This is a genomic window from Sphingomonas bisphenolicum (assembly GCF_024349785.1).
Taxonomy (GTDB): Bacteria; Pseudomonadota; Alphaproteobacteria; order Sphingomonadales; family Sphingomonadaceae; genus Sphingobium; species Sphingobium bisphenolicum.
Map to the genome: position 1 here is coordinate 398,026 of NZ_AP018817.1, position 56,448 is coordinate 454,473.

At 66.4% G+C, this 56,448-nt stretch carries 54 protein-coding genes (2 of these 54 cut by a window edge); 31 read left to right on the top strand and 23 right to left on the bottom strand.

Annotated elements, in window-relative coordinates; all coding sequences use genetic code 11:
• Positions 1 to 911, bottom strand: the 5' portion of a protein-coding gene (gene aspS, locus SBA_RS01905) for an aspartate--tRNA ligase (RefSeq protein ID WP_261935706.1). 874 nt of this gene lie to the left of the window's left edge; 911 of the gene's 1,785 nt are visible here — the first part of the coding sequence; it begins with the start codon at positions 909 to 911; its stop codon lies off the left edge, out of view.
• Between the two features lie 127 nt (positions 912 to 1,038).
• Between aspS and rnd the strand changes: the two genes are divergently transcribed.
• Genes rnd through SBA_RS01920 form a run of 3 tightly spaced genes read left to right on the top strand, consistent with a single transcriptional unit; the run spans position 1,039 to position 2,927 of the window.
• Positions 1,039 to 2,205 carry a ribonuclease D gene (rnd, locus tag SBA_RS01910; protein WP_261935707.1) on the top strand — a complete coding sequence of 389 codons (1,167 nt, stop codon included), beginning with the start codon at positions 1,039 to 1,041 and terminating at the stop codon, positions 2,203 to 2,205.
• 10 nt (positions 2,206 to 2,215) lie between these two features.
• Positions 2,216 to 2,515 (top strand): I78 family peptidase inhibitor, encoded by a 300-nt coding sequence (locus SBA_RS01915; protein WP_261935708.1) that lies wholly within the window; start codon positions 2,216 to 2,218, stop codon positions 2,513 to 2,515.
• Between the two features lie 28 nt (positions 2,516 to 2,543).
• Positions 2,544 to 2,927 carry a nuclear transport factor 2 family protein gene (locus SBA_RS01920; RefSeq protein WP_261935709.1) on the top strand — a complete coding sequence of 128 codons (384 nt, stop codon included), beginning with the start codon at positions 2,544 to 2,546 and terminating at the stop codon, positions 2,925 to 2,927.
• 7 nt (positions 2,928 to 2,934) lie between these two features.
• Here SBA_RS01920 and SBA_RS01925 read toward each other — a convergent pair whose 3' ends face one another.
• The 10 genes from SBA_RS01925 to coxB all read right to left on the bottom strand — a co-directional run bounded on the left by SBA_RS01925 (position 2,935) and on the right by coxB (position 13,247).
• Entirely contained in the window at positions 2,935 to 4,761 is a 1,827-nt protein-coding gene (locus SBA_RS01925; protein WP_261935710.1) for a diguanylate cyclase, read from the bottom strand.
• A gap of 76 nt (positions 4,762 to 4,837) precedes the next feature.
• Complete coding sequence (locus tag SBA_RS01930) at positions 4,838 to 5,707, bottom strand: class I SAM-dependent methyltransferase (protein ID WP_261935711.1); 870 nt, start codon at positions 5,705 to 5,707, stop codon at positions 4,838 to 4,840.
• A gap of 1 nt (position 5,708) precedes the next feature.
• Complete coding sequence (thrC, locus tag SBA_RS01935; RefSeq protein ID WP_261935712.1) at positions 5,709 to 7,109, bottom strand: threonine synthase; 1,401 nt, start codon at positions 7,107 to 7,109, stop codon at positions 5,709 to 5,711.
• Between the two features lie 44 nt (positions 7,110 to 7,153).
• A complete protein-coding gene (locus SBA_RS01940) occupies positions 7,154 to 7,813 on the bottom strand; it encodes an SURF1 family protein (RefSeq protein ID WP_261935713.1) in 660 nt (219 codons plus the stop codon).
• Between the two features lie 85 nt (positions 7,814 to 7,898).
• On the bottom strand, positions 7,899 to 8,729 hold the full coding sequence (locus SBA_RS01945) for a cytochrome c oxidase subunit 3 (RefSeq protein WP_261935714.1): 831 nt from the start codon (positions 8,727 to 8,729) through the stop codon (positions 7,899 to 7,901).
• A gap of 42 nt (positions 8,730 to 8,771) precedes the next feature.
• Complete coding sequence (locus SBA_RS01950) at positions 8,772 to 9,347, bottom strand: cytochrome c oxidase assembly protein (RefSeq protein WP_224550352.1); 576 nt, start codon at positions 9,345 to 9,347, stop codon at positions 8,772 to 8,774.
• The gene (locus SBA_RS01955; RefSeq protein ID WP_261935715.1) at positions 9,347 to 9,475 is read right to left on the bottom strand and encodes a hypothetical protein; all 129 of its coding nucleotides are present in this window, start codon (positions 9,473 to 9,475) and stop codon (positions 9,347 to 9,349) included. Before SBA_RS01955 ends, SBA_RS01950 begins: the two co-directional genes overlap by 1 nt.
• A complete protein-coding gene (locus tag SBA_RS01960; protein WP_224550413.1) occupies positions 9,472 to 10,392 on the bottom strand; it encodes a heme o synthase in 921 nt (306 codons plus the stop codon). Before SBA_RS01960 ends, SBA_RS01955 begins: the two co-directional genes overlap by 4 nt.
• Before the next feature lie 149 nt (positions 10,393 to 10,541).
• Positions 10,542 to 12,230, bottom strand: a complete 1,689-nt coding sequence (ctaD, locus tag SBA_RS01965) for a cytochrome c oxidase subunit I (protein ID WP_224550353.1) — start codon at positions 12,228 to 12,230, stop codon at positions 10,542 to 10,544.
• Positions 12,231 to 12,245: 15 nt separating this feature from the next.
• The gene (coxB, locus tag SBA_RS01970) at positions 12,246 to 13,247 is read right to left on the bottom strand and encodes a cytochrome c oxidase subunit II (RefSeq protein WP_224550354.1); all 1,002 of its coding nucleotides are present in this window, start codon (positions 13,245 to 13,247) and stop codon (positions 12,246 to 12,248) included.
• Positions 13,248 to 13,531: 284 nt separating this feature from the next.
• On the opposite strand from coxB, the gene pyrE reads away from it, so the two are divergent.
• The 6 genes from pyrE to SBA_RS02000 all read left to right on the top strand — a co-directional run bounded on the left by pyrE (position 13,532) and on the right by SBA_RS02000 (position 17,746).
• Positions 13,532 to 14,110 carry an orotate phosphoribosyltransferase gene (gene pyrE, locus SBA_RS01975; RefSeq protein ID WP_261936657.1) on the top strand — a complete coding sequence of 193 codons (579 nt, stop codon included), beginning with the start codon at positions 13,532 to 13,534 and terminating at the stop codon, positions 14,108 to 14,110.
• A 4-nt stretch (positions 14,111 to 14,114) separates the two neighbouring features.
• Positions 14,115 to 14,843, top strand: coding sequence for a pyridoxine 5'-phosphate synthase (locus SBA_RS01980; RefSeq protein WP_261935716.1), 729 nt, complete (start codon positions 14,115 to 14,117; stop codon positions 14,841 to 14,843).
• A 13-nt stretch (positions 14,844 to 14,856) separates the two neighbouring features.
• Positions 14,857 to 15,258, top strand: coding sequence for a holo-ACP synthase (gene acpS / locus SBA_RS01985; protein ID WP_224550356.1), 402 nt, complete (start codon positions 14,857 to 14,859; stop codon positions 15,256 to 15,258).
• Positions 15,259 to 15,287: 29 nt separating this feature from the next.
• On the top strand, positions 15,288 to 16,169 hold the full coding sequence (gene lepB, locus SBA_RS01990; protein ID WP_390902364.1) for a signal peptidase I: 882 nt from the start codon (positions 15,288 to 15,290) through the stop codon (positions 16,167 to 16,169).
• Between the two features lie 20 nt (positions 16,170 to 16,189).
• Positions 16,190 to 17,275 (top strand): AI-2E family transporter, encoded by a 1,086-nt coding sequence (locus SBA_RS01995; protein WP_224550358.1) that lies wholly within the window; start codon positions 16,190 to 16,192, stop codon positions 17,273 to 17,275.
• A gap of 135 nt (positions 17,276 to 17,410) precedes the next feature.
• Positions 17,411 to 17,746, top strand: coding sequence for a hypothetical protein (locus SBA_RS02000; RefSeq protein ID WP_224550359.1), 336 nt, complete (start codon positions 17,411 to 17,413; stop codon positions 17,744 to 17,746).
• 167 nt (positions 17,747 to 17,913) lie between these two features.
• On the opposite strand, the gene SBA_RS02005 is transcribed toward SBA_RS02000, so the two are convergent.
• Positions 17,914 to 18,489, bottom strand: a complete 576-nt coding sequence (locus tag SBA_RS02005) for an FKBP-type peptidyl-prolyl cis-trans isomerase (RefSeq protein WP_261935718.1) — start codon at positions 18,487 to 18,489, stop codon at positions 17,914 to 17,916.
• A gap of 87 nt (positions 18,490 to 18,576) precedes the next feature.
• The gene (gene rpsU, locus SBA_RS02010) at positions 18,577 to 18,783 is read right to left on the bottom strand and encodes a 30S ribosomal protein S21 (RefSeq protein WP_056686590.1); all 207 of its coding nucleotides are present in this window, start codon (positions 18,781 to 18,783) and stop codon (positions 18,577 to 18,579) included.
• 225 nt (positions 18,784 to 19,008) lie between these two features.
• On the opposite strand from rpsU, the gene SBA_RS02015 reads away from it, so the two are divergent.
• Positions 19,009 to 19,767 (top strand): class II aldolase/adducin family protein, encoded by a 759-nt coding sequence (locus SBA_RS02015; RefSeq protein ID WP_261935719.1) that lies wholly within the window; start codon positions 19,009 to 19,011, stop codon positions 19,765 to 19,767.
• A gap of 13 nt (positions 19,768 to 19,780) precedes the next feature.
• Here SBA_RS02015 and SBA_RS02020 read toward each other — a convergent pair whose 3' ends face one another.
• Positions 19,781 to 20,716 (bottom strand): toll/interleukin-1 receptor domain-containing protein, encoded by a 936-nt coding sequence (locus SBA_RS02020; protein WP_261935720.1) that lies wholly within the window; start codon positions 20,714 to 20,716, stop codon positions 19,781 to 19,783.
• Here SBA_RS02020 and SBA_RS02025 point away from each other — a divergent pair.
• Complete coding sequence (locus SBA_RS02025; RefSeq protein WP_261935721.1) at positions 20,715 to 21,425, top strand: hypothetical protein; 711 nt, start codon at positions 20,715 to 20,717, stop codon at positions 21,423 to 21,425. The two genes, SBA_RS02020 and SBA_RS02025, sit on opposite strands and share 2 nt — an antisense overlap.
• A 16-nt stretch (positions 21,426 to 21,441) precedes the next feature.
• Here SBA_RS02025 and SBA_RS02030 read toward each other — a convergent pair whose 3' ends face one another.
• Positions 21,442 to 23,061, bottom strand: a complete 1,620-nt coding sequence (locus SBA_RS02030; RefSeq protein WP_261935722.1) for a DUF4384 domain-containing protein — start codon at positions 23,059 to 23,061, stop codon at positions 21,442 to 21,444.
• A 157-nt stretch (positions 23,062 to 23,218) separates the two neighbouring features.
• Here SBA_RS02030 and SBA_RS02035 point away from each other — a divergent pair, with 157 nt between their 5' ends.
• The 7 genes from SBA_RS02035 (at position 23,219) to SBA_RS02065 (ending at position 31,688) form a co-directional block, all read left to right on the top strand.
• The gene (locus SBA_RS02035) at positions 23,219 to 23,896 is read left to right on the top strand and encodes a hypothetical protein (protein WP_261935723.1); all 678 of its coding nucleotides are present in this window, start codon (positions 23,219 to 23,221) and stop codon (positions 23,894 to 23,896) included.
• Positions 23,893 to 25,521 carry an SUMF1/EgtB/PvdO family nonheme iron enzyme gene (locus SBA_RS02040; RefSeq protein ID WP_261935724.1) on the top strand — a complete coding sequence of 543 codons (1,629 nt, stop codon included), beginning with the start codon at positions 23,893 to 23,895 and terminating at the stop codon, positions 25,519 to 25,521. The genes SBA_RS02035 and SBA_RS02040 overlap by 4 nt, the downstream gene beginning before the upstream one ends.
• A gap of 63 nt (positions 25,522 to 25,584) precedes the next feature.
• Positions 25,585 to 26,496 (top strand): hypothetical protein, encoded by a 912-nt coding sequence (locus SBA_RS02045; protein ID WP_066599444.1) that lies wholly within the window; start codon positions 25,585 to 25,587, stop codon positions 26,494 to 26,496.
• Between the two features lie 26 nt (positions 26,497 to 26,522).
• The gene (locus SBA_RS02050) at positions 26,523 to 28,091 is read left to right on the top strand and encodes a C1 family peptidase (protein WP_261935725.1); all 1,569 of its coding nucleotides are present in this window, start codon (positions 26,523 to 26,525) and stop codon (positions 28,089 to 28,091) included.
• An 8-nt stretch (positions 28,092 to 28,099) separates the two neighbouring features.
• Positions 28,100 to 30,238, top strand: coding sequence for a RyR domain-containing protein (locus SBA_RS02055; protein ID WP_261935726.1), 2,139 nt, complete (start codon positions 28,100 to 28,102; stop codon positions 30,236 to 30,238).
• Positions 30,226 to 30,993 carry an ABC transporter permease gene (locus SBA_RS02060; protein ID WP_261935727.1) on the top strand — a complete coding sequence of 256 codons (768 nt, stop codon included), beginning with the start codon at positions 30,226 to 30,228 and terminating at the stop codon, positions 30,991 to 30,993. The genes SBA_RS02055 and SBA_RS02060 overlap by 13 nt, the downstream gene beginning before the upstream one ends.
• Positions 30,990 to 31,688, top strand: a complete 699-nt coding sequence (locus tag SBA_RS02065; RefSeq protein WP_261935728.1) for an ATP-binding cassette domain-containing protein — start codon at positions 30,990 to 30,992, stop codon at positions 31,686 to 31,688. Before SBA_RS02060 ends, SBA_RS02065 begins: the two co-directional genes overlap by 4 nt.
• On the opposite strand, the gene SBA_RS02070 is transcribed toward SBA_RS02065, so the two are convergent.
• The 5 genes from SBA_RS02070 to SBA_RS02090 form a co-directional block, all read right to left on the bottom strand.
• Complete coding sequence (locus tag SBA_RS02070) at positions 31,646 to 32,239, bottom strand: PqiC family protein (protein WP_261935729.1); 594 nt, start codon at positions 32,237 to 32,239, stop codon at positions 31,646 to 31,648. The genes SBA_RS02065 and SBA_RS02070 overlap by 43 nt on opposite strands.
• Positions 32,236 to 33,231, bottom strand: coding sequence for an MlaD family protein (locus SBA_RS02075; protein WP_261935730.1), 996 nt, complete (start codon positions 33,229 to 33,231; stop codon positions 32,236 to 32,238). The genes SBA_RS02070 and SBA_RS02075 overlap by 4 nt, the downstream gene beginning before the upstream one ends.
• Positions 33,232 to 33,286: 55 nt before the next feature.
• Positions 33,287 to 36,874, bottom strand: a complete 3,588-nt coding sequence (locus SBA_RS02080; protein ID WP_261935731.1) for a hydantoinase B/oxoprolinase family protein — start codon at positions 36,872 to 36,874, stop codon at positions 33,287 to 33,289.
• Positions 36,875 to 37,014: 140 nt separating this feature from the next.
• Complete coding sequence (locus SBA_RS02085; RefSeq protein WP_261935732.1) at positions 37,015 to 38,175, bottom strand: FAD-dependent oxidoreductase; 1,161 nt, start codon at positions 38,173 to 38,175, stop codon at positions 37,015 to 37,017.
• Between the two features lie 88 nt (positions 38,176 to 38,263).
• The gene (locus tag SBA_RS02090) at positions 38,264 to 38,575 is read right to left on the bottom strand and encodes a hypothetical protein (RefSeq protein WP_224550375.1); all 312 of its coding nucleotides are present in this window, start codon (positions 38,573 to 38,575) and stop codon (positions 38,264 to 38,266) included.
• Between the two features lie 141 nt (positions 38,576 to 38,716).
• On the opposite strand from SBA_RS02090, the gene SBA_RS02095 reads away from it, so the two are divergent.
• From SBA_RS02095 to SBA_RS02110, 4 genes are all read left to right on the top strand, one after another.
• Entirely contained in the window at positions 38,717 to 39,961 is a 1,245-nt protein-coding gene (locus SBA_RS02095) for a putative DNA modification/repair radical SAM protein (protein WP_224550376.1), read from the top strand.
• 74 nt (positions 39,962 to 40,035) lie between these two features.
• Positions 40,036 to 40,386 carry a hypothetical protein gene (locus tag SBA_RS02100; RefSeq protein ID WP_224550377.1) on the top strand — a complete coding sequence of 117 codons (351 nt, stop codon included), beginning with the start codon at positions 40,036 to 40,038 and terminating at the stop codon, positions 40,384 to 40,386.
• A 74-nt stretch (positions 40,387 to 40,460) separates the two neighbouring features.
• Entirely contained in the window at positions 40,461 to 40,931 is a 471-nt protein-coding gene (locus SBA_RS02105; RefSeq protein ID WP_261935733.1) for a hemerythrin domain-containing protein, read from the top strand.
• Positions 40,932 to 40,980: 49 nt separating this feature from the next.
• Complete coding sequence (locus SBA_RS02110; RefSeq protein ID WP_261936658.1) at positions 40,981 to 42,393, top strand: UdgX family uracil-DNA binding protein; 1,413 nt, start codon at positions 40,981 to 40,983, stop codon at positions 42,391 to 42,393.
• Positions 42,394 to 42,514: 121 nt separating this feature from the next.
• Here SBA_RS02110 and SBA_RS02115 read toward each other — a convergent pair whose 3' ends face one another.
• Complete coding sequence (locus SBA_RS02115) at positions 42,515 to 43,072, bottom strand: outer membrane protein (RefSeq protein WP_261935734.1); 558 nt, start codon at positions 43,070 to 43,072, stop codon at positions 42,515 to 42,517.
• A gap of 316 nt (positions 43,073 to 43,388) precedes the next feature.
• Here SBA_RS02115 and SBA_RS02120 point away from each other — a divergent pair, with 316 nt between their 5' ends.
• Both SBA_RS02120 and SBA_RS02125 read left to right on the top strand, forming a co-directional pair.
• Complete coding sequence (locus SBA_RS02120) at positions 43,389 to 44,054, top strand: peptidase (RefSeq protein WP_261935735.1); 666 nt, start codon at positions 43,389 to 43,391, stop codon at positions 44,052 to 44,054.
• Positions 44,054 to 44,740, top strand: coding sequence for a hypothetical protein (locus tag SBA_RS02125; protein ID WP_224550381.1), 687 nt, complete (start codon positions 44,054 to 44,056; stop codon positions 44,738 to 44,740). Before SBA_RS02120 ends, SBA_RS02125 begins: the two co-directional genes overlap by 1 nt.
• A gap of 135 nt (positions 44,741 to 44,875) precedes the next feature.
• On the opposite strand, the gene SBA_RS02130 is transcribed toward SBA_RS02125, so the two are convergent.
• Positions 44,876 to 45,331, bottom strand: a complete 456-nt coding sequence (locus SBA_RS02130; RefSeq protein ID WP_261935736.1) for a peptidylprolyl isomerase — start codon at positions 45,329 to 45,331, stop codon at positions 44,876 to 44,878.
• Positions 45,332 to 45,500: 169 nt separating this feature from the next.
• Between SBA_RS02130 and mgtE the strand changes: the two genes are divergently transcribed.
• Both mgtE and SBA_RS02140 read left to right on the top strand, forming a co-directional pair.
• Positions 45,501 to 46,943, top strand: a complete 1,443-nt coding sequence (gene mgtE, locus SBA_RS02135) for a magnesium transporter (RefSeq protein ID WP_224550383.1) — start codon at positions 45,501 to 45,503, stop codon at positions 46,941 to 46,943.
• A 22-nt stretch (positions 46,944 to 46,965) separates the two neighbouring features.
• Complete coding sequence (locus tag SBA_RS02140) at positions 46,966 to 47,364, top strand: DUF1489 family protein (RefSeq protein WP_261935737.1); 399 nt, start codon at positions 46,966 to 46,968, stop codon at positions 47,362 to 47,364.
• A gap of 146 nt (positions 47,365 to 47,510) precedes the next feature.
• Here the strand turns inward: SBA_RS02140 and ppc are convergent, their stop codons facing one another.
• Positions 47,511 to 50,213 carry a phosphoenolpyruvate carboxylase gene (gene ppc, locus SBA_RS02145; protein ID WP_261935738.1) on the bottom strand — a complete coding sequence of 901 codons (2,703 nt, stop codon included), beginning with the start codon at positions 50,211 to 50,213 and terminating at the stop codon, positions 47,511 to 47,513.
• A gap of 179 nt (positions 50,214 to 50,392) precedes the next feature.
• Here ppc and SBA_RS02150 point away from each other — a divergent pair, with 179 nt between their 5' ends.
• The 5 genes from SBA_RS02150 to SBA_RS02170 all read left to right on the top strand — a co-directional run.
• A complete protein-coding gene (locus tag SBA_RS02150) occupies positions 50,393 to 51,004 on the top strand; it encodes a Panacea domain-containing protein (protein WP_261935739.1) in 612 nt (203 codons plus the stop codon).
• A gap of 287 nt (positions 51,005 to 51,291) precedes the next feature.
• Positions 51,292 to 52,743 (top strand): helicase HerA domain-containing protein, encoded by a 1,452-nt coding sequence (locus tag SBA_RS02155; protein WP_261935740.1) that lies wholly within the window; start codon positions 51,292 to 51,294, stop codon positions 52,741 to 52,743.
• A complete protein-coding gene (locus SBA_RS02160; RefSeq protein WP_261935741.1) occupies positions 52,740 to 53,204 on the top strand; it encodes a low molecular weight protein-tyrosine-phosphatase in 465 nt (154 codons plus the stop codon). Before SBA_RS02155 ends, SBA_RS02160 begins: the two co-directional genes overlap by 4 nt.
• A 243-nt stretch (positions 53,205 to 53,447) precedes the next feature.
• Positions 53,448 to 55,571 (top strand): sodium-translocating pyrophosphatase, encoded by a 2,124-nt coding sequence (locus SBA_RS02165; protein ID WP_261935742.1) that lies wholly within the window; start codon positions 53,448 to 53,450, stop codon positions 55,569 to 55,571.
• Positions 55,572 to 55,793: 222 nt separating this feature from the next.
• Positions 55,794 to 56,448, top strand: partial view of a sensor domain-containing diguanylate cyclase gene (locus SBA_RS02170; RefSeq protein WP_261935743.1) — the 5' portion only. Its footprint extends 341 nt past the window's final position; 655 of the gene's 996 nt are visible here — the first part of the coding sequence; the start codon lies at positions 55,794 to 55,796; its stop codon lies beyond the right edge, outside the window.

Here is a 56,448-nt window from a genome sequence, read left to right on the forward strand (position 1 = left end):
ACGTCGGTGATGAGGATGGGGTTGCGCAGGTCGGGCTTGTCGCTGCCATATTTCAGCAGCGCTTCGGCGTGCGGGATGCGCGGGAAGCTGCCTGCGGGCGTGACCGGCTTGCCATCGGCGAACTGTTCGAACACCTGCGCGATGACCGGCTCCATCGTGTTCCAGACATCTTCCTGGGTGACAAAGCTCATTTCCAGATCGAGCTGGTAGAATTCGCCGGGCAGGCGGTCGGCACGCGGGTCTTCGTCGCGGAAGCAGGGGGCGATCTGGAAATAGCGGTCGAAGCCTGCGACCATCAGCAACTGCTTATATTGCTGGGGCGCCTGCGGCAGGGCGTAGAATTTGCCCGCATGGATGCGGCTGGGCACCAGGAAGTCGCGTGCGCCTTCGGGGCTGGAAGCGGTCAGGATCGGCGTCGAATATTCGGTGAAGCCGATGCCTTCCATGCGGCGGCGCATGTCCGAGATGATCTTCGTGCGCTTGACGATATTGGCGTGCAGCGTTTCGCGGCGCAGATCGAGGAAGCGGTAGCGCAGGCGGATATCTTCGGGATAGTCCTGCTCGCCCGCGACCGGCAGCGGCAATTCGGCGGCGGTGGAGAGGATGGTGACGCTGTCGGCCACAATCTCAATCTCACCGGTTTCCATCCGGGGGTTGATGGCTTCGGGCGCGCGCGCCACGACATGACCGTTGATCGTCACGACGGATTCGAGACGGAGGCTTTCAAGCGCGCGGAGCGGATCGCTGTCCGCCTTCGCCACCACCTGCGTGATGCCATAATGGTCGCGCAGATCGACGAACAACACGCCGCCATGATCGCGTTTGCGATGCACCCAGCCCGACACGCGGACCTCAGTGCCGACATCGGCTGTGGTCAGGGCGCCGCAGGTGTGGGTGCGATAGGCGTGCATGGCGTTTTGGTCTTTCAGCTTCGTTTTACGGAAATGACAAAGTGTTGCAGTCCCGCTATGGCCTATGCTGTCAAGCATTGACCAGTCCGCCGGACGCGGGCCAGCCCATAATAAGATCGAAGACCATATGCAAATTCATCCGCTGATTACCGACAGCAAGACGCTTTCCGATTTCTGCGCCCGCATCGCAAAGTCCCCCTACATCGCCGTCGATACCGAGTTCATGCGGGAAAACAGCTATTGGCCCGAACTCTGCCTGGTCCAGGTCGCCGACCCGAACGAGGCCGCCGCGATCGACCCCAAGGCGCCGGGGCTGGACATGACGCCGCTGCTGGACCTGCTGGTCGACAATGAGGATGTGCTGAAGGTCTTCCATGCCGGTGGGCAGGACATAGAGATCGTCCACAACCTGACCGGCAAGACGCCGCATCCGATGTTCGATACGCAGATCGCGGCGATGGCGCTGGGGCTGGGCGAGCAGATCGGCTATGGCAATCTGGTCGACGCCTGGATGGGCGTGGTGCTGGACAAGGGCGCGCGCTTTACCGATTGGGCGCGGCGGCCGCTGGACAAACGACAGATCGACTATGCGATCGGCGACGTCACATACCTCATTCAGATTTTCCCCAAGATGCTGGAAGAGTTGCGCAAGACCGGGCGCGGCGACTGGCTGGATCAGGAAATGGAGCGGATCAGCGATCCGGCCCATTATGAAAATGACCCGTCGCAAGCGTGGCAGCGGGTGCGCATCGCCAGCAAGAAGGCGGACGTGCTGGGCCGGTTGAAGGCGCTGGCCGCCTGGCGCGAGATCGAGGCGCAGGACAAGAACCTGCCGCGCGGGCGCATCGTCAAGGACGAGACGCTGGCCGACATCGCCAGCCATCCGCCGCGCAATCAGGAGGACCTGGGCAAGGTGCGCGGGCTGAGCGCGACCTGGCGCACCAACGATATCGGCGCGCGGCTGATGAGCGCGCTGGCCAGGCACCAGCCGCTGGGCAAGGACGAGATGCCCGAGCGCGATCCCAAGCGGCCGGGGCTGGGCAAGGACGGGGCGCTGGTCGCCGACCTGCTCAAGCTGCTGCTCAAGATCCGGTCGCGCGACATCAATGTGGCGGCGCGGCTGATCGCGCGGACCGACGATATCGATGCGCTGGCGGCGGGCGTGCGCGAGGGCCTGTCGATCCTCGAAGGCTGGCGCTATGAACAATATGGCCGCGACGCGGTCGATCTGGTCGAGGGCCGCATGGCCTTTGCGGTCAAGAATGGCCGGTTGAAGATGACGCGCACGGAATAGGAGAGCAGTGATGCGGAGGATGGTTGCGGGCCTGATGGTTCTGGGCCTGACCGCCTGTGCGGGCGCGAATGGGCCGGGGCCGGAAACGCCGCCGGCCGTCGCCGAAGGACCGTGCCAGAATGCGGGCCTCGACAGCTTCGTCGGGCAGAAGGCGAGCGCGCAGGTCGGCGCGGCCTTGCTGAAGGCGTCGGGCGCGAAAAGCTTGCGCTGGGGCGGACCGGGCATGGCGATGACGATGGATTTCCGGCCGGACCGGCTGACCGTGAGTTATGACGCGGCGATGGTGATTATGTCGGCGCGCTGCGGGTAATCAAACGGATCGAGAGTTTTATCTGGAAATGACCGCCACGGCCGACCTTGCCATTCGTCTGGCGCGCGCGGCGTTCAACCGGGCGCTGGCGGAGGCAGACCTTGCCTCCATCGGACCGTTGCTGGCGATGGATGTCGTCATGGTCACCGGCACCGACAGCGCAGTGATCGCGGGGCGCAAGGCGCAGTTGATGGCGTGGAAGCGGGAGTTCGCCGCCAAGCCGCGCATGATCTACACCCGCACGCCCGAAAGCATCGTTGCGTCGCCGGTGGAGCCGATCGCGATGGAGCATGGGGTCTGGCAGGGCGTCGTCGATGGCGTCATCCAGGCGTCGGGCAGCTACAGCGCCAAATGGCGCGGGGTCGGCGGACAATGGGTGATCGAGGCGGAACTCTACCTGACGTTGGCGTGAGAACGGCTCAGGCGGCGGCCGGCAGGTCGATCACGGCGCGGTTGCGGCCCTCGCGCTTGGCCCGGTAGAGCGCCGCGTCGGCGGCCTGCACCAGCGTCGATCCGTCGATCGCCATCTTGTCGTCCCAACTGGCGATGCCGAAGGACATGCTGGTCGATCCCAGCGCCCGCCCCCCTTGGCGGAGCACGATTTCCATGATCCCCTTGCGCACCATTTCGACCCGCGCAGCCAGCGCCTGCGCCGTGGCGCCCGGCGCGATGACGGCAAATTCCTCTCCGCCATAACGGCAGACGATGTCGCCATCACGGAAACGGCTGCGCATTTCGGTCGCGACCGACTGCAGCACCGTATCGCCCGCATCATGGCCGAATTCGTCGTTGAACCGCTTGAAATGGTCGATGTCGCACATGACCACGCTGAGCGGTGCGCCCGAACGGCGCGCCCGCGCGATCTCGATCGCCAGCGATTCCTGCATGTAGCGGCGATTGAACAGGCCGGTCAGCGGATCGCGGATCGTCTGTTCGCGCAAGCCCCGCTGGAGGCGATGGTTGACGAGGGCGGAGCTGATATTTTCCGCCATCACGGTCAGGCGGAAGCGGCTTTCCTCCTGCACCACGCCCTGAAGATAAAGGGTGCCGATCACTTCGCCCCCAGCCAACAGCGGTTCGCAATGATAGAGCAGGTCGGCGTCGACATGGGAGCAGACGATGTCGCCCCCCGGCTGCGCGACGAAATGACTCTGTCCCCGGCGCAGCGCCCAGCACTGGTCGGGGGCGAACCCCTCTTCACGCGGCTGGAATCCGTTCCATCCCGTGATCGGAACCAGCAGGTTGCGGCTGTTATTATGGGCATAGAGCGCGCCCGGAACCCCCGGCAGCACGCGCGGCACGAAAACGCGGATGACCTGCGCCAGCTCCTCGTCGGTGCGCGCCGCCTGCATCCGGTGGGCCATGCCGCCGAGCAGTTCGATCGCCTCGCCCCGCTCCTGCAGCGTATCGCTGTTGCGCAGCAATTGTGCATGGGCGGCCTGCAAGTCCTGCGCGCTGCGGCCCTGATCGGCGATGGCGGCCTGCAACTGATCGGCCATGGCGTTGTAGCCATGGGCGAGCTGCGCAAATTCCCGCGATCCCATCGTCGCGGTGACGCGCCTGTCGCGATCCCCGCGACCCAGCGCCGTCATCGCCTGATGGATGAGGCCCAGCGGCTGGCGGATGCCCCAGATCAGGAGCAGCGATATCGACAGGATCGCGAGCGCCAGCAACGGACCGCCGACCAGCGCTAATTGCCTGACCCAGGCCAGGCGGCTGTCCGCCGCCGCGATCCGCGTGATACGCAAGGCGCGCTCTTCGCTGAGAAAACTGTCCGCGCGCAGCGACAACATGGTCATGAGGTCGCGCCCGGTGCCCGCAGCGATGGAACCGCGAGCCGCATCGAATTGCCCGCGCCGTGCCTGTTCCAGTGTATCGCGCAACAGGGTGACACGCCGTTCCGCCAGCGCCTGCACGTCCCGAGCCCGTATATTCTGCGCCCGATTATCGGCGGTCAATCGCACCAGCCGGGCCATCGACTGGCGCGCATCGGCGATCCGGGCGTCGGTCGGGTCGGCAAAGCTGGCGTTGCGGGTCAGGACGAAGCCGCGCTGCGCCGATTCCGCCTCGCGCAGCGCCACCAGCGCATCGTCCATCGTCTCGATCACTTCGGCCGAATGGGTGACCCAGCGAAAACTGTCGCGGGTCTGGATCGACGCATCCACCAGCATCCAGATGAGCGCCAGCAAGGCGATGAGGACCAGCGCGCCAAAGGCGGCAATCCGGGCGGTAATAGATGTGAACATGCGCGACCTGCCTGTAAGCCGCGATGCTTGCGCCCAAATGGTTACCAAAATCTATATTGCGCGACCAAGCGCGCGCTTAGCGCTTCCAGCGGGCCCAGATCGCGGTCGGCAGGGCGATGCCGCGCGCTTCCTCGCGCACCGCCAGCTCGCCCGCTTCCACGGTGCCGGGCAGGTCGGCAAAGGCCTGGCGCAGCAATTCGCCGATCGCCAGCGCCGACATGCGCACGGCATAGACGGTGAGGAACAGGAAGCGGCTGTCGGCATCCAGCAGCGCACGGCAATTGGCGATCAGGCCGGGCAGGTCTTCCTCCAGCCGCCACACTTCGCCGTCGGGACCGCGGCCATATTTGGGCGGATCGAGCAATATGCCGTCATAGCGGCGGTTGCGGCGCACCTCGCGGGCGACGAACTTGGCGGCGTCCTCGACGATCCAGCGGACCGGCTTCTCCTCCATGCCGGAAAGCGCCGCGTTGGCGCGGGCCTGGGCCACCGATTTCTTGGACGCATCGACATGGACCATGCGCGCGCCGCCGGCCGACAGGGCCAGCGTGCCGACGCCGGTATAGCCGAACAGGTTCATGACCTCGGCATCGGGTTTATCCGCATAGGTGGCGCGCAGATCGTCCCAGATCGGCGCCATGTCGGGGAAGAAGCCGAGATGGCGGAAGGGAGTGCAGCTCGACTGGAAGGTGACTTCGCGCCAGTGGAGCGGCCAGCCTTCGGCCGGGACCGGCTTTTCATAATACCAGCGGCCGCCGCCATCCTCGTCCGATCCGGGAATGAACTCGCCGTCGGCGCGCCAGTCGGTCGTTGCGGGCTTCCACATCGCCTGCGGTTCGGGGCGGATGAAGCGGAAGCGGCCATAGCGTTCCAGCTTCCGCCCGTCGCCGCTGTCGAGCAGGCCGTAATCGGACCATGGCTCGCCGATAAGGGTCTTGAGTTCCAACTTAGCCGCGCGGGGTCGCGCGTTCGGCGACATAGGCGGTGACCGCCTCGAACGTGCCGGGCAGCTTGGCGTAGCTTTCCTCGCGCGCGAACAGGTCGCCGACGCGCGCGGGGAGCGGCGGGCGGGTGCCGGTCGCGCGTTCGACGGCGTCGCGGAACTTGGCGGGGTGGGCGGTCGCCAGCGTGACAACCGGGATGTGCGCATCGATGCCCGCTTCGCGCGCGGCGGCGAGGCCGATCGCGCTGTGCGGGTCGAGGATCTGGCCTGCGCCGTCATAGGCCCAGCGCATCGCCATCGTCATGCCGTCGGCATCGACGCGGGCGGAACTGAACAGATGCGCCGCGCCTTCGCGCTGGGCGTTGGTCAGGCGCATCGCCTTGCTGGTTTCGAAGCCGCGCATCTGCTCCGCCAGCGCCAGGCCGTCGCGGCCGCCGGCGTCGAACAGCAGGCGTTCGAAATTGGAGCTGACCTGGATGTCCATGCTGGGGGTGGCGGTCGGCACGACCTGGCCCTGGCTGTAATCGCCTTCGGACAAGGCCCGGTGCAAGATGTCGTTGACGTTGGTCGCGACGATCAGCTTCGCGACCGGCAGGCCCATCTTCGCCGCGACATAGCCCGCGAACACGTCACCGAAATTGCCGGTGGGGACGGAGAAGGCGACCTCCCGCTCCGGCGCGCCCAGGCGCACGGCGGCGTAGAAATAATAGACGACCTGCGCCATCAGCCGCGCCCAGTTGATCGAATTCACGGCGGACAGATTGAAGCGGCTCTTGAAATCCGCGTCGTTGAACATCGCCTTCACCAGCGCCTGCGCATCGTCGAAGCTGCCTTCGATCGCGATGTTATAGACGTTGGGGGCCAGCACGGTGGTCATCTGGCGGCGCTGGACGTCCGACACCCGGCCTTCGGGATGGAGCATGAAGATGTCGATCTTCTCGCGTCCCGCGACCGCGTCGATCGCGGCCGACCCGGTATCGCCCGAGGTCGCGCCGACGATGGTCAGGTGATCGTCGCGGCGCGACAGGAACCGTTCGAACAGCTGGCCGAGCAACTGGAGCGCGACGTCCTTGAAGGCGAGCGTGGGGCCATGGAAGAGTTCGAGCAGCCAGTTTTGATGATCGAGCTGCACCAGCGGGGTCACGGCCTGATGGCTGAAACGGCCATAGGCGGCGGTGCACAGCTCGCGCAGTTCGTCTTCGTGGAGCGATCCCGCGACGAAGGGCGCCATGACCCGGACGGCGGTTTCGACATAGGACAGGCCGGCCAGATCCCGAATCTGGTCGGCGCTGAACGCCGGCCAGCTGGTGGGCAGATAGAGGCCGCCGTCGGACGCGAGTCCGGCCAGCGTCACATCCTCGAAACCGAGCGCGGGCGCGCTCCCCCTGGTGCTCTGATATTGCATAATGGGAAAGCGCGGTAGCGACCCGCGCGCGCGGGAGCAAGCGATTAGGCGGATGGCGGCGGCTTTGGCGGTGCATTGCGGCGGCGCAGCGCCAATATGTAGATGATCACCGCCACGGCGGCGAAGAAGAACCATTGCACCGCATAGGCAAGATGGTTGTTGGGCACGTCGGCGGCGCTGGGCGGTGCCGCGGGCTTGAGGCCGGCGGGCGCCTGCCGCGCGATCAGCATCGGGCGCAGCGGCGTCGCCTTGCCGCCGATCCGCGATAGCAGGGCGCGGTGGTCCGGCTCCTCCGAAATCCAGCCTGATACCTGCCCGCCGGTCCAGTTCGGCTTGTCGTCGGGCTTTTGCCCCACGCCGATCGCGACCAGCGCGCCCGGCCCCTCCGCCCCGGTCGCACATTGCGCGATATGACGATAGCCGGTCGATCCGTCGGCGGCGCGGCCCGCCTCGATCCGCCAGCCGACCACGCGCAGGCAATGGACCGACGAGGGACGGAAGAGCAGGTCGGGCGCGACCGGCGGAAGCATCGGGAAGGCGACGGCAGGCCGGCCGGGATTGGCGGCGGCGAGCGCCAGCGCCTGCTCCTTTTCGCCGCGACGCTGGAGTTGCCAGACGCCAAGGGCGATCATCGTCAGCACCGCGAGCGCGACGATGATCGTGGCGATCAGCGGGGTTCGGGCGGGTGCGGGCTGATCGGTCATGAATGTCCTTGTAGCGGCCGACGGGGCAAAAGAAAACGGCCGGAGCATCGCCCCGGCCGTCTTGTCATCAGTGACTGACGGTCGATCAGCCGCCGTGGACCGGCGCGCCCCAGCCGCCCCAGACATAGATGGCGACGAAGAGGAACAGCCACACCACATCGACGAAATGCCAGTACCAGGCGGCGGCTTCGAAGCCGAAATGCTGGCGCGGGGTGAAGTGGCCCTTATAGACGCGCACCAGATTGACGATCAGGAAGATCGTGCCGACGATGACGTGGAAGCCGTGGAAGCCGGTCGCCATGTAGAAGCCTGAGCTGTAAGGCGACCCGCCGAACGCGAACGGCGCATGGACATATTCATAGGCCTGGATCGACGAGAAGAGCAGGCCGAGCAGAATAGTGCACCACAGACCCTTTTTCAGGCCGTCACGGTCGCCGTGGATCAGCGCATGGTGCGCCCAGGTGACGGTGGTGCCCGAGCAGAGCAGGATCAGCGTGTTGAGCAGCGGCAGCTCGAACGCATTCATGACCTCGATGCCCTTCGACGGGAACATCCCTTCGATCGGCGCGAGCGCGCTGGGGAAGAGTGAGAAGTCGAAAAAGGCCCAGAACCAGCCGACGAAGAACATCACTTCCGAGGCGATGAACAGGATCATGCCGTAGCGCAGGTGCAGTTGCACCACCGGCGTATGGTCGCCGGCATGGGCTTCGGCGATGACATTGGCCCACCAGCTGTAGAAGGTGAACAGCACGCCGGCGACGCCCAGCAGGAACACCCAGCCGCCCCCGGCCGGTAGCGCGTCGGGATGCATCCACATGATCGCGCCAAATGCCATGACCAGCGCCGACATGGAGCCGAAGAGCGGCCAGATGCTGGGCGGAAGGATATGATAATCGTGGTTCTTGGCGCCTGCCATCGTCTCTTCCCTGTTCGCGGTTCGCGTTATCTGATGCTTGCCTTAGCTTGGCTTCCCGCCCTGCTCAACAGGGTAGAAGGTATAGCTCAAGGTAATTTGTTGGGTGTCCTTGTTGTCGGGATCCTGCAATATCTTCGGATCGACAAAATACAGCACTGGCATACGGACTTCCTCGCCGGGCTGGAGCGTCTGCTGGGTGAAGCAGAAACACTGGATCTTGGTGAAATAGGCGCCCGCCTGCGTCGGCGTGACGTTGAAGCTGGCGGTGCCGGTTACGGGTTTGTCCGACATGTTCCTGGCGATGAAGATCGCCATGTCCTTGCGCCCGATGGTGACGGTATCCGTCCGATGTTCGGGGTAGAATTGCCACGGCATGCCGGGCTGGACGTTCGAATCGAACCGAATCGACATGGTATGGCCGACCGCCGCCTGCACCTGGACATCGGCGGCGGCCCGCTTGGTCGTGCCGCCAAAACCGGTCTGTTCGCAGAAGATGCGGTAAAGTGGCACGGATGCGAAACCCAGCCCCAGCATCGCCAGGCCGACCGTCGCCATGGCAACCAGCGTGCGCCGGTTGCGACGGTCGCGATCGAACGGGGACGGCGGGAGAGTAGCCATTAGTTGCCGCCCATCTTGGCGATGGTGATGCCGTAGAAGAGCAGGACGAGCGCGCCCAGCAGCAGGCCCATCACCAGCGCGCGGGACTTCTGCCGCGCGCGGACCTTTGCCAGTTCCTCGGGCGTCATGCGAGCAACCAGCGGTCGACGACCACCGCCCCGAACAGCAGGAAGAGATAGAGGATCGAATATTTGAACAGCCGCCGTTCGGGCTGCATCCGCGCCGGATCGCTTTCGCGGCGGCGATAGACCTGGAAGGCGAAGACGGCGAACAGCGCGGTGCCGAGCAGCGCCGCCGTTCCGTAGACGATGCCGGTCAGTTGCAGCAGCACCGGCGCCATCGCGGCGGCCGCCATGATCGCGGTATAGGCCCAGATCTGGCGGCGGGTGACGACTTCGCCCGACACGACGGGCAGCATCGGGATGCCGGCGGCGGCGTAATCGGTCTTCACGAACAGGGCGAGCGCCCAGAAATGGGGCGGCGTCCAGAAGAAGATCAGCATGAACAGGGCGACGGGCAGCGCGCTGATGTCGCCGGTGACGGCGGCCCAGCCGATGACGGGCGGGAAAGCGCCGGCCGCGCCGCCGATGACGATATTCTGCGCCGTCCGGGGCTTGAGCCAGATGGTGTAGACGAACACGTAGAAGAGAATCGAGACGGCCAGCACGACGGCGGCGAGCCAGTTGGTCGCCATGCCGATCAGGATGACCGAGAAGAAGGAGAGGCCGACGCCGAAATGCAGCGCCGATTGCCGGTCCATCCGGCCCGCGGGCAGCGGCCGGTTGGCGGTGCGCTTCATCTTGGCGTCGATATCGGCCTCATACCACTGGTTGAGCGCCGCGGCGGCGCCCGCGCCGATGGCGATGCACAATATGGCGGTGAAGGCGAGGATCGGGTGGATATGCCCCGGCGCCGCCAGCAGACCGCACAGGCCCGTGAACACGACCAGGGTCATGACTCTGGGCTTGGTCAGCGCTACGAAATCCCGCCAATGGGCAGGCAGCGTGGGGGCTTCTGCCCCGGTCACGAACGGCGAACTGGCCATAATCTCCCTCATGGGTTCAGCCCGGCGCTGTTACACGGCCGGGCTGATCTGGGCAACGGCCTCACCAGCGGATACCCGGCCGGCCCTGCCCGTGGGGCGCCCGGCCAACCGGGACGCCCCTATTCTTCTGCGATCAGTCGACTGCCCGATCAATGATGGGCATTGTCGTCGATGACCGGCAGGGTTTCGAACTGGTGATAGGGCGGCGGGCTGGACAGCGTCCATTCCAGCGTCGTCGCGCCTTCGCCCCAGGGATTGCCGACCGCCTTCTTGCCGGCCGCGAGCGACCAGATCAGATTGACGAAGAAGATCAGCATGCCGGCGGCCATGATCTCATAGCCGTGGCTGGCCAGCGTGTTCCATTTTTCGAACGCGGCCGGATAGTCGGGGTAGCGACGCGGCATGCCCGACAGGCCCAGGAAGTGCATCGGGAAGAACAGCAGGTTCACGCCGATGAAGAACACCCAGAAGTGCAACTGGCCGAGGAACTCGTTGTACATCTTGCCCGACATTTTCGGGAACCAGTAGTAGAAGCCGGCGAACAGGCCGAATACCGCGCCCAGCGAGAGGACGTAGTGGAAGTGCGCGACGACATAATAGGTGTCGTGCAGCACGTCGTCGACGCCGCCATTGGCCAGCACGACGCCGGTGACGCCGCCCACGGTGAAGAGGAAGATGAAGCCCAGCGCCCAGACCATGGGGGTCTTGAAGCTGATCGAACCGCCCCAGATGGTCGCGATCCAGGAGAAGATCTTGATGCCCGTGGGAACGGCGATGACCATCGTCGCGGCGGTGAAATACATCTTCACATTCACCGACATGCCGGTGGTGAACATATGGTGCGCCCAGACGACGAAGCCGACCACGCCGATCGCGACCATGGCGTAGGCCATGCCGAGATAGCCGAAGACGGGCTTGCGGCTGAAGGTGGAAATGATCTGGCTGACGATGCCGAAGCCCGGCAGGATCATGATATAGACTTCGGGGTGGCCGAAGAACCAGAAGAGATGCTGGTAGAGTTCGGGATCGCCGCCGCCGGCCGCGTCGTAAAAGGTGGTGCCGAAGTTACGATCGGTCAGCAGCATGGTGATCGCGGCGGCCAGGACGGGCAGCGCGAGCAGCAGCAGGAAGGCGGTGACCAGCACCGACCAGACGAACAGCGGCATCTTGTGCAGGGTCATGCCCGGCGCGCGCATGTTGAGGATGGTGGTGATGAAGTTGATCGCGCCCAGGATCGAGCTGGCGCCCGCGATGTGCAGCGACAGGATCGCCATGTCGACAGCCGGGCCTGCCGAGCCGCTGGTCGAGAGCGGGGCATAGACCGTCCAGCCGGTGCCCGCGCCGTTGCCGGTGCCGCCGGGGACGAAGGTCGAGCCGAGCAGCAGGGCGAAGGCGGGGATGAGCAGCCAGAAGCTGACATTGTTCATCCGCGGGAAGGCCATGTCCGGCGCGCCGATCATGATCGGCACGAACCAGTTGCCAAAGCCGCCGATCATCGCGGGCATCACCATGAAGAAGACCATGATGAGGCCGTGGGCGGTGATCAGCACGTTCCAGAGGTGATAGGCCTGGTCCAGCGTCGCTTCCGGGCCGTCCATCATCATGGCCCATGTGTGCAGATACTGGATGCCGGGATGCGCGAGTTCGGCGCGCATCAGGCCGGAAATGCCGCCACCGATGATGCCCGCGACGATCGCGAAGATCAGGTAGAGGGTGCCGATGTCCTTATGGTTGGTGGACATGAACCAGCGCTGGAAGAAGGCTGGCTTATGATCGGCATCGTGATGATCGTGATCGTGGGCGTGGTCGCCGTGATGATCTGCGGTGATGGTTGTCATGGCTTCCTACCCTGATCAGATTTTCTTGTCGGCGGCGGGGGCTGCGGGCGCGGCGTCAGCCGTCTTCTCCGCTGCCGCTGCGCCGGCGGGCTTGCCGCCCTGCGACAGCACCCACTGGTCGAACTGGGCCGGCGGCAGCGCTTCGATCGCGATCGGCATGAAGCCGTGGCGCGCGCCGCACAGTTCCGAACATTGGCCGTAATAGACGCCCGGCTTGTCGATGGTGAAGCTCTTCTCGTTCAGGCGGCCCGGAACGGCGTCCATCTTCACCCACAGCGAGGGCACAGCGAAGGCGTGGATCACGTCGGCGCCGGTGATGATCAGCTTGATCGGACGGCCGGCGGGCAGGACCAGACGATTGTCGGGCGCGAGCAGATAGGGCTCGCCATTGGCCTTCGCCTTGTCTTCCGGCAGCATGTTGGAGACGAACTCGGGAATGCCGTTGTCGGGATATTCATAGCCCCAATACCATTGGTAGCCGGTCACCTTGACGACGACGGCGTCCTTGGGCGCGGGCTTATACTGGTCGGCGAGCAAACCGATCGAGGGGACCGCGACGACCAGCAGGATCACGACCGGCAGCACGGTCCAGATCACTTCGATCATGGTGTTGTGTGCGGTCTTCGACGGGATCGGGTTGGCGCTGCGACGGAATTTCCACATCGCATAGAGCATCAGGATCAGCACGAAGATGGAGATCGCGAAAATCAGCGGGATCAGCATCTTGTCATGCAACCAGCGCGCGGTGTGGCCGGTCGAGGTAAACTGTTCCTGCAGGGTGAATTCGCCCGGTCTGGGCATACCGATGCCTTCGGTCGGCTTCATCCGCGGCGGCGCAGCCACCGTGGCGGCGGGCGCAGCCTCGGCGGCGTTGGCCGATTCGGCCGGCGCGGCGGCATTGGCCGCAGCCGGTGCGGCAGCGACGGCATTGTCCTGCGCCAGCGCATGTCCGTTCAGCCCGAGTGCTGGCGCGAAGGCCAACAACCCGGCGAGAACGAGCGATTTCACCTTTTTCATAGCGTCTTCTTACCCCGTAACCCCTTGGCGCCGCTGCAACGAAGACACGCATGAAGCGCATGATCCTCGTCCGGTCGGTTCTGCCGCGGCTTATAGGCATGGTTTTCCCGTGCCTCAAGCACGCAGGAGCAGATTTTCTTCGCTGTTGCAACGCTCCCCTTGGCCGCCTATTTCGCTGGTCCGCGCACAGGGGCGCGATCATGGCGCGCCACAGGTGCGTCGTGCTGATGGATTGGCGGGCCGCGCAGACACGCGCCGGGCCGCGCGACAGGACATATGACGGCATGACAGACGAGGAAGTATTGGCGGAATTCCGGGCGGCGGGGGCGCTGCTCGAAGGACATTTCATCCTGTCGTCCGGGCGACGCAGCGCCAATTATCTGCAATGCGCGCGCGTGCTGATGAACGCTGAACGGGCCGGCAAGCTGGCCCGCGCTACGGTGCAGAAATTACCGCGCGAAGTACGGCAGGAGATCGATCTGGTGGTGTCGCCGGCGATGGGCGGCCTGATCATCGGCCATGAAGTCGGCCGCGCGCTGGACAAGGATGCGGTGTTCCTGGAGCGGCCGGAGGGCGTGTTCGAGCTGCGCCGCGGCTTTGCGATCACGCCGGGACAGAAGGTGCTGATGGTCGAGGACGTCGTGACCACCGGCCTGTCGTCGCGCCAGGCGATCGAAGCGGTCGAGGCGGAGGGCGGCATCGTCGTTGCCGAAGTCGCGCTGGTCGACCGGTCGGCGGGCGAAGTGGACCTGGGCGTCCCCTTCTACCCGCTCGTGTCGATCAACTTCCCGGTCTATGAAGCCGATGCGATCCCGCCCGAACTGGCGGCGATCCCGGCGATCAAGCCCGGCAGCCGGAAGTAACGCGATGAACCAGCCCCTGCGCCTTGGCGTCAATATCGACCATGTGGCGACCATCCGCAACGCGCGCGGGGGCGCGCATCCCGATCCGGTCAAGGCCGCGCTGCTGGCGGCAAAGGCCGGAGCGGACGGCATCACCGCGCATCTGCGCGAGGATCGGCGGCATATTCGCGACGAGGATATCGCCACGCTGATGGCGGCGCTGACCGTGCCGCTCAATCTGGAGATGGCCGCGACGCAGGAGATGCTGAACATCGCCCTGCGCTACCGGCCGCACGCCGCCTGCATCGTGCCGGAAAAGCGCGAGGAGCGCACGACCGAGGGCGGGCTGGACGCGGCCGGGCAGTTCGAGACGTTGAGGCCCATCGTCGCGGCGTTGAGCGCGGCGGGGATTCGCGTCAGCCTGTTCATCGAGGCGGACGCGGCCCAGATCGACGCGGCGATCCGGCTGGGCGCGCCGGTGGTGGAGTTCCACACCGGCGCCTATGCCCATCTGACCGGCGAAGCGCGCGCGGCCGAACTGCGCCGGATCGCCGACGCCGCGGCGCTGGCGGCCAAGAACGGGATCGAACCCCATGCCGGCCATGGCCTGACCTTCGACAATGTCGCGCCGATCGCCGCCATCCCGCAGGTCGCCGAACTCAATATCGGCCATTTCCTGATCGGCGAGGCGATCTTCGGTGGGCTGGAAGGCAGCATCAGAGAGATGCGGCGCCAGATGGACCTGGCGCGGTGAAAGTGAGGGGCGCGTGATCATCGGCCTCGGCTCCGACCTCTGCAATATCGAGCGTATCCAGAACTCGCTCGACCGGTTCGGACAGCGCTTCGAACAGCGCGTCTTCACCGAGGTCGAGCAGGCCAAGGGCAATCGCCGCCCCTTCACCAAGGCAGGCACGCTGGCCAAGCGCTTCGCCGCCAAAGAAGCCTTTTCCAAGGCGGTCGGCACCGGCTTCAAGGCGGGCGTGTTCATGAAGGATATCGGCGTGGTCAACGCCCCGTCCGGCGCGCCGACGCTCAGGCTGACCGGCGGTGCGCTGGCGCGGCTGGAATCGATGGTTCCGGCGGGGCATAAGCCTGTCATTCACCTGACGCTCACCGACGATCATCCATGGGCGCAGGCCTTCGTCATCATCGAAGCCCTGCCCCAGTGAGCAACCTTCCCCCTAGCGAAAGCCCGCCCGTGACGGCCATCGACCTGCCCGAAGAGACAATCGCGGATGCGCAACCCGAGGGCGGCGACGCCCGATCCCCGGTCAACTGGTTTCACGAACTCAAAAGCATCGTCCTGCTGATCCTCGCAGTGCTGGCGTGCCACAGTTTCGTCGCCAAGCCCTTCTACATTCCCAGCGAATCGATGATGCCGGTGCTGCTGACCGGCGACCGGCTGGTGGTGAGCAAATTTCCCTATGGCTGGTCCTATGTCTCGCCCAGTTTCCACCCCCTGCCCTTCCTGAAGGGCCGGGTGCTGGGCCGCCTGCCCGACCGCGGCGACATCGTCATCGTCAGCCCGCAGAACCGGCGCGAGGATTATATCAAGCGGGTGATCGGCCTGCCCGGCGACATCATCGAGGTGCGTGGCGGCCAGGTGATCCTGAACGGGGTGGCGGTGAAGCAGAAGATGCTCAAGCCCCTGCGCCTGGCCGTCGATGGCAACGCCCCCTGCCCGCCGCTGCAATTTCCCGGCGCATTGGTGACGGGCAAGGACGGCAAGGACTATTGCGAACTGCCGGTGCGGCAGGAGATCCTGCCCAACGGCAAGACCTATGTGACGATCGACATGGGGCCGAGCGCGCTCGACTGGTATGGCCCGGTGCGGGTGCCGGCCGACCATGTCTTCCTGATGGGCGACAATCGCGACAACAGCGCCGACAGCCGTGCGCCGCTGGAGGAAAACGGGCTGGGCGGGCCAGTGCCGTGGGAGGCGATCGGCGGGCGGGCGGAGTTCATCACCTTCAGCCTGGACGGCGACGCGACCTGGAACCCGCTGACCTGGGTCCATGCGCTGCGCAGCGGCCGGGCCGGGAACAGCCTGCGACCGCAGAGCGTTGCACCCCCGCAATGATTTGAAAGGGGCAACGGGTTTTGAGCGACGCGCACGAGCATCATGTCGAATTGCCCGGTCCCAGCGAAGTTCGCAGCCCGCTCGTACAGCAGGAACTGAAGCGCGCCGGCGTCTGGTTTGCGCTGGCGGTCGCCATCGGCCTGGTGGCCTTGCTGGCGCAGCCGCTGCTGCTGGTCATGGGCGCGCTGGTGCTGGCGACGATGATGGACGGCGGCACCCGACTGATCGGCCGCGTCCTGCCGATCCCGCGCGGATGGCGGCTGACGATCGTGCTGCTGGGCGCGGTCGCCTTCATGGTCTATACTTTCTACCTCACCGGATCGAGCCTGGCCGCGCAGGCGCAGGCGATGCGCACCATCGTAGAGACGCAGGTGGCGCGAATCGGCGGCTGGATGCAGCAATTGGGCATCACCACCACCCCCGAAGACCTCAAGAGCCTCGCCAGTCAGGCGATGAGCAGCATGGGACGCGTCACCGCGGCGGTCGGGACGGCCGTGGGCGCGATCACCAGCGGCGTCATGATGCTGGTGCTGGCGATCTTCATCGCGGTCGAACCCAAATTATACGAACGCGGCGTCGCCTGGATGCTGCCGATCGAGAAGCGCGCCCATTTCTATACGGTTGCCGACAAGATGGGCTGGACCCTGCGCCGCCTGATGTTCGGGCGATTGATCGGCATGACGGTGGAAGGCGTGGGCGTGTGGCTGTTCCTGTGGGCCGGCGGCGTGCCGATGGCGGGGTTGCTGGGCATATTGACCGGCCTGTTCGCCTTCCTGCCCAATATCGGATCGATCATATCGGGCATCCTCATCATCCTCGTGGGCTTTTCCGGCGGGACGCATACCGGCCTCTATGCCTTCGGCGTCTATATGGCGGTGCAGATCGTCGACGGCTATCTGATCGTGCCGATGGTGGCCAAACGCGCCACCGATCTGGCCCCTGCGCTGGTGCTGGCCGCGCAGATATTGTTCGGTGCGCTGTTCGGCATCATGGGGCTGTTCCTGGCCGATCCGATCGTGGCGATGATCAAAGTCTATCTGGAGGAACGCTCCAAGGCGCTGAAACCGCAGAATCCGACGCCGCCCCTCCCTTCGCCCGACGCCTAGCCGCGATCGGCGGGGCCACGCGCCTGTCCGCTCCCTTGCCTCGCTCGCGCGCCCGTCGAACCGGATCGGGAACAGCAGGGCCTGTCCAGCGCTTGGGATTATGATAGGCTGGACAATATTGGAGAGGACATCGCCATGGCTATCCCGTTGGACAAACAGAAGAAGCTGCATTTCGACCTGAGCAATGTCGGCCTGCGCGCCCATGCGACCGCAGTCGGCCTGTTGCAACTATGCCTGGAATTGCGCCGCGCAGGCGTGCTGGACGAAAGCGCGGTCGATCGCATCAAGGGCGCGATCGCCTGCGATATCGAAGTGTCGGCGCCGCGATCGGTGGCTACGGCCGAATATCGGCGTGACATCAAGGCGCGGCTCGACAAGCTGTTCGCCGGCGAAGAGAAGATCGGCAGCGCGGATGCGCTGGCCTTTGGCCTCAGCGCCGAAGATGACGGCGTCTGCCAGGGCCACGCCTGATTCGGGCAAAGAAAAAGGGGCCGCGGTAACCGGCCCCTTTTCGCGATTCGTCCTGGCTTGACCGCCTAGAGCGATTTACGATCCGATTGCATCGGATCAGCCGCTCCAGCTTTTGTTTTTACGCGATTTCCGAGTCATCAGATGATTCCATCTGATTAGAAATCGCTCTAGTTGCCCTGCTGCGGCCCGGCGCCCTGCGGCATCGCGCCCTGTTGCTGCTGCATCTGCTGTTGCAACTGCATCAGTTCGGCCTTCGACTTGAAGTCGTGCAGCTCGACGTCGAACACCAGCACGGAGCCGGCCGGGATCGGGCCGGCGACCTGGTCGCCATAGCCCAGCTGCGGCGGAATCCAGAGGCGGTACTTGCCGCCCTTCTTCATCTTCTGCAGCCCTTCGGAGAAGCCCGGCACGACGCCGTCGATCGGCATCGGCGCCTGCGGATTCTCGTCGAACACCGTGCCGTCGAGCAATGTGCCCTTATAGCCGACCAGCGCCACGTCGGCGGGGGTCGGGCTGGCGCCCGTGCCCTCCGACAGGATCTTATATTGCAGGCCGGACTCGGTGGTCACCACGCCACTGGCATGGCTGTTCTGCGTCAGGAACGCCGACGGCGACGGATCGACGCCCTGTTGCCCCGCCCAGGCGAGACCGCCGGCCGCCAGCGCAACGGCGGCGACGCCGATCCAGAGACGCGTCAGCGACCCCTTGGCGATAGGACGAAGGGGTACGGCCGTCGTGGACATGGCGTATGCTCTCGCAAATTAGGGCAGGGTGTTCGGCAGGATACGGGGCGGCGATGGCGCACAGGCCGGGGACCGCCCCGATAGCGCTTACTTCGCGCCGTCGCGCTCGGCGCGCTTGCGCTCCATCTTGCGCGCACGACGGACAGCCGCCGCCTTTTCGCGGGCGCGCTTTTCCGAGGGCTTCTCGTAGTGACGACGCAGCTTCATTTCGCGATACACGCCTTCACGCTGCAGCTTCTTCTTGAGCGCGCGAAGAGCCTGGTCGACATTGTTGTCGCGAACGATGATCTGCATAAGTCCGTCAATCTCCAATCGAAAACGAGCGGTTCGCCGGGATTTTTACATCCTTCCCGACGGGCCGACCGAATAGCAAAGCCAGTGAGTCGTCGCAGGTCACCCTACGCCATGTGGGCGGCGCCCTATCAGCAGGCCCGCGCAAATTCAACCCTAAAGCCTTCATACTCGACAAGCCGAGCATGCGGGCGGATAGTGGCGACATAAAGATAGTGGAGGATCGCCATGGCCACAGCCGCCCAACACCCCGACATGTCCGCCGCCGAATGGGAGGCGCGCCAGCAGCTCGCCGCCTGCTATCGCATCTTCGACCAGATGGGCTGGTCGGAGCTGATCTACAACCATATCACCCTGCGCGTACCGGGAGAAACCGGCGCTTTTCTCATCAATCCCTTCGGCCTGGGCTATGACGAAGTGACCGCGTCCAACCTGGTCAAGATCGACATAGACGGCCAGGTGCTGGACGGCAGCCACTATCCCGTCAACCGGGCGGGCTTCACCCAGCATAGCGTGTTCCACCGGCACCTGCCCGACGCCCATTGCGTCATCCACACCCACACCACTGCGGGCATGGCGGTGAGCGCCTGCGCCGAGGGGCTGAAGCCGATCAGCTTCTACGCCGCGGCCTTCATCGGGCGAATCGCCTATCATGATTTTGAGGGCGTCACGATTCGCGCCGAGGAGGGCGAGCGGCTGATCGCCAATCTGGGCGACCGGCGCGTCATGCTGCTGCGCAATCATGGCACGCTGGTGATGGCGGGGAGCCTGCCCGAAGCCTTCCTGACCCACTGGCTGCTGCAACGCGCCTGCGAAATCCAGGTCGCGGCCGGCGCGGCGGGGACGCCGATCGACATTCCGGCAGACGTGATCGCGGTGCATCAGCGCGACCTGAGCGCCGTGCAGCTACCGGTCGGGCCGGGCGTGCCGGATTTCCAGACGATGGTGCGGCGCATCGACCGGATCGATCGGGGGTGGCGGGAATAGCGATTCGCCGCGCTCAGGGGCGCGGACAGCTCTCGCCTTCTGCCACCATGCGGCGCACCTCCTGCGCGGCGACCTGGGCCAGCCAGGCGCGGCGCTCCGCCTTGTCGGCGTTCTGCTCCGCCAGCTTGCGCGCGGCCTGCGCCTCGTTGCGCTGCTGCACCGCCATCCGGGCGTAGGTGAAGGCGGCGATCGACAGGCCGCTCAGCACTAGGATCAGCAGCAGGGCGGCGGCGGACAGGGCCGCGGCGATTCGCCGGGTGCGGCGCTGGTCGCGACGGTAGAGCGCGGCATAGGGCGCGCCGAGCAGGCCCGCGATCAGCTTGAGCTTGACGATGTTGCGCTCATTCTTCTGCAGGTCGGGCGCCAGCGGTTCGAGCGGCTGGCTGCGGTCCAGTTCGCCCGCCTCGTCCAGCGCGAACAGCAGGGGCGCGGGGAAACAGTCGGTGTCGGGATCGCCCGGCACGCCCGCGGCGATCAGCGCGAAGACCGGCGCGTCGGGATTGAACCGCTTGAACGAGCGGATTTCCTTGTCGACCCAGACCGACCGCGCCGCGGTGGGCGAGCAGATGACGATCAGCGCATCGGACCGGGCGAGCGCACCCTGCAATTTGGGGCCGAGTTCGGCGGCCCCGGCCAGTTCGTCCTCGTCGCGGAAGATCGGGCGCAGCCGGGCGGGGATCGGGCCGCGATCGCCCGCCGTCCCGACCAGAGCGCGGGGTACGCGGTAGTTTTCGATGGCGCGGTGGAGCCAGCGCGCGACCTTCATGTCGGCATGGCTGTAGCTGATGAACGCGGCGTAACGCCCGTCGCCGCCGACCGCGCCGACCAGCGCCGACAAATGTTTGTGGGCATAGCCCGCCAGTTCCGCCCCGCCCGCAAGCACTGGCTTTCCCACCGCTGCGGCAGTATCCACAGGGGACGAGAAGATCTTACCGAGGGGATTGGACATGATGCGGAAATTCCTGATCGCGGGCGCCGGAATGGTGGGAGCGATGATGGCGCTGAACGGTCCGGTCATGGCGCAGGAGAATGTCGCCGCTACCGCTCCGCCGGTGGCCTCTCCGCCGGTCGCTTCCCTGCCGGTCGCACCTCCCGCCGCGCCCGCCGATCCCTTCGCCCAGGCGATCGCCGCGCGGCAAGTGGCCGACTTCGCCCGGCGCGAGCGCGATCCCCATGCGATGCTGACCGCCGCGCGGATGCTGCAACAGGTGCCGATGACCGATGGCGCGACCCCGGCGCAGGGCGACGCAGCCTTTTCCCCCGACGCGCTGTTCGCCGAGGCCAAGGCGCTGGCGCGCGACGACCAGGCGCTGTTGCTGCAAATCCGGCTGGCGCAGTCGGCGTCGGGCCGCGGCGTGGTCGCCTCCGCCTTCGGCAAGGGGCTGGTGCGGCGCGTACTCGACGTCAATCCGCGCAACGCCTATCGCTTCAGCGTCACCGCCAAGGGTGGCGAGCCGCTGCGCATCGGCGCGATCGGCGATATCGGCACCAACATGTATATCCGCCTGCTCGATGCGTCGGGCAAGCAGCTCTGTCTGGACGACAATGCCGATTATGCCCCGGTGTGCGCGGTCACGCCGCGCGCGTCGGGCCAGTATCGGGTCGATATCGGCAATAAAAGCGCCGCCAGAAGCCGGACCGTAATCCTGAGCAACTGAGGCGCACGGCGGCATATCAGTTGCCGGTATAGAGTTCGCCGATCGACAGGCTCGCCTGCCCCCCGGCCCTGGCGAGCAGGTCGCGGATCGGGCCGACCAGCCGGGCGGCGGCGCGCTGGTTCTCGACCGTGCGCAGCAGCAGGCGGAAATCGTCGGGCGGCTGCGGCGTCACCAGCGCGACGACATGATCGGCGCCGAAGGGCGGTATGACCTGGCTGTCGAGGACGGGCAGCGACTGGCCGGCGGCCAGTTCGCCCTTGCCGTCGGACGCGGCGACCGGAAAGAGCCGCTGTACCGTGCCGTCGGACGCGATGTTGAACACGGTCGCATAGCGCTGGCCGGGCGGGGGTGCGCCATCCGCCGCCTGAACCGGGGCCAGCGCCAGCGTGACCGGCGCGCCGGACGGATAGCGCGCCCCATTGTCGAGCGGGCCGACCATCAGTCGCGCGCTGCGTTCCGACAGAAGCGGGCGCAGCGCCTCCAGCGCCGCCCATTTGTCGATGACGCCGCGCACCTGCGCCGCGCTCTTTACATTCTGGGCGACGATGTCGCCGGTGCGGCGCAGCATCGCCTGCGCCCGCGCGTCCCAGACGAAATCCGCGCCCTGCCCGTCGGTCAGGATGCGCCAGGGATAGTCGCCGCTGACGCTGGCGCGCGCCTTCAGGTCCGCGACATAGAGGCCGGGCAGCGGCGGCGGGGCCGGCGGCGCGGGTGGCGGCGGGACCGTGGCGAACAGCCCCTGCCCTTCCCGCCCCGGCGGGATGACGGTATTGCTTTCCTGTCGCTGGCCGCTCAGCATCCGCACCTGGACGTTGAGATAGGCGCCCAGTTCGCCGATCGACAATGTGCCGTCGCCATCCTGGTCGGCGGCCATCCCCTTCCCGTCGGCGCGCGGCGTGGTCACGCCCTGTTCGAACGACCAGGTCAGGAAACCGCGGGTGGGCGCCCCCTCCACCGGCAGCGCATTTTCCCAGGCGATCTGATCGTCGCGCGCCGCGCTGATATAATAGAGGTTGGGCAGGTCGTCGCGGGTGGCGCTGACCGGGGCGGCGTCGCCGGACGCCAGCACGCTGGCGAAGCGCGGGGCCGGGCGCGACCCCAGTTCGACATTGCGCGCGCCCAGCGTCAGCCGCGGGGTCATGCCCATGGCGCGCGGATCGACCGACCGATGCAGCGTGCCGGAATGGCAGGTATCGGCCATCATCAGCACCTGCACCCCCTTCGGCACGTAAAGGGACAGCCAGGTGTAGAAATCCTTGTCGACGATGAAGCGCTCGGCATCCTTCACGTCGGGATCGAAGCCGGGCAGTGGCAGGAACTGGTCGGTATCGCCGTCGCGCGTGCCCTTGACCGCGGCTTCGGCCAGCGCGCCATGGCCGGTATAATAGAGGAATATCCAGTCGCCCGGCTTGGACCGCAGGCCCAGCGCATGGAGCGCGGTTTCGACCGTGGTGCGGCTGACGCCGTCATTGCGCAGAACGGTGACGTCGCTCGCGCCCTGACCGCGAATCAACGCCTCCATCGCCGCCAGATCATTTTCCGGCCCCACCAGATCCATGATCAACTTGGACTGGAACTGCCACGCCCCCACCAGCAAGGCGCGCGTTTCCGCATGAGCATAACCTGGGTTAGTCATTATTGTGACAAAGCCGGTCAATACTGTTGCCCAGAGTCCACGTCGCCCCTTCGACATTAGGATTCCCCCGCGCTTTTTTGTTGCCTCGACAGATATATATCCATAGTCTCAGAAAGGTAATCGGGGCAATAACTATATCTTGACTCGGAGCGGACAAATGGCCGTGTTGCGTTGCACTATAGTCGTTGCTTCTTTCGTGTTTTTTGCTGGCGGTGCGACTAACGCCCTGGCGCAGGCTGATAACGCCCCGCCGTCCGAACAGGCCCCTGCAGAGGGCGCAACGGGTCGCGGCGTGCGGATATTGCCGCCGGAGCCACCCGCCCCCAAGCCTGTTGCACAGGAGCCACAGGCGCAGCAGCCCGTCCACGCCGTCAATCCCGGTCCCGCCGTCGATCCCGGCCGGCAGGCGCCGGTCGCCGCCGCGCCAGTCGCGGCTGCACCGGTCGCGCCCGTGCTCAAGAGTTGCGATCGTCCGGTAGCCAAGCCGACGCTGCGCTTTACCGATCCCGCCCGCTTCGACCAGGCGCTCAAGGCCAAGCTGCGCCGCGGCCGTGCCGTAGTGGTCGATCTGGACACACCCTATCCGGCGGACAATGAAGCGCCGTTGCCGCTCGGCGCCTGGCTGAACGAGGTCAAGCAGAGCGGCGGCGCCGTCAGCGTCGCCCCCTATTGCCAGAAGGGCCGCGGCTTTGGCGGCTTCTTCGCCAAGCTGTTCGGCGGCGGCCCGGCCGAACCCTATAAGGCGGCGCGCCGTTATGACGCGGTGCTGCATGTCGATGCGGTCGACCAGGTCGTGACCCAAGTCGAATTCGCGCCGCGCAAGGCGGGGCAATGATCCACAGCCTGTCGGGGGGCCGGCGCGGCCTGATCCGCGCGCTGGCCGCCGCCTTGGCGCTGGCCCTGCTTGCGCTGGCAGGGCCAGCGCAGGCGGCGGACGAACCGCGGCTGGCGCTGGTGATCGTCAACGGCGCCTACCAGGCTTTCGACAAGCTCGGCTCCACCTATAGCGATGGCGACAAGGTCGCGACCGCGCTCAATGCCACCGGCTTTATCGACGCCAGCGGGACAGGTCCGGTGCAGGTGCGCCGCGACCTGTCCCGCGCGGCGATGCTGGAGGCGGTCGCCGATTTCCGCGCGAGGCTGGCTGCGGCCGGGCCGAAGGCGTTCGGCACCCTCTATTTTTCCGGCCATGGCGCGGCGCTGGGCAGCTATGGCGACGTCATGCTGCTGCCGGTCGATGCCGGCCGCGACCTGACGCCCGAAAGTGCGACGCTGACCCGCGCGGCGCTGACCCATAATCTGCTGGGATCGGGTGCGAAGACGGTGCTGATCGTGCTGGACATGTGCCGCAACGTCCTGCCCGCGCCGCCGCCGTCGCTGACCCAGATGATCGCGGCCGAAACCGGGACCGAGGCGAGCGCGGTCGGCGAACTGGCGGGCAGCAAGGGGCTACGCCGCATGGTCCGCGCGCCCGCCGCCGCGGTCCGGCCGGATCAGGGCTATCTGGTCGCCTTTTCCACCAGCGCCGACCAGGTCGCTTTCGACGACGGCATCTTCTCCAAGGTGCTGGCCGAGGAAATCCGCCGGCCGCAGCAGAATATCGCCGATGCGCTCAAGCGCGTGTCGGATCGCGTGGCGCTGTCGTCGGGCAAGAATTTCCAGAAGCCGACCTTCGACTATGGCCTGCAGGGTGCGCCGCCCTGCTTCATTTCCTGCGACCGGGCGGCGAGCGATCGCTTCTACGACTGCGCCAACTGCCCCTGGATGCGGGCGATTCCGGCCGGGCTGACGCCTTTCGGATCGCCATTGTCGGAACCGGGACGCGGCGGGAACGAGACCGTGCAGGCCGATGTGAAGATCGACCGGCCCTTTGCGATCGGCGTCTATGAAGTCACGATCGCCGAATGGAATGCCTGCGTGCGCGACAATGCCTGCACGAAGCTGGGCAACTGGGCGAAGGAAAATCCCAATCCGCTGATCCCGGCGACCGACATCAGCTATGAGGACGCACAGGCCTTCGTCGCCTGGCTGACGGTCCAGTCGGGCCGCGCCTATCGCCTGCCGAGCGAGCAGGAATGGGAATATGCCAGCCGCGGCGGTGCGCCCACGGCCTTTCCCTGGGGTGACGACATCAGCCCGTCCATGGCCAATTACGACCATACCGCCCGCTATCACGGATCGGAGACGGCCCCCTATCGCGGCTATCCCGAAGCGGTGAACAGCTATCCCGCCAACAGTTTCGGCCTCAACCAGATGCAGGGCAATGTGTGGGAATGGACGTCGGGCTGTACCGACACGTCGTGCAGGGCGCGCATCATCCGCGGCGGATCGTTCGAAAGCGCCCCCGACGCGCTGCGGTCGGCCAATCGCTTCACCGTCCCGCCCGGCAAGCGCCGGCAGGACGCCGGCTTGCGCGTCGTGCGCGACCTGGAACCGGACGAGATCGGGGGATCGTCCTGACGCGGAATATCTGAGGGTTTGCGCCGGAAATGGGAAGCCGGCGCATCAAGAGGGGTAATATCGATGAAGAAGTTTCTGATCGCGGCCGCGGTTGCGGCGCTGGTGCCGGGTACGGCTTTTGCTTCGCCTTATTATGCGAGCATCGGCAGCCCGAACAGCCTGCAGCATACGGCGGTGACGACCGCGCTCAATCTCAACGATCTCGACTATGACGATGATCCCGACACGCCCGGTTTCGACATGGAGGGGGACGCCGACACGATCGGCGGCGCCTTCACCTATTGGGGCGGCGCAGGGGCCGAGGGCCAGCGCTACGAACTGCGCTACCAGAAGGCGTTCCGCCCTTCGGAGGGCAGCCGCGCCCGCGTGCTGATCGATCCGATCCTCAACGTCCTGCACGTCAATGACGGCCAGACCACGATTCTGGGCACGTTGTCGACGGGCGTCGAAATACCGGTGCAGCCCAACTGGCTCATCACCCCGCGCGTCGCCTATGGCGTGAGCGACAATGACGGCTATTTCGGCGCCAGCAACGAAGTGCTGACCCTGTCCGCCACCAGCCGCTACAAGATCGCGCAGGTCGGCCGCGGCGACCTGACCATCGGCAATATGGTCGGATGGTCCACCACCACCGATATCGGCATCGGCAAGAAGCTGCCCTTCTATTTCAAGGAGGATGTCTGGGCGTTCCGCAACGGCATCGCCTATCAATTGCCGTTCAAGGGACGGATGTTCGGCGGGCGGCAGGGATCGATGCGCGCCAGCTATACATGGACCAAGCTGACCGGCGATCCGCAGGCTTATGAAAATGTGCATGAAGCGGCGCTGAGCGTGGGCATCCGCACCCGCGAGGTTGAGCAGAAGAGCCGGGCCGAGCAGTTGCGCATCGGCCTGATCTACACCCATGGCACCAGCAGCTTCTCGCATGATTTCGATTATGACGCGGTGACGCTGACCGTGGGCTACCGCTTCTAAAAACAGCTATTCGGGAGGAACGGGTGATGACACGCCGTCTCGTCACATGGGGAAGCGTCGCGCTGCTGGCGCTGTCTGGTGCGGGCCTTTCAGCGCAGCAGAGCGACGACGCGCTGTTCATGACCGGGGCGGAGCCCGTTTCTCCCGAAGATTATGCCAAGCTGCCCAAACAGGGGCGGTTCCGCGCCTATCTGCCCAAGCAGGTGGACCTGTCCAACGCCTATCCGCCGCCCGGATCGCAGGGTCCGCAGCCCAATTGCGTCGCCTGGGCGACCACCTATGCCGCGCGCACCTTCCTCAACTTTCGCGACAAGAATGTGCAACCCGACGAACCGGCCGACCAGATGAGTCCGGCCTATGTCTATAACCGGCTGCGCCCGGCGGGGTCGCCCTGCACCGGTACCATCAGCATCGTCCAGGCGCTGACCCTGCTCAAGAATGAGGGCACGGTCAGCCTGGCCGAATTTCCCGACGACATGACCAAATGCGCCATTCCTGCGGCTGAGGGGCTGAAGGAGAAGGCGGGCAATTTCCGCCTGCTCGACTGGCGCGCGGTGGACCGTGAGGTCAAGGACGACTGGCGCACGCCGATCGTGCTGGACGACGTCAAGGGCGCCCTGGCGCGCGGCGCACCGGTGATATTCGCCATGCCGGCCCCCGCAGATTTCAAGGCGTTTCGCGGCGACGGCGTCTATCGGCGCGCGGAAAAGCCCGAAAAGGCCAATTATCACGCCATGGCGATCGTAGGCTATGACGAGGATCGGCAGGCCCTGCGCATCATGAATAGCTGGGGGCCGATCTGGGGCGACAAAGGCTATGCCTGGATCGATTATGCCACCTTCAAGCTGCTGACCGGGGAAGCCTATTCGCTCGAAGCGCCGGTCGCCCCGGCCGCACCCGGCACGCCGCCCCCACCGCCGCGCAGCGACGCCCAGATCTTCGCCGACCAGATGGCAGCCATGCCCTGCGGCGCGGTGTCGGTACAGGGCAAGAGCGTGACCGGCTTTTCCGGCGACCTCAACGCCATCGCCGCGCTGCGCGAAGCCTCCGCCAAGGCCGACCCGACCCGCAGCTTCGCGGTGCGCCACCTGCCCTGGCCGCAATGCGAGGCGGCGCTGACGCTAGCCGCGCCGCTGTCCCGCGAGGGAACCAGCATCGTCGCCCTGACCGCCGACGGCAAGGATCGCAGCGGCGACCCGGTGGTGATGCAGGAGAATGAGATTTTCGGCGTCAGCGCGACGACGAGCGCGGCGCGGCCCTATCTCAGCATCATCTACCTGCAGGCCGACGGCAGCGCGGTCGAACTGCATCGCGGCCATCCCGAACCCGACCGCAAGGGCGTGCGCCGCGTCACCATCGGCCTGTCGCAGGCGGCGCAACGCTATCAGGTCGCGCCGCCCTTCGGCCCCGAACTGATCGTCGCGCTGGCATCGGCCAAGCCTCTGTTCGGCGATGACGAGGTGGTGAACGGCACCGAGCGGCAGTTCCTGACCAGGCTGCGCGCCAAGCTGGCCGGGCGTCAGGGCGATAGCCAGAATAACAGTCAGGGTGCGGGCGTCTCCGCCGCCTTCGTCCGGCTCCAGACCAGCAACTGACCCCGGCCATGGGGGGCCAGCCGAACAAGGGGACGCCCAAAGCCCGCGGCGGCCTGCGACTGCCGCCGGTGGCGCCGGTCGTGCGCTTCGGCGCGATGGCCCTCGCTTTCCTGCTGGGCACCTGGGGTTTCGCCCAGGCTTTTGCGGAGGCCCGCATCGCATCGACCGTGATGCAGGACGCGATGCGGGCGATGCGGCTGATCGTCGGCAGCTTCCCGCAGGTGCTTGAGGGGCGCGACCTGCCGCTCTCGCTCGATATCGCGCGCTGGGCGCTGCCGCTGCTGACCTTCTGGTCGACCGCGGCGCTGGCATGGGAGCAGGTGCGCAATCCGCTGCGGCTGGCGCTGATCCGGGCGCGGGGCGAACATCTGGTGATTGCGGGCGACGAAAGCGGGGGCCTGGCCGCGCAGGCGGCGCGCGGCGCGCTGGCGGACGGGCGGCGGGTGCTGCTGTGGCCGCAGGACCGGCGCACGACCTGGATCGGCGACGCGCTGGAGGCGGGCGCGGCGGAGGTGGAACAGGGCGTGGCACAGGAGAGCGCGACCGGACTGGCGCTGGACAAGGCGCGTGCGGTGCTGCTGCTGTCGCGCGAGGCGCGCGGCAATATCGCGCTGGCGTCCGCCGTGCTGGCGCAGGCGGCGGCGGTGCGGCCGGCGGGCGATCCGGTCGATATCATCCTGCGCGTCGATGATCTCGACCTGCGACGCAGCGTCGAGCAACGCTTCGAGCATGGCGACCGGCGGACCGCGCGCGTGCGGCTGGCGGCATTGCCCGACATCGCGGCGCGGCATCTGGCGCTGGCCCGGCCGATCGACGGATTCACGCGCGAAGGACAGGCGGGGCGCGGGGTGCTGGTGGTCGGCTTCACGCCGCTGATCGAACGCTATGTGCTGCGGACGCTGGCGGGGGGCCATTATCGCGACGGCGGCAAGCCCGTTTTCGCTATCCACATAGCGGAGGCGGCGCAGAGCGAGGCGGCGTTTCGCGCGCGCAATCCGGGCGCGGACGGGCTATCGCCGCTGCGCTTCGTCGAGGCGCGGCCCGACCCGGCCGGGATCGGCATGCTGATCGACGCCCATGTCGCGGCGTCCGGCGAGCCGGTGGCGATCCTGATCGACCTGGACGATGACGACCGGGCGCTGGCCGTCGCGCTGGCGGTCGATGCGCGCTATCGCGCCGCCGCCCTGCCCGCCCCGCCGATCCATGTGCGGATGGCAGGCGCGCACGATCATCGCATCGGCGCGGGCATCTTCCCCTTCGGCGGCCTGTCCGACCTCGCCGACCCCGACATGCTGTTGCAGGACCGGCACGACGCGCTCGCCCGGTCGATCCATGATTTCTATCTGGAGGGCCGCTTTGCCGAGGGCGAGCGGATCGGCGTGCGCGCGTCGATGCAGGAATGGGAAGACCTGCCCGAAAGCTTCCGCGACGACAACCGGCTGGTCGCCGACTGCTATCAACTCAAACTGCGCGACATCGGCGCGCGGCTGGTCGAGGGAGCCGGACCGTCGCTCAGCCTTTCCCCCGACGAACTGGAGGAATTGTCGCGCGCCGAACATGACCGCTGGATGGCGGCCAAGCTGGTGCAGGGGTGGACCCATGGCGCGGTGCGCGACGACGCGCGGCGGCTGCATCCCGACATCATCCCTTATGATGACCTTAGCGAAGCGATCAAGGATCTGGACCGGGAGCAGGTGCGGATCATGGCGCGGCTGCTGGCGGCTTCGGGGCAGCGGGCGCTGCGGACGCTGACGGTCGCCCTGTTGCCGGGCGGCGAGGATGCGGCGCCCGATCCAGCCGCCTTGGTGGCGGCGCTGGCGGCCCAGTATCCCGACCGCGCGCCGCTCTTCGTCGGCGATCCGGCCGATCGCTGGTCGCTCCATTTGCTCGCCGCGCTACAGGCGCAGGGCCAGTTGGCGCAACTGGCCCTGGAGAGCCATGTGCAGGCGATCCTCGATCCGCTGCCGTCGGGGGAAGCGACCGCGGCGGCGGCGCTGGTGCAGGGCGCGGATGCGATCCATGCCGGCGACATGACGGCGCTGGCGGCGCGTGCCGACCTGCTGCTGGCGGCGGTGCCGGTCGATGATCGGCGCGCCATTCGCATCGGACCGGACGGCGCGATCGGCCGCGCGCCATGGACGCGCTGAAGGGCGGCCCCAAGCTGCTGGCCGCGATCGGCGCGGGGGCGTGGCTGACCGTGCGCGCGGGGCTGGGCATGGGGCGGCGCATCATCGCGGGCGACGCACTGGCGCAGCGGCAACTGGCGGACGGCCTGCCCCTGCATGTGTGGCGGCCGCTGCGCACATTGCTGCCGCTGGCCGCGCTGGCCGGGATCATCGCCGGGATCGGCGCGGGGCGGCTGCTGGCGCTCTATAATGCGCAGATCCCGGTGCTGGGCGCGCTGGCGGAGATTTTGCTGCGCGACATCGTGCCGCTGCTGATCGGCCTGTTCGCCTGCGGCAGCGTGTCGGTGGCGCTGTCGTCGCGGCTCGGCGCGATGGCGCTCAACCGGGAGATCGACGCGCTGGAGGCGCTGGGGCGCGATCCGGTCGCCCATGCGCTGGGACCGGCGTTGGCCGCGGTGCTGCTGTCCGCGCCGATCCATATGCTGCTGGGGGGGATCGCCGCGGTGATCGGCTGCGGCGTGCCGCTGGCGCTGATCGCCAATGTCGGCTGGCCGCTCTGGTCCGGCTTCGCCTTTTCCCACGAGGCCGCCGCCGCGATGCTGACCGGCATCGCCAAGCTATTGCTCTATGCCCTGATCGCCTTTGGCGTGGGCAGCGCGGTGGGGGCAAAGCCGGTGCGGTCACCGGCCGATATCGGCCGCCGTGCGACCACGGCCTTTACTGCCGGGCTGCTGGGCATCTTCAGCGCGGCGGCGCTGTGGACGGCTTTGCTGTGAGCGCGCTGCTGGCGTTCGAGCGGGTGAGCCTGGTGCTGGGCGGGACGCGGCTTCTGGATCAGGTGGACCTTGCCATCGAAGCCGGCGATCGGGTCGCGATCCTGGCGGACAGCGGTGCGGGCAAGAGCTGGCTGTTGCGGCTGGCGATCGGGCTGGTCACGCCCGGCAGCGGCACGGTACGCCTGATGGGCGTGGCGCTGGACGACGCGCCGCCGGATGTGCGCCGGTTGCTGCGCGCGCGGTGCGGCGTGGCGATGCAGGGCGGATCGCTGCTCGGCGACCTCAGCGTCGAGGAGAATATGCGGCTGGCGATCGGCACCGGCGACTGGTCCAAGGCGCGGCGCGGGGGGCGGCGGATCGACCGGCTGCTGCTGGAATATGGGCTGGAGCAGGCGGCGACGACCCGCGCCGACGCGCTGTCGATCGGCGAGCGGCGGCGTGCGGAACTGGCCCGCGCCTTCGTCCGCGATCCCGAATTGCTGGTGCTGGACGAACCGTTCGAGGGGGCCTTCGCGCGGGGCGACATGCTGGAGGCGCAGGTGCGTCGGCGGATCGTGCCGCAGGGCCGGGCGCTGCTGCTGCTGACGCAGGACCGGGCGCTGGCCGGGCGGCTGTGCGAGCGGGTCTATCGGCTGGAGCGCGGGCGCCTCATTCAGCAGGACGCGGCGGTCACGGTGCCCGCAGCCACATCCTGAACGAAGGCGGCGACCGCCTGTTCGATCGCGCCCTGGAAGGCGGCGGCGCGGACGGTGCCGGCGGCCGATGCGATCGGCCGGGTCGCGCAATAGCGGCCGGCCCAGATCGCTTTGCCTTGGGCGACCTGCGTCACGTCGAAGGCGACGACCGCCTGTGCGTTACCCGCTGCGCTCAGTTCCTCGAACCGGTCGAGCGTCGCCACCACGCGCCGGTCGGCGGCGAGCGGCAAGGCGGGGCCGGTGACGGTGGCGAAGCGGGTGCGCAGCCCGGCGACCAGTGCGCGGGCCAGACTGTCGGCGGGCGGCTCTTCCCAGAAATAGGTGGCGGCCTGATGGATCTCGCCGGGCGCGGCGGCATCGACATAGGCGTAGCGCATCCCGCCCGACAGGCCGCGCGCCTGCACCGCCGCAACCGTGAAGCTGGGGGCGGCGACCGGCCGGCCGGGCGCGAATTGGGGCGAGAGGCGCATGGTGACGGGCGCATCGCCCGCCTTGAGCGCGGCGCAGGCGGGGAGCGCACAGAGCAGCAGCAGCAGGACGATCGGCCTCATTTCTCTCCTCCCGGCGGCGGCGGATCGACGTAGCGCTGGCCGCGGATCGCATAGGTCGGATCGCCCGCCAGCCGCTCGCTCAAGGCCCCCAGACTGCTGCTGGTGCGCTCCAGATTGGCGCTGGTCGCCACCAGCGAGGCGGACGCGCCCTCCAATATGCCGCGTACTTCCCCGGCGCTGCTCTTGCCCTCCGCCAGCAGCCCGGCGATGCTGGCCTGATTTTGCGCCACCAGAGACCGGGTTTCGCGCAATATGCCGTTGAGCGCCGCGACGTCGATTTCGGACGCCCGGCCGGTCGCCTGCCGCACATGCGACAGGGTCAGGGCGATGTCGCCCCGGCCCGGCGTGAAGCTGCGGTCAAGCTGGGTGCTGAGGCTATTGAGCGCGGCGAGGGTTTGCGTGGCGTTGCGGGCGACCTGCGCCATGTCGACGGCGCCGCCCGATCCGTCACCCTGCAACAGGCCCGACAATTTCTGCGCCATGGCGTTGGCGGTGCGGGCGACATTGGCCGCCTCCCCGATCGCGAGCGCCGCGGTTTCGAACAGGTCGGCGGGGCGACGACAGCCGGGCAGCGCACCGGCGGCGTCCCGGCCCGGCACCGGATCGCAGCCATAGGCGCGGCGCGCGGCGGGGCATTGGGCGCTGCCGGTTTCCAGCGCCACCAGTTCGATGCGCGGGGCGGTGAGCGGATTGGCCGAGGCGACGGTGGCGAAGGAGCAGGCAGACGGCTGCCATTTGCGATCGATGCCCATGGCGACGGCGAAGGTGCGGCTTTGCCGGTTGAGGTCGATCGACCGCACCGCCCCGATCGGCGCGCCGCGGAAATAGACCTGGACGCCGGGCGACACCCCTTCGACATCGTCCAGCGTCGTGGCGATCACCCGCTGGCGGAAGAAGGGATCGGGCACGAGCGCGAGGATCGCGACCACGCCCAAGGCGAGCAGCGCGGCCCCCAATCCCCATCTGATCTGCGTCGTCGAGTCCGGCGTCATGCCCCACTCCCCCTGTAGCAGAACAGACCTGCGCGAGCCGCTTGTCAAGCAGCGATCAGGCGTCTCCGAAGCCGCCGCCGCCGGGCGTTTCGATGACGAAGGCATCGCCCGCGCGCAGCGACGCCGTGGCGGTCGGGCCGAGCGGCTCGACGCTGCCGTCGGCGCGCTCCACCCGGTTGCGGCCAACGTCCCCCGACGCGCCACCGTCCAGGCCGAAAGGCGGCACGATCCGGCGGTTCGACAAGATGCCGGCGGTCATATCCTCCAGGAAGCGGACGCGGCGCAGCGCGCCATTGCCGCCATGGTGACGCCCCGCCCCGCCCGATCCGGCGCGGATCGAAAATGCCTCCAGCAACACCGGGAATCGGGTTTCGAGAATTTCGGGATCGGTCAGGCGGCTGTTGGTCATATGCGTCTGCACCACGTCCGCTCCGTCGAAATCGGGACCAGCGCCCGATCCGCCGGCGATCGTCTCATAATATTGGTGGCGATCATTGCCGAAGGTGAAATTATTCATCGTCCCCTGCGCGCCCGCCATGACGCCGAGCGCGCCGAACAACGCGTCCGTCACGACCTGGCTGGTTTCGACATTGCCCGCGACCACGGCGGCGGGATAGCGGGGGCGCAGCATCGATCCTTCGGGAACGATGATCGTGATCGGCTTCAGGCACCCGTCATTCATCGGGACCGCCTCATCGATCAGGGTGCGCACGACATAGAGGACGGCGGCGCGCACGACGGAGACAGGAGCGTTGAAATTGCCCGGCAATTGGGCCGAAGAACCGGCGAAATCGATGGTCGCGGCGCGGGCGGCGCGATCGACATGGACAGCGACATGGACAGTTGCGCCATTATCCATGGCATAGGTGAAATGGCCGTCGGACAGGCGATCGATCAGGCGGCGGACGGCGGCTTCGGCCTGGTCCTGCACATGGCCCATATAGGCGGATATTGTTTCGATACCGTAACTATCGCTGATGCGGCGCAGTTCGCTCGCGCCCTTGGCGCAGGCGGCGATCTGGGCGGACAAGTCGGCGATATTCTGGTCGATGTTGCGGGCGGGCCATGGTCCCGACGCCAGCAGGTTGCGGATGGCAGCTTCCTGAAACACGCCCCGATCGACCAGCAGGATATTGTCGAGAACGATGCCCTCTTCCTCGACGGAGGTGCTGCCGGGCGGCATCGATCCGGGGGTGATGCCGCCGATATCGGCATGATGGCCGCGCGCGGCGACATAAAAGGACGGGGTGACGAGATCGCCCACGAACACCGGCATCACCACGGTGACGTCGGGCAAATGCGTGCCGCCGTCATAAGGCGCGTTGAGCGCGTAGACGTCGCCCGGCCGCATCCCGCGCCCGTCGATCGGCGCACCGTCCGCGCCAACCCCGCGCCGCCGCATGATCGTGCGGATGCTGTCGCCCATGCTGCCCAGATGCACCGGCATATGCGGCGCGTTGGCGACCAGATGGCCCGCCGCGTCGAACAGCGCGCAGGAAAAATCGAGCCGCTCGCGGATATTGACCGAGGAGGCGCTATGCTGGAGCGCGGCGCCCATTTCCTCGGCGATCGCCATGAACAGGCCGCCCATCACCTCCAGCCGGACCGGATCGACGGCGGCGGCGTCGCCGCTTTCGGGCCGGGCGCGTGGGATGTGGCGCGTGAGGATCAAATTGCCATGGCCATCGAGCCGCGCGCGCCAGCCCGGTTCGACCGCGGTGGTGGAGACGGGATCGATGATGAGCGCCGGGCCGTCGATGACGCTATCGGCGGACAGGCCGGCGCGGTCATGGACGGGCGCGGTGTCGCCGGCATAATCGACATGGGCCAGCGGCGGGGCGGCCTGCGCCGCGATCGCCGCGATGCCGTCCATGGCTTCGTGCGCCGATGCGATCGCCTCCACCCGCGCCATATCAACCAATATGCCCCCCTTGCCCGCAAAGCCGAAGCGCGCCTGATGCTGGGCCAGGAAATCGGCGCGCATGGCGTCCACATCCCCCAGCGGCACGTCGAACAGGCTGTCGGTGCCGTCATAGCGCAGCCGCAGCAGCGTTTCGGTCCGGTCGGCCTGCGGCAGGTCGGCGCGGGCGTCGGCGGCCAGCGCCGCCAGCGCGGCGGCCAGCCCATCGTCCCCCAGTCCATTTTCCCTTAGGGGCAGCGCGATCGTCTTCTCCCGCACCGCCCGCCGATCGGCCAAGCCCATGCCATAAGCGGACAACACGCCGCCCAGCGGATGGATCATCACCCGGTCCATCCCCAGCGCGTCGGCGACCAGGCAGGCATGTTGCCCACCCGCGCCGCCAAAGCTGGCCAGCGTATAGCGGGCGACGTCATGGCCGCGCGCGACCGATATGCGCTTGATCGCATTGGCCATGCTGGCGACGGCGACGGCGACGAAGCCCTGCGCGGCGTCGCGCGGCGTCATGGCGCGGCCGGTCTCCGCCTCCACCTGCGCGCAGAGGGTGGCGAAGCGCGCCTCCACCGCTTGGCGGTCCAGCGGCTGGTCGCCGTTCGGGCCGAACAGGCTGGGGAAAAAGGCTGGCTGGATCTTGCTCAGCAGGACGTTGCAGTCGGTGATGGTGAGCGGCCCGCCCCGCCGATAGCAGGCAGGCCCCGGCACCGCGCCCGCGCTTTCCGGGCCGACGCGAAAGCGCCCGTCCAGGAACGAACAGACGGAGCCGCCGCCCGCCGCGATGGTATGAATGCGCATCATCGGCGCGCGCAGGCGCACCCCCGCCACCCGCGCCTCATTGTCACGCTCATAGACGCCGGCATAGTGCGACACATCGGTCGAGGTGCCACCCATGTCGAAGCCGATGACCTCGGTGAAGCCCGCCTGCTGCGCCGTTCGCGCCAAACCGACGATGCCGCCGGCCGGGCCGGACAGCACGGCATCCTTGCCCCGGAACAGCGCGCCGTCAGTCAGGCCGCCACTCGACTGCATGAAGAACATGTCGGCCTGATCGCCCAGCGCATCGCGCAAGCCATCGACATAGGCGCGCAGCACCGGCGAGAGATAGGCGTCGGCCAGCGTCGTATCGCCGCGCCCGACCAGCTTGATGAGCGGGGCGACGTCATGGCTGGTGCTGATCTGGGTGAAGCCGATATCGGCCGCGATCCGCGCCAGCGCCCGTTCATGATCCGGGTAGAGATAGCCGTGCATCAGCACGATCGCGACGGCGCGCAACCCCTTGTCATAGGCGCCCTGCAGCGCGGCGCGGGCGGCCGCTTCATCGAGGGGCGTGCGGATCGTGCCGTCGGCCCTCAGCCGCTCGTCGATCTCGATGACATCGGCGTGGAGCGGATCGGGCAGGCGGATGCGGCGCGCGAACAGGTCCGGCCGTTCCTGCGTGCCGATGCGGATCGCGTCGCGAAACCCCCGCGTAATCGCCAGCAGCACCGGCTCGCCCTTGCGCTCCAGCAGGGCGTTGGTGGCGATGGTGGTGCCGATGCGCAGCGCACAGGGCGGAATGTCCCCGTCCGCACCTGCGCCCGTCAGCCGCCGCACCGCCTCCACCGCCGCATCGGCATAGCGTTCCGGGTCGCTGGACAGCAATTTGACGGTGTGCAGCCGCCCGTCGGGCGCGCGCGCCACCACATCGGTGAAGGTGCCGCCGCGGTCGATCCAGAAATGCCAGGTCATGGGCGCAGGTGATGGCGGCGCGGAGGTGGAATGGCAAGAGAGGGGTGGAAAGCAGCAGGGATCATTGGCCATCATCCACTACCGTCATTCAGCAAAGGCCGGGATGACGGAGAAATGCGGACACGCCGCTCCCTTCCCGTTTACGCCCCCTTACCGTCCGCCCAGAATTGCGCCAGTTGCCGCACCGACGCCTGGGCCGCTGCGTAATCCGGTTCTTCGTTTGCGTCATTATAGCCGAACCATTCGTCGGCCCCGACTTCCTGCACGACGATGCCGTCGCGCCGGGCCAGCATGGACAGCGAGCCATAATAGATTCCGTAGGTCGCGCCCGCCTGCGGGATCAGCCAGGCGATCTGGCCGCGGACCGGCACGATGCTTTCGTCCCGCCACAGCGCGCGGGCGCCATAGCCGGTGCAATTGATGATCGATTTCTGGCGCAGCTTCGTCACGTCATTGGGATCGTGCAGTTCCATCGGTACGACCTTGCCCCCGGCCAGCCGGAAATCGGCCATGAGTTGATGGGCAAGGTCGGCGACGTTGAAGGTCAGGCCGCTGCCGCGTCGGGCATAGGTCGGGCGGAAGGGGTGGGTGCCGGGCGCCAGTTCGACCGAGCGCGGGGTGATGTCGGCCAGCCGCTGTTCGAGACGGAGAAATTCGTCGGGATGCTCGCCTGACGGCGCGTGTCGCACCCGTTCGGTGAAGGGCGTGTCCGACAGCATGTAGCGGTCGGTCCATTCGACCGGGTCGCCGGGCAGGCCCAGATAGCTCTGGTGCATGGTGAAGGACGCACGCGCCATCGCTTCCCACCGGTCGGCGAACCCCGGATCGACGGCTTTTTGCATCGCGATCCGGCTGTCGGGCGTCCAGCCCCCCGTCGCGCGGGCGGAGCGGACATAGGGGAATTGCTCTTTGGCATAGATGGTGACATCGGCCCCGGCGCGCTGGGCGGTGAGCGCGGCGGTCAGGCCCAGCGCGCCCGCGCCGATCACCGCGACGTCGCGCACCCCGTCCGCCAGCGCCATGCCGACCGCGACCTGCGCCGATCCCCAGGACAGCGACCAGCCGCTGCCGCCATGGCCGTAATTATGGACCACCCGCTTGGTGCCGACCCGTTCCACCTCGATCCGCGGCCCGGCGGCGCGGAAGGGGCGCAGGCAGACGGTGACGCGAAACAGGCGATCGGGGGTCGCACGGATCGGCGGCGGCATAGCGTCGCACAGATTCGCCGTGCGGCCCGCCGTCGCCAGCGACAGCGCCGCCATGCCGCCCATGCCCCGGCCCAGAAATGCGCGCCTGTCCATTGCCTCGTCTCCCCGTTCACTTCGCCATGTCGTATAACGAAGGGCATGGGCCGAACCGCAAGCGATCGCGGCCCGAGCGGCGCGGCGATCAGTTACCCTCGGCGTCCACCGTGAACACCATCGGCTTGCCGCGCGATTCCGGTTCCCATCCTGCCTCCAAAGCGGCGCGGATGCCGCGGGCGATAATCGCGTCGTTGATCTGGAGCCGACCGCGCTGCAAGCCTTTCAACAAGCGCTTGGGCGGGGGGAACTCCAGCAGCGCCCCGCGCTGCATATTCTTCTGCAACAGCGCGATGGCCATGCCCTTCCACCCGTCGATGTCGCTCCACTGCGGCTCGCGCCGCAATTCCCATTCATATGTGAAGCCGTCGACGTCGACGGTACCGGCGCTGCTATGCATGGCGACGCGCATAGCATGGTTGGCCCGATGCGCCACCCCTCCCCTGTCGTGCCGCGGCCTCTGCCCTGCCCGCCATGCCCCTTGGGACAGGGTTGATCGAGATTATGGACAGCGACGCCTTGCGAACATATCAGGAACGATATGGTCCAGCTCTCCACCCGCGCGAAACTCGCAATCCTCGCCGACGCCGCCAAATATGATGCGTCCTGCGCGTCTTCCGGCACCACCAGGCGCGACAGCCGCGGCGGCAAGGGGATCGGATCGACCGAAGGCATGGGCATCTGCCACGCCTATGCGCCCGACGGCCGCTGCATTTCGCTGCTCAAGATATTGCTGACCAACAGTTGCATCTTCGACTGCCATTATTGCATCAACCGCCGGTCGAGCGATGTCCGCCGCGCGCGCTTCACCGCGCAGGAGGTGGTCGACCTGACCCTGAGCTTCTACCGCCGCAACTATATCGAGGGGCTGTTTCTTTCGTCGGGCATCATCCGGTCGTCCGACTATACGATGGAGCAGATGGTCGAGGTGGCGCGATCGCTGCGCGAGGACCATCATTTTCGCGGCTATATCCATCTCAAGACCATTCCCGACGCCGACCCCGACCTCATCCACCAGGCCGGGCTCCATGCCGATCGCCTGTCGATCAATGTCGAACTGCCGACCGAAAGCGGCCTCAAGCGTCTGGCGCCGGAAAAGGACGGGGTGCGGATCGAAGGGGCCATGAGCCGGCTGCGCAGCGACATGGAGGACGGGCAGGACGCCCGCCGCAAATATAAGAGCGCGCCGCGCTTCGCGCCCGCTGGCCAGTCCACCCAGATGATCGTGGGCGCCGACGCCGCCGACGACCGGGCGATCATCGCGCGGGCCAGCAGCCTTTACGACCGGCACAAGCTGCGCCGCGTCTATTACAGCGCCTTCTCCCCTATCCCCTCGCCCAGCGCGGTGCTGCCGCTCAAGCGGCCGCCGCTGCTGCGCGAACATAGGCTCTACCAGTCGGACTGGATGATCCGTTTCTACGGCTATGATGCGCAGGAGATCGCGGCGGCGACCGATGCGGCGACCGGGTGCTTGCCGCTCGACATCGATCCCAAGCTGGCCTGGGCGCTCAGCCATCGCGCGACCTTTCCGGTCGACGTCAATCGCGCCCCGCGCGAGGCGCTGCTGCGGGTGCCGGGCCTGGGGGTGAAGGCGGTGGACCGCATCCTGTCGAGCCGCCGCCATCGCCGCCTGCGGCTGGACGATGTCGCGCGGCTGACGACGTCGATCAAGAAATTACGCCCCTTCCTGATCGCGGCGGACTGGCGCCCGCTGGCGCTGATCGACAGCGCCGACCTGCGCGCGCGGGTCGCGCCGCCGGCACGACAGCTCGATTTGTTCGCCTGATCGCGGATTTCGGGTTGATCGCGGCTGCGACTCGTGAAATTCTGTCACCAGGGTCAAGCAAGGAGTTCGGGGCTTTGGCGACGGCGCTCGGCAATCGCACACATCAGCGCAAGGGTTTCGCGAAGCGGATCAGCACCCATCTGGCGGCGGCGCTGGTCGTCTTCTGCCTGCTCCAGATCGGCATCGTCGCCAAGACGGGCGGCTCGCTCGTCCTGCATCTGGGTATCATCGTTGCGATCGGCGGCTATGCCGTGGCCGCGCGCGGGCTGGAACGGCGCTGGCAGATGCTGGAGCGGGGCGGCCTGTCGACCAGCGGCCTCACCGTGCGTTTCCGTCGCGACGTGCTGCAACTCTGGGCCGCCAGCCTGCTGGGCGCGCTGCTCTGGATTCCGGTCGCGATCATCTTCCGCTTCCTGTTCGGCTGAAGATCGGGCGGCTCTCTGGCGGGAGCCATTTGCGCCGCCTGTCGTTGTCTGTCCTCGAAAGAGGAGGACCATCCATGGCCGACACCAAGATTTTCGATCGCCTGAAGCAGGATCACGACACCCATCGCCAGTTGTTCGCCAAGATGGCGGACGCGGAGCGCGAAAAGAACGAGGATCGGCTGGAAAAGCTGTTCGAGCAGTTCAAGGTGGAAGTGACCGCCCATGCCGCGGCCGAGGAAGAAACGCTCTACGCCACCATGCTGGCGCAGCCGGACCTGCGCGAGGATGCGCAGCACAGCGTGTCCGAACACAAGGAAATCGACGATTATCTGGAAGAGCTGGACGCGCTGAAATTCAACGGCGAGGCATGGCGCAGGAAATTCGCCGAAATGAAGAAGCGCTACCTCCACCATATCGACGAGGAGGAGGAGGAGATGTTCCCCGACGCCGCGAAGGAACTGACGGCGCAGGACGAAGAGCGGCTGGGCAAGCTGTTCGCCAAGCGCAAGCCGGCCGAACTGGAGCGCGCGCAGGCCGAGGACTGAGCGCCCCTCCCACCCCGTTCGCAGTGAACGGCTGATGAGATCGCCAGCCCTGTATCGCGTCGCGCTGACCGCTCCGGACGATTTCGACGGCTGGCGGGATGCGGCGCGGCGGCTGGCGGTCAACGGCGTCGATCCGGCCGATGTCGTCTGGCAGGCTGGGGAGATGGCGGGCGGCGACCTGTTCGGCGACGCGCCCCTGCCGCCCGACCGGCCCGGCGCGGGCTTCTCGGTGCCCCGCGCCTTCGTCGACCTGGCGCAGAGCGCGATCCTGCATCGCGACCCCGAACGCTTCGCCCTGCTTTATGCGCTGCTATGCCGGCTGCGCGACCGGCCGGGGCTGATGGAGGACAAGGCCGACCCGCTGCTGCGCCGGGTCGATATACTGGCCAAGGCGGTGCGCCGCGACATCCACAAAATGCGCGCCTTCGTGCGCTTCCGCGCTTTGGAGGATGCGGTCGGCCCGCGCTTCGTCGCCTGGTTCGAGCCCGACCATCATATCGTCCGCGCCAATGCCGGTTTCTTCCTGCGCCGCTTCGCGACCATGCACTGGTCGATCCTGACCCCGGAGGCCAGCATCCATTGGGATGGCGAGACATTGAGCGAGGGACCGGGCGCCAGCCGTGGGGACGCCCCCGCGGACGACCCGGTCGAGGATCTATGGAAGGGCTATTATGCCGCGATCTTCAATCCGGCCCGGCTCAAGACCAAGGCCATGCTGTCCGAAATGCCGAAAAAATACTGGCGCAACCTGCCCGAAGCCGCGCTCATCCCCGACCTTGTCGCCGGCGCGCAAGCGCGCGAGGCGGCCATGATCGCGACCGCGCCCCTGCCAGAAAAGGCGCCCCCCAAACGCCAGGGCAATGCGGCGACCGTCTGGGCGGCCCTCCGCGAGGAGGCGATGACTTGCGCCCGCTGTCCGCTGCACCGGGACGCCACGCAGACGGTGTTCGGCGAAGGCCCGCTCGACGCGCCTTTGCTCTTCATCGGCGAGCAGCCCGGCGATCAGGAGGATCTGGCCGGGCGGCCGTTCGTGGGACCGGCGGGCCAGTTGTTCGACCGGGCGCTGGCGCAGGCCGGGGTGGACCGGTCGCGCGCTTACGTCACCAATGCGGTCAAGCATTTCAAGTTCGAACGGCGCGGCAAGAGGCGGCTGCATCAATCACCCGACGCCGGCGAAATCGAAGCCTGCCGCTGGTGGCTGAAGCAGGAGATCGATCTGGTTCGCCCGCGCATCATCGTCGCACTGGGCGCGTCGGCGGCCCGCGCCATGCTGGGCAGGGCGGTGACAATCAGCCGGGCGCGGGGTCAGGCGATCGCGCTCGACAACGGAGCGGAAGGCTGGGTGACGGTGCATCCCAGCTATGTGCTGCGTCTCCCCGACGAGGATTGCCGCGAGGAGGAACTGGCGCGCTTCGTCGCGGACCTGCGGGGGATCGGTGAGCGGCTGAAGGCGCTGCCATAAACAAGGAATGCGGAACGGCTACAGTCCAGGAAGCCGTTCCGCACCCCAACTTCCATCAGGAAGTTGACTGAGAAGACGGGACGGATCGTGACGACCCGTCCCGCCTAGCCGGTGATTAGGATCAGAATTTCGCGACGACGCCGGCCATGGGACGGATCGAGTGGAAATTGCCCGTCGTATCGGCCTGGACGCGCAGGCGGATATTGCTGCTCTGGGCCGAACCGCCCATGTCGGCGGGCGACAGTTCGACGCCGGCGCCATAGGTCATGCCGTGATAGTCGCGGCTATCCTTGCCCAGCGCATCGAAATTGGTCCACTGATAGCCGACCTTGGTGAAGATCATGCTGTCCTTGCCCGCCTTCACGCCGACACGGCCCGCGGCGCCATATTCCCAGTCGATGTCGCCCGACACGCCCTTGGACGCGGTGCCCTCGACGCCCAGCACCAGCGGCCCGGCGACATTGACGTTCACGCCCGCCACGCCCTCGACCATACGACCCTTGTAGCCGACCGGCGGGATGCCTTCCTTGCTGGTTTCGCTGTCATAATTATGCACGCCCCCCATCACGCCGACATAGGGTTCGATGCGGCGGGTGGACGAACCGGCGTCATCCTGCGCCATGGCGGCGGCAGGCAACAGGAACGCGGCGGCGGCTGCCGAAAAAAGCAGTGTCTTCATGGGGTGACCCTTTGTCTGTTGTGGATTTTTTGCGCGGCGGTGTGGAACCCGCCGGGCCGATGCGAGCGCTCAAAGCGGCTGCGATCGACAGGAGGAAGAATGACCGGACCCGCCCGAAGGTTTCCTGAACGATCCACAAAATCCGGTCAGCAGGCGATTATGTGACGGAAAGAACACGCTTTCTGTCGCCCCGATGAACGAAGGCCGGCTTTTCTGAACCTGCGATAAACGCTGGCGCGGAAAGGATAATCCATTCACAACCAATTCAACCGGCGCGCGTTACGCAAGGCATCAGATGGAGATGAGGAGAAAGGCGATGACGGGCATCCGACATCGGTTCCTGGCGGTAATCGGACTTGCAGGCGCGCTGGCCCTGGGCGGTTGCGCCTATGATGACGGCTATGGCTATGGCTATGGCGGTGTGAGCGTAGGCAGCGGCTATTATGGCAATGGCGGCTATTATGGCGACGGCTATTACGGACCGTCGGGCTATTATGACAGCGGCCCCTATGGCGGCTGGTACGACAATTATTATTATCCGGGCAGCGGCTATTATGTCTACGATCGCGGCGGGCGACGCCAGCGCTGGAATGACGGCCAGCGCCGCTATTGGGAAGGCCGCCGGGCCGAGCGCGGCGACGATGGCCGTTGGCGCGGCCGGGATCGGGACGGCAACTGGCGCGACCGCGATCGCCAGCCGGGCAATAACGGCAACTGGACACGCCCTCCCCAAGGTTCGGACAATGGCGACCGCAACTGGGGACGGGATCGCAATGACGGCCGGGGTCGCGATCGTTGGCGTGGCAATGACAGCGCGCGGCCCACGCCCCAGCCGGGCCTGCGCCAGCCGCAGTTCCGGCCCAAGGTCCAGCCCCAGGTCCAGCAACAGCCGCGACCGCAGATGAACCAGCCGCGCCCGCAGCGCGACTGGGGCGGCGGTGGGCGCGGGCGCGAACCGACAGCCCGGATTCGCCCGAACTGATGCGGCGATCGACGAAGACCGCCGCCCTGCTCTCCCTCCTTCTCGTCGCGGCCTGCGACGGGCGGGAGGAGAGTGCGATCGACAATCTCGCCAATGGCGCCAATGCGGCGCAGGTGGAAAATAACGTCCGGGCGGAGGCGATGGCGGTGATGGAACCGCTCAAGCCACCCGCGCCCGGCACGCCCGGCGGCCTGCCCGTCGATCCCGCCCCGGTCGCCGAAGGATCGATCGATCCGGACAGCGCGCAGGGCGCCGCGCAGGTGGTGCAGGGCTATTATGGCCTGCTGGAGGAAAAGCGGTTCGAGGATGCGCAGGATCTGTGGGACCAGAGCGGCGCGATCGGATCGCAGGACGATGCCCATTTCGCGGCGCGCTTTCGCGGCTTCAGCGAGATTCACGCCAATGTCGGCGCGCCATCCGACCCGGAAGGAACGGCCGGATCGATGCATGTAACGGTGCCGGTGCAGGTCTATGGGCGCATCGCTGCCAATGGCCGCCCCTGGCATGTGCTGCGGCAGGTGGTGTTGCGCCGCGTCGATGACGTCCCCGGATCGACCCAGGAACAACGGCGCTGGCATATCGAAACGATCGGGGCTTATCAGCCGCCGGTGGATGCGCCCGGCGCGGACAACGGCGCGGAGGCGCAGACCATTTCGATGACGGACGGGATGGCGAAACGACCGTAGACGCTGGCAAGGCGATTGCCCGATCGATCGTCGCACCGCCTTCCCCTCGCAATCATGATGATGCGTCACCGCCTGTAAAAAAGGGCGCCCGGTCTTCGCGACCGGACGCCCTTTGCCATGCGGTCCAGGCTGATGTCAGGCGACGGTCGCCGTAACGATCTTGCCCGGCGTGCGCGGTGGTTCGCCCTTGGGCAGGGCGTCGACATGCTCCATGCCCGACGTCACTTCGCCCCAGACGGTGTACTGGCCATCGAGGAAGGTCGCGTCGTCGAAGCAGATGAAGAACTGGCTGTTGGCGCTGTTCGGGTTGGACGAACGGGCCATGGAGCAGACGCCGCGGACATGCGGCTGACGGCTGAATTCCGCCTTGATATCCGGCTTGTCGGGGTGGCCGCCCATGCCGGTGCCGGTCGGATCGCCGCCCTGCGCCATGAAACCGGGGATGACGCGGTGGAAGACCACGCCATCGTAAAAGCCTTCCTTCGCGTTTTCCACGATGCGCGCGACGTGGCCGGGGGCCAGGTCGGGGCGCAGCTTGATCACGACGTCGCCGCCGCTGTCGAGGGTAAGGGTAAGCGTTTCGTCGGCCATGAAGCATCCTCTCATGTGGGAAGGGGTAATGCCCCCCATATAGAGGCTTCAAAAAGGGATGGAAGTTTCTTGTGGAGAAGCCGTTCCCCCCGGCTTCACCCCATTGCAATTCCATGTTGCATGGGCGAAAGCAGCCGGATGTTACAGGAACCGGACAGTAGGGGGCGCCATGAGCGAGCGCGGCGATCCAGCCGAACCCCTGTTGCATGGGGCAGATACTGACGAAGAGACGATCGTCGAACAGGCTGAAACGAGCCTGGACGAGGATGATCGGCTGAAGCCCGAATTCCTGTCCGCCGTGCTCGACGCGGTCGAGGATGGCGACAGCGAAACCGCGCGCGACCTGGTGTCGCCGCTCCACCCCGCCGACATTGCCGACCTTCTGGAACTGACGCCGTCGGAACGGCGCGCCGATGTCGCCGCCGCGCTGGGAGACCTGGTCGGCGCGGAAGTGCTGTCCGAACTGAACGACTATGTCCGCGACGACCTGATCGGCGCGCTCGCGCCCGAACAGCTCGCGGAATTCGCCGCCGAACTCGACACCGACGACGCCGTCGCCATCATCGAGGATATGGAGGAGGCCGACCAGCAGGCCGTCCTCGACGCGATGGAGCCGGAAGACCGCGCCGCGATCGAAAGCGCGCTGTCCTACCCGGAGGAATCCGCCGGTCGCCTGATGCAGCGCGATCTGGTCGCGGTGCCGGAACATATGACGGTCGGCCAGGTCATCGACTATCTGCGCGACAATGCCGACCTGACCCGCGATTTCTGGGAAATCTATGTCGTCGATGCGGCCCATCGGCCGATCGGCTATTGCCAGTTGAGCTGGATATTGACCTGCCCGCGCGGCATATCCATGGCCGACCTGATGAAGCGCGAACAGACGCTGATCCCGGTCGACATGGACCAGGAAGAGGTCGCCCTGCGCTTCCAGAAATATGCGCTGATCTCCGCCGCGGTGATCGATTCGTCGGGCCGGCTGGTCGGCATGATCACGGTCGATGACGTCGTCCACATCATTTCCGAGGAAGCCGGCGAGGATATTCTCCGCCTGTCGGGTGCGGGCGAAGGCGACATCAACGAGCCCGTCATGGACAGTTATCGCGCGCGCGTGCGCTGGCTGCTGACCAATCTCGTCACCGCACTGGTCGCGTCCACCATCATCGGCATTTTCGAAGGCACGATCCAGAAAATGGTAGCGCTCGCCACGTTGATGCCGATCGTCGCCGGGGTCGGCGGCAATGCCGGCAGCCAGACCATGGCGGTCACCGTGCGCGCGCTCGCCACCAACCAGATCACCGGGTCCAACGCCCGCCGCACCATCGTCCGCGAAATCCGCGTCGCGTTGCTCAACGGCGTCACCGTGGCGCTGGTGCTGGGGCTGGGGGTCGCCTTGGTGTTCCAGAATATGGCGCTGGGCGGCGTGATCGCCGCCGCGATGGTGACCAACATCGTGACGGCGGGCCTCGCCGGGGCGGCGGTGCCGCTGGCCTTCGACCGGCTCAATCTCGATCCCGCCGTCGCCTCCTCCATCTTCGTGACGATGATCACCGATTCGATGGGTTTCCTCGCCTTCCTCGGCCTCGCCACGGCGGCGGGATTGACCGGCTGACGCGGGTTCCCATCTAAGGTCCATGCCGCTTCACATCACCAAGATCGCGTTCCGCAGCGAAAGCCCCGCCACCCTGCGCGCCTGGCTGGACAGCCATGAAGGCGAGGCGCGGACCACCACCCGCTACCTGCCCAAGCGGGTGGAGGAGATGGCGGGCGGGTCGCTCTACTGGATTCACGGCCACAGGCTGGTCGGCCGCAGCCCGATCCTGGGCTTCGAGGAGACGGGGCAGGGCCGCTACTGGATCAGGCTGGAACCGCGGCTGATACCGGTGCGCGGCAAGCCCAAGCGCGCCCATCAGGGCTGGCGCTATCTCGAAGACGCGGACGCCCCGCCCGACCTGGACGGGGGCGAGGCGGACGAGCTGGACGCGATGCCCGCCGCGCTGCTGGGGGAATTGAGCAAATTGGGGCTGGTGTAAGGCGAAATGCCCCCATATCTCCGTTCGCTTCGAGCGAAGTCGAGAAGCGGATAGCACTGTGATGGCGTTTAGCGTCGCTGAACTCGGCTCTGCCTTGTTTCTCGACTTCGCTCGAAACGAACGGAGGTTGTTCGTCCTGTGAGAGCCTAGCCGCTGTTCCGCAGCGCCGTCGCGATCGCGTTGATCGACAGTTCGATCCCTTCCTTGATGCGCGGATCGTCCTCGCCTGCGCGGTGGCGCTTGAGCAATTCGACCTGCAACAGGTTCAGCGGCTCGATATAGGGCAGGCGCAGCCGGATGGATGCGTCCAGCGCCGGATTCTTCTCCAGCAGCCGCGACTGGCCGGTCGCGGCCAGCAGTCCGTCATGCGCCTGTTGCCACCCCTCGCGAATACGCCCGAAAATCGCCTCGCCCGCCGCCTGATCCTCCACCAGCGGCAGGTAGCGCGCGGCGATGCCCAGGTCGGACTTGGCCAGCACCATCTCCAGATTGGCGAGCGCGGATTTCAGGAACGACCAATGCTGCCCCATGTCGGCCAGCAGCGCCTTGTCCTCGAATGCGGCCAGCGCCTGCCCCACGCCATACCAGCCGGGCAGCATCACCCGCGCCTGCGCCCAGCTGAACACCCAGGGAATGGCGCGCAGATCCTCGATCGCATGGCTTTTGGTCCGGCTGGCCGGGCGCGACCCGATCTTGAGGCCCGATATCTCCTGGATCGGGGTCAACTGACGGAAAAATTCCTTGAACCCCTCGGTGCCGTAGACGAGGTCGCGATAGGCGGCGAAGGCGTTTTTCGACAGTTCGTCCATCGCCGCGCTGAACCGGGCGGCGTCGCGGTCCGACACGCCTTCCGGCTCCAGGCTGGCGAGCAGGGTCGCGCTGGTCATCGCCTCCAAATTGGTCATGGCGACGTCGCGCGTGCCGAACTTCGCGGCGATCACCTCGCCCTGTTCGGTGATGCGGATGCGCCCCTGTACGCTGCCGCGCGGCTGCGCCTGGATCGCCGCGAAGGCGGAGCCGCCGCCGCGCCCCACCGCGCCGCCGCGGCCGTGGAACAGTTGCATCGCCGCCCCGGCGTCGGCGAACACCGGCTCCAGCGCCTGGCTCGCTTTGTAGAGGCTCCAGGTCGAGGTGATGTAGCCGCCATCCTTGTTGCTGTCGGAATAGCCGATCATCACTTCCTGATGGCCGCGCGCCTTCACCACCCCGGCGATTTCGGGCAGGCCGAAATAGGCGGTCATGATGGATGGCGCGGCCTCCAGATCGGCGATCGTCTCGAACAGCGGGATCGCCATGATCGCGGCCTGCGGCGGCGCGCCATCAACCCCCGCCTGCCACAACCCCGCTTCCTTGAGCAGGATGTTGACCTCCAGCATGTCGGACACGCTTTCGGCCTTGGAGATGATATAATGGGTGATGCAGGCCGGGCCGTAGAGCCGGTGCGCCGTGGCGGCGGCATGGACGATCGCCAGTTCGGACGTCGTCTCCTCGCCATAGGCGGAAAAGCGCGATCCCAAGGGCCGGTTGCTGGCCAGTTCGCGGCGCAGCAGCGCGATCCGCGCATATTCGTCGAGCGCGCAATAGTCCGCCTCGACCCCCGCCGCCTTGAGCAGTTCCGCCACCACCCGCTCATGCACGGCGCTATTCTGCCGCATGTCGAGCGTCGCGAGGTGGAAGCCGAACGTCTCCACCGCGCGGATCAGCCGCCCAAGCGCCCCGCCGGTCGACAGCGCTCCGTCGCCTTCGCTCGCCAGCCCCTGCGCCACCGTCACCAGATCACGGCGGAACTCCTGCGGCGTCGCATAGGCGTCGCCCTTCAGGCTGGACGGCCGCGCCGGTTGCCCACCCGTCAGCGTGGTGCAGGTGGCCGCCAGCCGCGCATAGATGCCGGACAAAGCGCGGCGATAGGGTTCGTCCTTGCGGCTGGGCGATGCGTCGCCGCTCGCCTCGGCCAGGTCCAGCACCGCCTGGGGCACATGGGCGAGTTCGGTCGAGAGCGACAGTTCCGCCCCCAGCGCGTGCAGCGCGTCGAGATAATAGGCGATCGCCGCCTGGCAGCCGCGTTTCAGTGCGAACTCCAGTTGCGGCGCCTGGACGAAGGGGTTGCCGTCGCGGTCGCCGCCGATCCACGACCCCACCCGCAGGAAGCTTTGCGGCCGCGCGCCCAGCACCCGCTCCCACCGCGCATAGAGGGCAGGCAGCACCGGCAGGAAGGTGTCGCGGAAATAGGCGAGGACATTGTCGATTTCGTCGGCGACGAACAATTTTTCCCGCCGCAGCGGGCGCGTCTGCCACAGCAAGGCGATCTGGCGGAAGATCGCCTCGTCCAGATTTTCGCCCTCGTCCGTCTCGATCCGCACGGCATCCTTGAGGTGCATCAGGTCGGCGATGCGATTCTTGTGGTCGATCATGCTCTTGCGCCGCACCTCGGTCGGGTGGGCGGTCAGGACCGGCACCATCAGGCTGTGCGCCAGCAGACCCAGCACGGCATCCTTGTCGATGCCATGCGATTCCAGCCGCGCGACCGCGGAGGCGACATCGGCGCCCGGCTCGGCCGCCACCCCCTGCCGGTCCTCTGCCAGGTTGGCGAGCATCGAGAAGAGCATGAAACCACGGGTGAAATTGAGCGTATCGTCGAGATCGAGCGCGTCCAGCCCGCTATCGGTCAGGTCCGCCCCCTGCAATCCCCGCGCCCGGTCGACCGATGCGGAACGGATATATTCGGTCTGCTTGTAGAGCTTCTCCCCCCCATAAGCGCGAATGACATCGCCCAGCAGCCGCCCCAGATAGCGGATATCGGGATTCTGCGTGATCGCCGGAGCGGACGGGGAGGAGGAAAGAGTCGCCATGGATGCGATGCTGCATTGCAACAGGGACAGGGTCAAGGTGGCGGTTGCAAGTTTTACAAGCGCCAGCCAAGCTTAACCTATTGATAAATGAATCAAAAATTTCACATTTTTTCAAACACTTGACTTTTCCAGACCATTAGTTCACATTATGTTCGATATGCTCTGCTATGGATACCATCATGCAATTTGATCGTGATAAAATGCGTGCTGTCATTTTACGCGCTTGCCATTCTTGCAATGTTGAGGATCTTGGCGCTGTAAAACTAAATAAGGTATTATATTATTTTGATATGATATCATATGCACACCATCGTTATTCGGTGACTGGTGCAGTGTATCGTAAACGACCGAATGGACCTACTTCAGATCAACTTTTATTTTTACTTCGTGATATGGCTCGCGATGGAGAAATGGAAATTCGAACAGTTGATTATTTTGGATATTTAAAGAAAGAGTATCATGCTAAGGTTGCTGAACCAGAGCATATACTCAATAATGCAGAGCGCGCTCTTCTAGATGATGTGCTTGATTTTGTATGTAATCAAAATACAGCTAAGAGCATTAGCGAATACAGCCATAAGCTGCCTTGGGAAATGGCCGAAATGGGTGGCGTTATTGGATATGAAACCGCGATGCTTTTGTTTCCAAGCCAACCTTCTCCAGAAGCATTTGACTTGGCAGCGCGAGGAATGACCGAAGTTGAAGCTACGCAATCGAAACGAGGTCCCGTGGCAATGTCGTCTATCGGAGATTTTCGAAGCCGCTTATTATCGGCGACTGGCCAGCATTGATCCTAACGGCTTTCTAGAAATTCTTCAAAATTTCGAGGCTTTGGCCAAACGCGATCCTCGTATGGTAGGCGTTCCGCACCCTGACCTCGTGAGCTTATGGGTGTATGAAAGTCCTGCACTGGCTCGTTTGCCATCTGTGGTTTTCATCTACACGATCGACGATAAGGCGGGAATGGTTGACCTTTGGAATTGTTTCCTTGTCGCTTAGGCACAGTTTAGAGTGATCGAACGATAGTCTCGCCCCGCCACCCTTGCGCTCCCCCACCCCCTGCGCCAAAGACGCGATCGTGACCGCCAGCATCAGCATAGGGACCGACAGCCACGGCAAGGACGTGCTGGTCGATGTCGAGGAATTGCTCGCCACCCGGCTGCTCGTCCAGGGCAATTCGGGGTCGGGCAAGTCGCATCTGCTGCGTCGCCTGCTCGAAGAATCCGCGCCGATGGTGCAGCAGGTGGTGATCGATCCGGAGGGCGATTTCGTCACCCTGGCCGACGCCTATGGCCATGTCGTGATCGATGCGGGCGACTATAATGAGCGCGAGATCGTCAAGATGGCGATGCGCATCCGCGAACATCGCGCCTCGGTGGTGCTGAGCCTGGAGTCGCTGGAGCTGGAGGCGCAGATGAAATGCGCCGCGACTTTCCTGTCGACCCTGTTCGATGCGCCGCGCGACCATTGGTATCCCGCCTTGGTGGTGGTGGACGAGGCGCAGATGTTCGCGCCCGTATCGGCGGGCGACGTGTCGGACGAGGCGCGGCGACTGAGTCTGGCCGCCATGACCAACCTGATGTGCCGGGGGCGCAAGCGCGGCCTTGCCGGCGTGATCGCGACGCAGCGGCTGGCGAAACTGGCCAAGAATGTCGCGGCCGAAGCGTCCAACTTCCTGATGGGCCGCACCTTCCTCGACATCGACATGGCCCGCGCCGCCGACCTGCTGGGCATGGAGCGGCGGCAGGCCGAGCAGATTCGCGACCTGGAGCGCGGGCGCTTTCTGGGCCTGGGTCCGGCGATCGCGCGTCGGCCGGTCAATGTGAAGATCGGCGCGGTGCAGACCGGCACGCGCGGCGGCGCGCACAAGCTGATCGCCCCGCCCTCGACCAGTGGCGAGGATTTGCAGGAATTATTGTTCGCCCGCGGCGAGGAGGATATGCCGCCCCCTCCGCCGCCCCGCGCCGATCCCCCGCCCCGCCCGGCCGAGGAGATCATCCGCGCGCTCGCCGATGCGCCGTCGGCCCGGCCCGCCGCGCCGGAACTGGATTTCGGCCAGAATGAGCCGGTGGTGGTCGCCGTGCTGGAGGAGATCGTCGCCGATCTGGGCGACGCCCAGCCCAGCGTGTCGACCCTCTATCAGGATTTCGGCGTGCGCTGCCGGATGAAGGGCCTGCGCACCCCGCCGCTCGACCTGCCCGCCTTTCGCAAGCGCTTCGCCATGGCGCAGGCGGGGATGGCCGATGCGCATGATCCGCGCTGGGCCGATGCGATGAAGGCGGCGGAGCCTCTGCCGGAGGATATGCTCGCCCCCTTCCTGCTGATCGCGCGGGCGGCGATGGCGGGTCTGCCCTGCCCCGACGACGCGCATCTGGCGCGCGCCTATGGCACCAGTTCGCCCGGCCGGGTGCGGCGGCTGATCGACTATATGGAAAAGCTGGGCGTCATCGTCGCCCGCACCGATTTTTCGGGCAAGCGCTCGATCGGCGTGCCGGGTCTCGGCCTCTCGACCGCGGTGGCGGACGGATGACGGCGCCGTCCGTCCTGTTCGTCTGCCTTGGCAACATCTGCCGCTCGCCGCTGGCCGAAGCCGCGCTGCGGGCGGCGGCGGAGAAAGCCGGGATAGACATGGTCGTCGATTCGGCCGGGACCGGCGACTGGCATGTGGGCAGCCCGCCCGACCCGCGCGCGCAAGCCGTGGCGCTGCGCCATGGCATAGACATCAGCGGCTATGCGGGACGACAGGTGAGTGCCGCGGATTTCCGCCGCTTCACCCATATTTTCGCGCTCGACGCCGACAATCTCAAAAATCTGCGCCGCATCCGCCCGTCGGACGGAACCGCGGACCTGCGCCTGCTGATGGACATGGTGCCGGGGCGCGAAGGGACGGGCGTGGTCGATCCCTATTTCGGGGACGAGGCCGGGTTCGACCAGACCTGGGACGACGTCGCCCGCGCCGCCGGGGTGATCGTGGCGCAGGCGCGGCCCTAGACGGGGCGAGGAAGGCGCACCCCCATGCGCCATCCATCTTGACGCGGGCGGTGGGCACTGTAGCTTCCTTCCACCCTATTCTCAGCCCGGTTGGACCGCCTATGCGCGCTGCCATGTTGCTGATTGACGCGGTGCCCGACGCCGGACCGTCCTCGTCCGGCCGCCCGCTTTTGCGCCTTTCGCCTGCCCGTCATTCCCTGCGGAGCGGTCGATGACAGTCATAACAGGGGGAGAGGAACATCCATGCAAATCGTCTATATCGCCATAGGATGCGGCCTGCTGGCCATATTCTACGGCCTGTTCACCAGTCGCCAGGTGTTGAGCCAGCCACCGGGCAATGACGCCATGCAGGCGATCGCCGGCGCGATCCAGGAGGGGGCCAAGGCCTATCTGGGCCGCCAATATACCACCATCGCCATCGTCGGCCTGGTCGTGGCCGTGCTGGTCCTCTATTTTCTGGGGATCACCTCCGCGGTCGGATTTCTGATCGGGGCGATCCTGTCGGGGGCGGCAGGGTTCATCGGCATGAACATATCGGTGCGGGCCAATGTCCGCACGGCCGAAGCCTGTCGCGGCACGCTGCAAAGCGGCCTGACGGTGGCGTTCCGCGCCGGCGCCATCACCGGGATGCTGGTGGCGGGACTCGCCCTGCTCGCGATCAGCGTCTTCTTCTGGTATCTGACCGGCCCCGCCGGCCATGCCCCCGACGACCGGCTGGTGATCGACTCGCTGGTCGCGCTGGCCTTCGGCGCGTCGCTCATCTCCATCTTCGCGCGGCTGGGCGGCGGCATCTTCACCAAGGCGGCCGATGTCGGCGCCGACCTTGTCGGCAAGGTCGAGGCCGGCATCCCGGAGGATGACCCCCGCAATCCCGCCGTCATCGCCGACAATGTCGGCGACAATGTCGGCGACTGCGCCGGCATGGCGGCTGACCTGTTCGAAACCTATGTCGTCACCGTCGGCGCGACCATGGTGCTGACCGCGCTGCTGGTCACCGGCGTGGACAACGCCTTCCTGATGAAGCTGATGGCGCTGCCCCTGATCGTCGGCGGCGTGTGCATCGTCACTTCGATCATCGGCACCTATATGGTGCGGCTGGGCAGCAGCCAGTCGATCATGGGCGCGCTCTACAAGGGATTCTGGACCACCGCGATCCTGTCGATCCCGGCCATCTACTTCGCCACCCAATATACGCTGGGCGACCTCAATACCGTGTTCGGCGCGGATCTGGACGGCTATGGCGGCTATACCGGCATGAAGCTGTTCTGGTCGATGCTGGTCGGCCTGGCCGTCACCGGTCTGTTGGTGGTCATCACCGAATATTATACCGGCACCAATTATCGCCCGGTCCGCTCGATCGCCAAGGCGTCCGAAACCGGCCATGGCACCAACGTCATCCAGGGGCTGGCAATCAGCCTGGAATCCACCGCGCTGCCGACTCTGGTCATCGTCGTCGGCATCATCGTCGCCTATCAGCTGGCGGGCCTGATGGGCATCGCCTTCGCCGCGACCGCGATGCTGGCGCTGGCCGGCATGGTGGTGGCGCTCGACGCCTATGGCCCTGTCACGGACAATGCGGGCGGCATCGCCGAAATGGCGCATCTGGACGATAGCGTGCGGGTGAAGACCGACGCGCTGGACGCCGTGGGCAACACCACCAAGGCGGTGACGAAGGGCTATGCCATCGGCAGCGCGGGTCTGGCGGCGCTGGTGCTGTTCGGCACCTTCACCCAGGATCTCGATTATTATGGCGCGGCGCTGGGCCTGACCGAGCCGGTCGATTTCAGCCTGAAAAACCCCTATGTCATCGTCGGCCTGCTGCTCGGCGCGTTGCTGCCCTATCTGTTCGGCGCGATGGGCATGACCGCGGTCGGCCGCGCGGCGGGCGACGTGGTCAAGGACGTGCGCGACCAGTTCGCCACTAACAAGGGCATCATGGAAGGGACGTCGCGCCCCAATTATGCCCGTACGGTCGATCTGGTCACCCGCGCGGCGATCAAGGAGATGATCGTGCCGTCGCTGTTGCCGGTGCTGGCGCCGATCGTCGTCTATTTTGCGATCACGGCGGTGGCGGGCAGCGACAACGGCTTCGCCGCGCTGGGCGCCTTGCTGCTGGGCGTCATCGTGTCCGGCCTGTTCGTCGCTTTGTCGATGACCAGCGGCGGCGGCGCATGGGACAATGCCAAGAAATATATCGAGGACGGCCATCATGGCGGCAAGGGCAGCGAAGCCCATAAGGCCGCGGTGACCGGCGATACGGTAGGCGATCCCTACAAGGACACGGCCGGCCCGGCGGTGAACCCGATGATCAAGATCACCAACATCGTTGCGCTGCTGCTGCTTGCGGCGCTGGCGCACGGGGCCTGACAGCCCCCGATCGGAGGGGAGAGGCCACGCGCCTCTCCTCCCCTTGCCTGCGGCCCGGCTGGTCGTATAGCATCCGTGCCAACCTGTTTTTTAACCCTTTGTTCAGGGCAGAGGCACAGTGTGACCGTTGACGGTCGGCCTGACGGGGGCGGACCATGCCGCACCGGATTTCCTGTCATGCTTCACGAAGCGTGACCCAAGCCAGCCACCGGATGCCATGATATGCTGCAAGCGATTACCAACGACGAACCGGGCCGCATCGCTGCGCTGCGGCGCTATGAGATACTCGACACACCGACGGAAGGCGCGTTCGACAAGGTCACCAATCTGGTGCGGACGCTGTTCGGCGTGCCGATTTCCGCCGTATCGCTGATCGACAAGGACCGGCAATGGTTCAAGGCGATTGCCGGGCTGGACGTGCAGGCAACGCCGCGCAGCGTCGCCTTTTGCGATCATGCCATCCGCCAGAGCGACCCCCTCGTCATACCCGACACGCAGGACGATGTGCGCTTTCGCGACAATCCGCTGGTCACCGGCGATCCGGGCATCCGCAGCTATGCCGGCGTGCCGTTGCGTACGCCCGACGGCTATAATATCGGATCGCTGTGCGCCATCGATACCCGCGCCAGGGATTTCCCGGCCGAACAGATGGAGATTATGAAGGGCCTGGCCGCCATCGTGGTGGAACAGATGGAATTGCGGATGCTGGCCGAGCGCGACCATCTGAGCGGCGCCATGACCCGCCGCGCCTTCGTCGCCGAAATCGACAAGCGGATCGCGCTGTTCGTCCGGCACCAGCGGCCCGCCGCGCTGATCCTGCTCGACATCGACCATTTCAAGCGGATCAACGACTGCCATGGCCATCCCGTCGGCGACC

Excerpts from the sequence above, each read along its gene's own strand:
- SBA_RS02030 (WP_261935722.1), bottom strand. The coding sequence starts at position 23,061 with ATGACTAACCCAGGTTATGCTCATGCGGAAACGCGCGCCTTGCTGGTG.
- pyrE (WP_261936657.1), top strand. The coding sequence starts at position 13,532 with ATGACAGACGAGGAAGTATTGGCGGAATTCCGGGCGGCGGGGGCGCTG.
- SBA_RS02000 (WP_224550359.1), top strand. The coding sequence starts at position 17,411 with ATGGCTATCCCGTTGGACAAACAGAAGAAGCTGCATTTCGACCTGAGC.
- SBA_RS02105 (WP_261935733.1), top strand. The coding sequence starts at position 40,461 with ATGGCCGACACCAAGATTTTCGATCGCCTGAAGCAGGATCACGACACC.
- SBA_RS01940 (WP_261935713.1), bottom strand. The coding sequence starts at position 7,813 with ATGACCGATCAGCCCGCACCCGCCCGAACCCCGCTGATCGCCACGATC.
- SBA_RS02050 (WP_261935725.1), top strand. The coding sequence starts at position 26,523 with ATGACACGCCGTCTCGTCACATGGGGAAGCGTCGCGCTGCTGGCGCTG.
- SBA_RS01915 (WP_261935708.1), top strand. The coding sequence starts at position 2,216 with ATGCGGAGGATGGTTGCGGGCCTGATGGTTCTGGGCCTGACCGCCTGT.
- ctaD (WP_224550353.1), bottom strand. The coding sequence starts at position 12,230 with ATGACAACCATCACCGCAGATCATCACGGCGACCACGCCCACGATCAC.
- SBA_RS02025 (WP_261935721.1), top strand. The coding sequence starts at position 20,715 with ATGATGCGGAAATTCCTGATCGCGGGCGCCGGAATGGTGGGAGCGATG.
- SBA_RS02115 (WP_261935734.1), bottom strand. The coding sequence starts at position 43,072 with ATGAAGACACTGCTTTTTTCGGCAGCCGCCGCCGCGTTCCTGTTGCCT.
- SBA_RS02060 (WP_261935727.1), top strand. The coding sequence starts at position 30,226 with ATGGACGCGCTGAAGGGCGGCCCCAAGCTGCTGGCCGCGATCGGCGCG.
- rnd (WP_261935707.1), top strand. The coding sequence starts at position 1,039 with ATGCAAATTCATCCGCTGATTACCGACAGCAAGACGCTTTCCGATTTC.
- SBA_RS02140 (WP_261935737.1), top strand. The coding sequence starts at position 46,966 with ATGCCGCTTCACATCACCAAGATCGCGTTCCGCAGCGAAAGCCCCGCC.
- SBA_RS02035 (WP_261935723.1), top strand. The coding sequence starts at position 23,219 with ATGGCCGTGTTGCGTTGCACTATAGTCGTTGCTTCTTTCGTGTTTTTT.
- SBA_RS02020 (WP_261935720.1), bottom strand. The coding sequence starts at position 20,716 with ATGTCCAATCCCCTCGGTAAGATCTTCTCGTCCCCTGTGGATACTGCC.
- rpsU (WP_056686590.1), bottom strand. The coding sequence starts at position 18,783 with ATGCAGATCATCGTTCGCGACAACAATGTCGACCAGGCTCTTCGCGCG.
- SBA_RS02075 (WP_261935730.1), bottom strand. The coding sequence starts at position 33,231 with ATGACGCCGGACTCGACGACGCAGATCAGATGGGGATTGGGGGCCGCG.
- SBA_RS02015 (WP_261935719.1), top strand. The coding sequence starts at position 19,009 with ATGGCCACAGCCGCCCAACACCCCGACATGTCCGCCGCCGAATGGGAG.
- SBA_RS01980 (WP_261935716.1), top strand. The coding sequence starts at position 14,115 with ATGAACCAGCCCCTGCGCCTTGGCGTCAATATCGACCATGTGGCGACC.
- SBA_RS02055 (WP_261935726.1), top strand. The coding sequence starts at position 28,100 with ATGGGGGGCCAGCCGAACAAGGGGACGCCCAAAGCCCGCGGCGGCCTG.
- SBA_RS02095 (WP_224550376.1), top strand. The coding sequence starts at position 38,717 with ATGGTCCAGCTCTCCACCCGCGCGAAACTCGCAATCCTCGCCGACGCC.
- SBA_RS02125 (WP_224550381.1), top strand. The coding sequence starts at position 44,054 with ATGCGGCGATCGACGAAGACCGCCGCCCTGCTCTCCCTCCTTCTCGTC.
- SBA_RS02160 (WP_261935741.1), top strand. The coding sequence starts at position 52,740 with ATGACGGCGCCGTCCGTCCTGTTCGTCTGCCTTGGCAACATCTGCCGC.
- SBA_RS02070 (WP_261935729.1), bottom strand. The coding sequence starts at position 32,239 with ATGAGGCCGATCGTCCTGCTGCTGCTGCTCTGTGCGCTCCCCGCCTGC.
- SBA_RS02005 (WP_261935718.1), bottom strand. The coding sequence starts at position 18,489 with ATGTCCACGACGGCCGTACCCCTTCGTCCTATCGCCAAGGGGTCGCTG.
- coxB (WP_224550354.1), bottom strand. The coding sequence starts at position 13,247 with ATGAAAAAGGTGAAATCGCTCGTTCTCGCCGGGTTGTTGGCCTTCGCG.
- SBA_RS01945 (WP_261935714.1), bottom strand. The coding sequence starts at position 8,729 with ATGGCAGGCGCCAAGAACCACGATTATCATATCCTTCCGCCCAGCATC.
- SBA_RS01925 (WP_261935710.1), bottom strand. The coding sequence starts at position 4,761 with ATGTTCACATCTATTACCGCCCGGATTGCCGCCTTTGGCGCGCTGGTC.
- thrC (WP_261935712.1), bottom strand. The coding sequence starts at position 7,109 with ATGCAATATCAGAGCACCAGGGGGAGCGCGCCCGCGCTCGGTTTCGAG.
- SBA_RS02090 (WP_224550375.1), bottom strand. The coding sequence starts at position 38,575 with ATGCATAGCAGCGCCGGTACCGTCGACGTCGACGGCTTCACATATGAA.
- SBA_RS02040 (WP_261935724.1), top strand. The coding sequence starts at position 23,893 with ATGATCCACAGCCTGTCGGGGGGCCGGCGCGGCCTGATCCGCGCGCTG.
- SBA_RS01955 (WP_261935715.1), bottom strand. The coding sequence starts at position 9,475 with ATGACGCCCGAGGAACTGGCAAAGGTCCGCGCGCGGCAGAAGTCCCGC.
- SBA_RS02045 (WP_066599444.1), top strand. The coding sequence starts at position 25,585 with ATGAAGAAGTTTCTGATCGCGGCCGCGGTTGCGGCGCTGGTGCCGGGT.
- SBA_RS02120 (WP_261935735.1), top strand. The coding sequence starts at position 43,389 with ATGACGGGCATCCGACATCGGTTCCTGGCGGTAATCGGACTTGCAGGC.
- mgtE (WP_224550383.1), top strand. The coding sequence starts at position 45,501 with ATGAGCGAGCGCGGCGATCCAGCCGAACCCCTGTTGCATGGGGCAGAT.
- SBA_RS02150 (WP_261935739.1), top strand. The coding sequence starts at position 50,393 with ATGCAATTTGATCGTGATAAAATGCGTGCTGTCATTTTACGCGCTTGC.
- ppc (WP_261935738.1), bottom strand. The coding sequence starts at position 50,213 with ATGGCGACTCTTTCCTCCTCCCCGTCCGCTCCGGCGATCACGCAGAAT.
- SBA_RS02085 (WP_261935732.1), bottom strand. The coding sequence starts at position 38,175 with ATGGACAGGCGCGCATTTCTGGGCCGGGGCATGGGCGGCATGGCGGCG.
- SBA_RS01950 (WP_224550352.1), bottom strand. The coding sequence starts at position 9,347 with ATGGCTACTCTCCCGCCGTCCCCGTTCGATCGCGACCGTCGCAACCGG.
- SBA_RS02130 (WP_261935736.1), bottom strand. The coding sequence starts at position 45,331 with ATGGCCGACGAAACGCTTACCCTTACCCTCGACAGCGGCGGCGACGTC.
- SBA_RS01960 (WP_224550413.1), bottom strand. The coding sequence starts at position 10,392 with ATGGCCAGTTCGCCGTTCGTGACCGGGGCAGAAGCCCCCACGCTGCCT.
- SBA_RS01920 (WP_261935709.1), top strand. The coding sequence starts at position 2,544 with ATGACCGCCACGGCCGACCTTGCCATTCGTCTGGCGCGCGCGGCGTTC.
- SBA_RS02080 (WP_261935731.1), bottom strand. The coding sequence starts at position 36,874 with ATGACCTGGCATTTCTGGATCGACCGCGGCGGCACCTTCACCGATGTG.
- SBA_RS02165 (WP_261935742.1), top strand. The coding sequence starts at position 53,448 with ATGCAAATCGTCTATATCGCCATAGGATGCGGCCTGCTGGCCATATTC.